The 55,291-nt window shown below is 61.3% G+C and carries 56 protein-coding genes (1 of these 56 cut by a window edge); 29 read left to right on the top strand and 27 right to left on the bottom strand.

Annotated elements, in window-relative coordinates:
• Both BFP95_RS00375 and BFP95_RS00380 read right to left on the bottom strand, forming a co-directional pair.
• Positions 1-182, bottom strand: a 182-nt coding sequence (locus BFP95_RS00375) for a FecR/PupR family sigma factor regulator (protein ID WP_139115284.1), incomplete at its 3' end; no start/stop codon positions are given.
• Positions 183-245: 63 nt separating this feature from the next.
• Complete coding sequence (locus BFP95_RS00380) at positions 246-767, bottom strand: RNA polymerase sigma factor (protein ID WP_049711425.1); 522 nt, start codon at positions 765-767, stop codon at positions 246-248.
• Between the two features lie 206 nt (positions 768-973).
• Between BFP95_RS00380 and aroQ the strand changes: the two genes are divergently transcribed.
• Entirely contained in the window at positions 974-1,423 is a 450-nt protein-coding gene (aroQ, locus tag BFP95_RS00385; RefSeq protein WP_065873640.1) for a type II 3-dehydroquinate dehydratase, read from the top strand.
• Positions 1,420-2,274, top strand: a complete 855-nt coding sequence (locus BFP95_RS00390; RefSeq protein ID WP_065873641.1) for a shikimate dehydrogenase — start codon at positions 1,420-1,422, stop codon at positions 2,272-2,274. Before aroQ ends, BFP95_RS00390 begins: the two co-directional genes overlap by 4 nt.
• Before the next feature lie 138 nt (positions 2,275-2,412).
• On the opposite strand, the gene BFP95_RS00395 is transcribed toward BFP95_RS00390, so the two are convergent.
• Together BFP95_RS00395 and quiC are read right to left on the bottom strand one after the other, a co-directional pair.
• A complete protein-coding gene (locus BFP95_RS00395; RefSeq protein ID WP_049711422.1) occupies positions 2,413-3,054 on the bottom strand; it encodes a TetR/AcrR family transcriptional regulator in 642 nt (213 codons plus the stop codon).
• A gap of 77 nt (positions 3,055-3,131) precedes the next feature.
• Entirely contained in the window at positions 3,132-5,033 is a 1,902-nt protein-coding gene (gene quiC / locus BFP95_RS00400) for a 3-dehydroshikimate dehydratase QuiC (RefSeq protein ID WP_065873642.1), read from the bottom strand.
• Positions 5,034-5,243: 210 nt separating this feature from the next.
• On the opposite strand from quiC, the gene BFP95_RS00405 reads away from it, so the two are divergent.
• A complete protein-coding gene (locus tag BFP95_RS00405) occupies positions 5,244-6,578 on the top strand; it encodes an MFS transporter (protein ID WP_065873643.1) in 1,335 nt (444 codons plus the stop codon).
• Position 6,579: 1 nt separating this feature from the next.
• Here the strand turns inward: BFP95_RS00405 and BFP95_RS00410 are convergent, their stop codons facing one another.
• Positions 6,580-7,458 (bottom strand): DMT family transporter, encoded by an 879-nt coding sequence (locus tag BFP95_RS00410; RefSeq protein ID WP_065880391.1) that lies wholly within the window; start codon positions 7,456-7,458, stop codon positions 6,580-6,582.
• A 199-nt stretch (positions 7,459-7,657) separates the two neighbouring features.
• On the opposite strand from BFP95_RS00410, the gene BFP95_RS00415 reads away from it, so the two are divergent.
• The 3 genes from BFP95_RS00415 to BFP95_RS00425 are packed head-to-tail and all read left to right on the top strand — an operon-like array spanning position 7,658 to position 9,979.
• Positions 7,658-8,071, top strand: coding sequence for a membrane lipoprotein lipid attachment site-containing protein (locus BFP95_RS00415; RefSeq protein WP_049711418.1), 414 nt, complete (start codon positions 7,658-7,660; stop codon positions 8,069-8,071).
• 45 nt (positions 8,072-8,116) lie between these two features.
• Complete coding sequence (locus tag BFP95_RS00420) at positions 8,117-9,004, top strand: KPN_02809 family neutral zinc metallopeptidase (protein WP_065873645.1); 888 nt, start codon at positions 8,117-8,119, stop codon at positions 9,002-9,004.
• Positions 9,005-9,979 (top strand): hypothetical protein, encoded by a 975-nt coding sequence (locus tag BFP95_RS00425; RefSeq protein ID WP_065873646.1) that lies wholly within the window; start codon positions 9,005-9,007, stop codon positions 9,977-9,979.
• A 29-nt stretch (positions 9,980-10,008) separates the two neighbouring features.
• Here BFP95_RS00425 and BFP95_RS00430 read toward each other — a convergent pair whose 3' ends face one another.
• From BFP95_RS00430 to BFP95_RS00440, 3 genes are read right to left on the bottom strand one after another with little or no spacing between them, the layout of a single operon-like run.
• Positions 10,009-10,608 (bottom strand): HAD family hydrolase, encoded by a 600-nt coding sequence (locus BFP95_RS00430; protein ID WP_065908914.1) that lies wholly within the window; start codon positions 10,606-10,608, stop codon positions 10,009-10,011.
• A complete protein-coding gene (tesB, locus tag BFP95_RS00435; protein ID WP_049711414.1) occupies positions 10,605-11,474 on the bottom strand; it encodes an acyl-CoA thioesterase II in 870 nt (289 codons plus the stop codon). Before tesB ends, BFP95_RS00430 begins: the two co-directional genes overlap by 4 nt.
• Positions 11,475-11,515: 41 nt before the next feature.
• Entirely contained in the window at positions 11,516-12,085 is a 570-nt protein-coding gene (locus BFP95_RS00440) for a GNAT family N-acetyltransferase (protein WP_065908917.1), read from the bottom strand.
• A gap of 75 nt (positions 12,086-12,160) precedes the next feature.
• On the opposite strand from BFP95_RS00440, the gene BFP95_RS00445 reads away from it, so the two are divergent.
• Both BFP95_RS00445 and BFP95_RS00450 read left to right on the top strand, forming a co-directional pair.
• A complete protein-coding gene (locus tag BFP95_RS00445) occupies positions 12,161-13,081 on the top strand; it encodes a histone deacetylase family protein (RefSeq protein WP_065908919.1) in 921 nt (306 codons plus the stop codon).
• Between the two features lie 170 nt (positions 13,082-13,251).
• A complete protein-coding gene (locus tag BFP95_RS00450) occupies positions 13,252-14,478 on the top strand; it encodes a TIGR03862 family flavoprotein (RefSeq protein ID WP_065873650.1) in 1,227 nt (408 codons plus the stop codon).
• 121 nt (positions 14,479-14,599) lie between these two features.
• Here the strand turns inward: BFP95_RS00450 and BFP95_RS00455 are convergent, their stop codons facing one another.
• On the bottom strand, positions 14,600-15,934 hold the full coding sequence (locus BFP95_RS00455; RefSeq protein ID WP_065873651.1) for a DEAD/DEAH box helicase: 1,335 nt from the start codon (positions 15,932-15,934) through the stop codon (positions 14,600-14,602).
• 48 nt (positions 15,935-15,982) lie between these two features.
• Positions 15,983-16,879, bottom strand: a complete 897-nt coding sequence (gene yedA, locus BFP95_RS00460; protein ID WP_065873652.1) for a drug/metabolite exporter YedA — start codon at positions 16,877-16,879, stop codon at positions 15,983-15,985.
• Positions 16,880-17,039: 160 nt separating this feature from the next.
• Here yedA and BFP95_RS00465 point away from each other — a divergent pair, with 160 nt between their 5' ends.
• Positions 17,040-17,501: an Lrp/AsnC family transcriptional regulator gene (locus BFP95_RS00465; protein WP_065873653.1), complete on the top strand. Its 462-nt coding sequence runs from the start codon at positions 17,040-17,042 to the stop codon at positions 17,499-17,501.
• A gap of 221 nt (positions 17,502-17,722) precedes the next feature.
• Here the strand turns inward: BFP95_RS00465 and BFP95_RS00470 are convergent, their stop codons facing one another.
• The 3 genes from BFP95_RS00470 to BFP95_RS00480 all read right to left on the bottom strand — a co-directional run bounded on the left by BFP95_RS00470 (position 17,723) and on the right by BFP95_RS00480 (position 19,737).
• Positions 17,723-18,334: a 3'-5' exonuclease gene (locus BFP95_RS00470; protein WP_065873654.1), complete on the bottom strand. Its 612-nt coding sequence runs from the start codon at positions 18,332-18,334 to the stop codon at positions 17,723-17,725.
• Positions 18,335-18,375: 41 nt separating this feature from the next.
• Entirely contained in the window at positions 18,376-18,852 is a 477-nt protein-coding gene (locus BFP95_RS00475) for a LabA-like NYN domain-containing protein (RefSeq protein WP_065873655.1), read from the bottom strand.
• A 117-nt stretch (positions 18,853-18,969) separates the two neighbouring features.
• Positions 18,970-19,737 (bottom strand): DUF2076 domain-containing protein, encoded by a 768-nt coding sequence (locus BFP95_RS00480; RefSeq protein ID WP_065908921.1) that lies wholly within the window; start codon positions 19,735-19,737, stop codon positions 18,970-18,972.
• A 178-nt stretch (positions 19,738-19,915) separates the two neighbouring features.
• On the opposite strand from BFP95_RS00480, the gene BFP95_RS00485 reads away from it, so the two are divergent.
• Entirely contained in the window at positions 19,916-20,575 is a 660-nt protein-coding gene (locus BFP95_RS00485) for a YciC family protein (protein ID WP_065891202.1), read from the top strand.
• 40 nt (positions 20,576-20,615) lie between these two features.
• Positions 20,616-21,704: an endonuclease/exonuclease/phosphatase family protein gene (locus BFP95_RS00490; protein WP_065908923.1), complete on the top strand. Its 1,089-nt coding sequence runs from the start codon at positions 20,616-20,618 to the stop codon at positions 21,702-21,704.
• Between the two features lie 27 nt (positions 21,705-21,731).
• Here BFP95_RS00490 and hrpB read toward each other — a convergent pair whose 3' ends face one another.
• The gene (hrpB, locus tag BFP95_RS00495; RefSeq protein WP_065880400.1) at positions 21,732-24,239 is read right to left on the bottom strand and encodes an ATP-dependent helicase HrpB; all 2,508 of its coding nucleotides are present in this window, start codon (positions 24,237-24,239) and stop codon (positions 21,732-21,734) included.
• Between the two features lie 254 nt (positions 24,240-24,493).
• Here hrpB and BFP95_RS00500 point away from each other — a divergent pair, with 254 nt between their 5' ends.
• Both BFP95_RS00500 and BFP95_RS00505 read left to right on the top strand, forming a co-directional pair.
• Positions 24,494-24,913 (top strand): polyribonucleotide nucleotidyltransferase, encoded by a 420-nt coding sequence (locus BFP95_RS00500; RefSeq protein WP_065908926.1) that lies wholly within the window; start codon positions 24,494-24,496, stop codon positions 24,911-24,913.
• Positions 24,914-24,928: 15 nt separating this feature from the next.
• Positions 24,929-25,822, top strand: a complete 894-nt coding sequence (locus BFP95_RS00505; RefSeq protein ID WP_065873660.1) for a cation diffusion facilitator family transporter — start codon at positions 24,929-24,931, stop codon at positions 25,820-25,822.
• On the opposite strand, the gene BFP95_RS00510 is transcribed toward BFP95_RS00505, so the two are convergent.
• Complete coding sequence (locus tag BFP95_RS00510; RefSeq protein WP_065873661.1) at positions 25,819-26,859, bottom strand: DUF6515 family protein; 1,041 nt, start codon at positions 26,857-26,859, stop codon at positions 25,819-25,821. The genes BFP95_RS00505 and BFP95_RS00510 overlap by 4 nt on opposite strands.
• 397 nt (positions 26,860-27,256) lie before the next feature.
• On the opposite strand from BFP95_RS00510, the gene BFP95_RS00515 reads away from it, so the two are divergent.
• On the top strand, positions 27,257-27,736 hold the full coding sequence (locus BFP95_RS00515) for an Lrp/AsnC family transcriptional regulator (RefSeq protein WP_017735654.1): 480 nt from the start codon (positions 27,257-27,259) through the stop codon (positions 27,734-27,736).
• Positions 27,737-27,844: 108 nt separating this feature from the next.
• On the top strand, positions 27,845-28,054 hold the full coding sequence (locus BFP95_RS00520) for a DUF2788 domain-containing protein (protein ID WP_065891203.1): 210 nt from the start codon (positions 27,845-27,847) through the stop codon (positions 28,052-28,054).
• On the opposite strand, the gene BFP95_RS00525 is transcribed toward BFP95_RS00520, so the two are convergent.
• From BFP95_RS00525 to BFP95_RS00540, 4 genes are all read right to left on the bottom strand, one after another.
• The gene (locus BFP95_RS00525) at positions 28,049-28,684 is read right to left on the bottom strand and encodes a pseudouridine synthase (protein WP_065891163.1); all 636 of its coding nucleotides are present in this window, start codon (positions 28,682-28,684) and stop codon (positions 28,049-28,051) included. The genes BFP95_RS00520 and BFP95_RS00525 overlap by 6 nt on opposite strands.
• Before the next feature lie 71 nt (positions 28,685-28,755).
• A complete protein-coding gene (amn, locus tag BFP95_RS00530; RefSeq protein WP_175403026.1) occupies positions 28,756-30,228 on the bottom strand; it encodes an AMP nucleosidase in 1,473 nt (490 codons plus the stop codon).
• A gap of 181 nt (positions 30,229-30,409) precedes the next feature.
• Complete coding sequence (locus tag BFP95_RS00535; protein ID WP_065891165.1) at positions 30,410-32,065, bottom strand: acyl-CoA dehydrogenase family protein; 1,656 nt, start codon at positions 32,063-32,065, stop codon at positions 30,410-30,412.
• A gap of 67 nt (positions 32,066-32,132) precedes the next feature.
• Positions 32,133-34,523, bottom strand: coding sequence for a hybrid sensor histidine kinase/response regulator (locus BFP95_RS00540; RefSeq protein ID WP_065908935.1), 2,391 nt, complete (start codon positions 34,521-34,523; stop codon positions 32,133-32,135).
• 287 nt (positions 34,524-34,810) lie between these two features.
• Here BFP95_RS00540 and BFP95_RS00545 point away from each other — a divergent pair, with 287 nt between their 5' ends.
• The 4 genes from BFP95_RS00545 (at position 34,811) to BFP95_RS00560 (ending at position 38,331) form a co-directional block, all read left to right on the top strand.
• Positions 34,811-35,608, top strand: coding sequence for a hydroxymethylpyrimidine/phosphomethylpyrimidine kinase (locus tag BFP95_RS00545; RefSeq protein ID WP_049711392.1), 798 nt, complete (start codon positions 34,811-34,813; stop codon positions 35,606-35,608).
• Between the two features lie 18 nt (positions 35,609-35,626).
• Positions 35,627-36,250: a thiamine phosphate synthase gene (gene thiE, locus BFP95_RS00550; protein ID WP_065873666.1), complete on the top strand. Its 624-nt coding sequence runs from the start codon at positions 35,627-35,629 to the stop codon at positions 36,248-36,250.
• Positions 36,251-36,267: 17 nt separating this feature from the next.
• Positions 36,268-37,551 (top strand): glutamate-1-semialdehyde 2,1-aminomutase, encoded by a 1,284-nt coding sequence (hemL, locus tag BFP95_RS00555; RefSeq protein WP_065908938.1) that lies wholly within the window; start codon positions 36,268-36,270, stop codon positions 37,549-37,551.
• 225 nt (positions 37,552-37,776) lie between these two features.
• Positions 37,777-38,331, top strand: a complete 555-nt coding sequence (locus tag BFP95_RS00560) for a tetratricopeptide repeat protein (RefSeq protein WP_049711389.1) — start codon at positions 37,777-37,779, stop codon at positions 38,329-38,331.
• Between the two features lie 66 nt (positions 38,332-38,397).
• On the opposite strand, the gene BFP95_RS00565 is transcribed toward BFP95_RS00560, so the two are convergent.
• Complete coding sequence (locus BFP95_RS00565; protein ID WP_003236992.1) at positions 38,398-38,724, bottom strand: DUF1820 family protein; 327 nt, start codon at positions 38,722-38,724, stop codon at positions 38,398-38,400.
• A 131-nt stretch (positions 38,725-38,855) separates the two neighbouring features.
• On the opposite strand from BFP95_RS00565, the gene miaB reads away from it, so the two are divergent.
• The 5 genes from miaB (at position 38,856) to lnt (ending at position 44,284) form a co-directional block, all read left to right on the top strand.
• Complete coding sequence (gene miaB / locus BFP95_RS00570) at positions 38,856-40,184, top strand: tRNA (N6-isopentenyl adenosine(37)-C2)-methylthiotransferase MiaB (protein WP_065908942.1); 1,329 nt, start codon at positions 38,856-38,858, stop codon at positions 40,182-40,184.
• 231 nt (positions 40,185-40,415) lie between these two features.
• A complete protein-coding gene (locus BFP95_RS00575; RefSeq protein ID WP_065873668.1) occupies positions 40,416-41,420 on the top strand; it encodes a PhoH family protein in 1,005 nt (334 codons plus the stop codon).
• Positions 41,413-41,871 carry an rRNA maturation RNase YbeY gene (gene ybeY, locus BFP95_RS00580; RefSeq protein ID WP_065873669.1) on the top strand — a complete coding sequence of 153 codons (459 nt, stop codon included), beginning with the start codon at positions 41,413-41,415 and terminating at the stop codon, positions 41,869-41,871. The genes BFP95_RS00575 and ybeY overlap by 8 nt, the downstream gene beginning before the upstream one ends.
• Positions 41,872-41,912: 41 nt before the next feature.
• On the top strand, positions 41,913-42,752 hold the full coding sequence (locus BFP95_RS00585) for an HlyC/CorC family transporter (protein WP_065873670.1): 840 nt from the start codon (positions 41,913-41,915) through the stop codon (positions 42,750-42,752).
• An 8-nt stretch (positions 42,753-42,760) separates the two neighbouring features.
• Positions 42,761-44,284: an apolipoprotein N-acyltransferase gene (gene lnt, locus BFP95_RS00590; RefSeq protein WP_065908945.1), complete on the top strand. Its 1,524-nt coding sequence runs from the start codon at positions 42,761-42,763 to the stop codon at positions 44,282-44,284.
• A 67-nt stretch (positions 44,285-44,351) separates the two neighbouring features.
• On the opposite strand, the gene BFP95_RS00595 is transcribed toward lnt, so the two are convergent.
• Positions 44,352-45,113, bottom strand: coding sequence for a YdcF family protein (locus tag BFP95_RS00595; RefSeq protein ID WP_065880409.1), 762 nt, complete (start codon positions 45,111-45,113; stop codon positions 44,352-44,354).
• A 95-nt stretch (positions 45,114-45,208) separates the two neighbouring features.
• The gene (locus tag BFP95_RS00600) at positions 45,209-45,526 is read right to left on the bottom strand and encodes a hypothetical protein (RefSeq protein WP_065873673.1); all 318 of its coding nucleotides are present in this window, start codon (positions 45,524-45,526) and stop codon (positions 45,209-45,211) included.
• A 262-nt stretch (positions 45,527-45,788) separates the two neighbouring features.
• Between BFP95_RS00600 and leuS the strand changes: the two genes are divergently transcribed.
• The 5 genes from leuS to BFP95_RS00625 all read left to right on the top strand — a co-directional run bounded on the left by leuS (position 45,789) and on the right by BFP95_RS00625 (position 51,967).
• Positions 45,789-48,395: a leucine--tRNA ligase gene (gene leuS, locus BFP95_RS00605; RefSeq protein WP_065873674.1), complete on the top strand. Its 2,607-nt coding sequence runs from the start codon at positions 45,789-45,791 to the stop codon at positions 48,393-48,395.
• Positions 48,396-48,483: 88 nt separating this feature from the next.
• Entirely contained in the window at positions 48,484-49,089 is a 606-nt protein-coding gene (gene lptE / locus BFP95_RS00610; protein ID WP_065908948.1) for an LPS-assembly lipoprotein LptE, read from the top strand.
• A 39-nt stretch (positions 49,090-49,128) separates the two neighbouring features.
• Positions 49,129-50,166, top strand: coding sequence for a DNA polymerase III subunit delta (gene holA / locus BFP95_RS00615; RefSeq protein WP_049711379.1), 1,038 nt, complete (start codon positions 49,129-49,131; stop codon positions 50,164-50,166).
• Between the two features lie 249 nt (positions 50,167-50,415).
• Positions 50,416-50,580, top strand: a complete 165-nt coding sequence (gene arfA / locus BFP95_RS00620) for an alternative ribosome rescue factor ArfA (protein ID WP_065908951.1) — start codon at positions 50,416-50,418, stop codon at positions 50,578-50,580.
• Positions 50,581-50,641: 61 nt separating this feature from the next.
• Positions 50,642-51,967 carry a lytic murein transglycosylase gene (locus BFP95_RS00625; RefSeq protein WP_065873676.1) on the top strand — a complete coding sequence of 442 codons (1,326 nt, stop codon included), beginning with the start codon at positions 50,642-50,644 and terminating at the stop codon, positions 51,965-51,967.
• A 125-nt stretch (positions 51,968-52,092) separates the two neighbouring features.
• Here BFP95_RS00625 and BFP95_RS00630 read toward each other — a convergent pair whose 3' ends face one another.
• From BFP95_RS00630 to BFP95_RS00650, 5 genes are all read right to left on the bottom strand, one after another.
• The gene (locus BFP95_RS00630; RefSeq protein WP_065873677.1) at positions 52,093-53,010 is read right to left on the bottom strand and encodes a S66 peptidase family protein; all 918 of its coding nucleotides are present in this window, start codon (positions 53,008-53,010) and stop codon (positions 52,093-52,095) included.
• Positions 53,011-53,161: 151 nt separating this feature from the next.
• The gene (gene lipA, locus BFP95_RS00635) at positions 53,162-54,163 is read right to left on the bottom strand and encodes a lipoyl synthase (RefSeq protein ID WP_162490596.1); all 1,002 of its coding nucleotides are present in this window, start codon (positions 54,161-54,163) and stop codon (positions 53,162-53,164) included.
• A gap of 26 nt (positions 54,164-54,189) precedes the next feature.
• The gene (gene lipB, locus BFP95_RS00640; RefSeq protein WP_065891171.1) at positions 54,190-54,837 is read right to left on the bottom strand and encodes a lipoyl(octanoyl) transferase LipB; all 648 of its coding nucleotides are present in this window, start codon (positions 54,835-54,837) and stop codon (positions 54,190-54,192) included.
• Entirely contained in the window at positions 54,837-55,112 is a 276-nt protein-coding gene (locus BFP95_RS00645; protein ID WP_065880412.1) for a DUF493 domain-containing protein, read from the bottom strand. The genes lipB and BFP95_RS00645 overlap by 1 nt, the downstream gene beginning before the upstream one ends.
• Before the next feature lie 83 nt (positions 55,113-55,195).
• Positions 55,196-55,291: the end of a D-alanyl-D-alanine carboxypeptidase family protein gene (locus tag BFP95_RS00650; RefSeq protein WP_065873680.1), read on the bottom strand. Its footprint extends 1,062 nt past the window's final position; the window shows 96 of its 1,158 coding nt (coding positions 1,063-1,158); its start codon lies off the right edge, out of view; its stop codon occupies positions 55,196-55,198.

Consider the following 55,291-nt stretch of genomic DNA (forward strand, 5'->3'; position numbering starts at 1 on the left):
TCGCCCAATGCCGCCCACGTCTGTTCGGCAAAACGCAGTGCCGCTTCGTGGCGACTGTCGCAGGCGATCCAATGCCGCAGCTCGGCTTGCTCCTGGTCGGTCAGGGCACCGGCGTGCAAGCGCACCGCCCACTCGGCGGCCGCCTCGGTAATGCTGTGCTGTTGCGGACCCTGGCTATTCACGTGTGAATCTCGAATTTTTCGTTATATAACGCTGTGACGTCTGACCTGGCGTATTTCGGTAACTCATTCGTCGGATGGCACCCCCTCGCCGTCCTGCAAGCGCTGCATCACGTAGGCCAAGGCCTTGGCCAGGTGCTTTTGCACGGAGCTGTCGGAGATGTCCAGGTGCCGGGCGACCTGGGCGTGGGTCATGCCTTCGATGCGGTTTAGACGGAAAATCTGCTGGGTGCGCTCCGGCAACTCCGCCAGTGCCTGCTTCAATGCCTGTCGCTGTTGCTGCGCCATTGCCTGAGCCTCCAACCCGGCCACTTCATCTTCAATCTCGGCCAGCGCCTCATGGGGCACGGAGTCTGTCTTGCGCCGCGCTTCCTGGCGAATATGGTCGATCAGCAGATTGCTCGCCGTCCGATAGAGATAGCCCTGGGAATTGTCGATGCGCTCGCCGGCCGGTTTTTCCGCCAGGCGCAGGAAGCTCTCCTGCACCAGGTCTGCGGCCAACTGCGGGTCCCGTACCTTGCGCGCCAGATACCCGCGCAGGGTATCGGCGTGCTTGAGAAACAGGCCTTTGAGATCCACGTCCGACAAACCGACTCCCTGGAATGTTAAGGAAACAGGCGGCATCTTAAGCGTTGTCGAGAATGATTTTCAATTGATATCTAATCTGATTCAACTGTACGAACGGTCTGATTAACGGTTCGATTATCGAACACATCCGCCGCCATCAATTGACCAAATTAACTAACCAGTACATTTTATCCACACAACTAACAAGAACTGTGGAGAAACCCTCAATGCCGCCCATCGTGCTGGTGCTCAACGGCCCCAACCTCAACTTGCTCGGCACCCGCGAGCCCGCCACTTACGGCCATGAAACCCTCGCCGACGTCGCCGCGCTGTGTGGCCGCAGCGCCGAACAGCTCGGGCTGAAAATCGAATTTCGCCAGACCAACCACGAAGGCGAACTGCTTGAGTGGATCCACGGCGCCCGCGCCCGTTGCGCCGGTATCGTGATCAACCCGGCGGCCTGGACCCACACCTCCGTAGCCATTCGCGACGCGCTGGTAGCCAGTGAAGTGCCGGTGATCGAGGTGCACTTGTCCAACGTGCATGCCCGTGAAGCGTTCCGCCATCACTCCTTTGTGTCGCCCATCGCCAAGGCGGTGCTGGCGGGGTTCGGCAGCCATGGCTACCACCTGGCCCTGGAACATTTCAGCCATCTGCTCAAAGGGTCGGCCCGATGAAACCGCGCATCCTCGCTGGCCTGATCGGCGCCGGCATCCAGGCTTCCCGCACACCGGCCCTGCACGAACAGGAAGGTGATGCCCAAGGCCTGCGCTACCTGTATCGCTTGATCGACCTTGAGCCCTTGCACTTGGACATCAACGCCCTGCCCGACCTGCTGCACGCCGCCGAGCTGATGCACTTCACCGGGCTGAACATTACCTACCCCTGCAAGCAGGCGATCCTGCCGCTGCTCGATGAACTGTCCGACGAGGCCCGTGGCATCGGTGCGGTCAATACAGTGGTGTTCAAGGACGGCAAACGCATCGGCCACAACACCGATTGCCTGGGGTTCGCCGAAGGATTTCGACGCAACTTGAATGACGTGGCGCGCCAACGTGTGGTGCAGATGGGCGCTGGCGGTGCGGGCGCAGCGGTGGCCCACGCGCTGTTGGCGGAAGGTGTGGAGCAGTTGAGCATTTTCGACGTGGACGCCAATCGCGCCCGCGACCTTGTGGATAACCTCACGCAACGTTTCGGTGCTGGCCGGGCCCAGGTCGGCAACCACTTGGAGAACGCGATGGCCGAGGCCGACGGCGTGGTCAATACCACGCCGATGGGCATGGCCAAGCTGCCCGGCACACCGGTGCCGGCCGCTCTGTTGCGCACTGAGTTATGGGTCGCGGAAATCGTGTATTTCCCACTCGAGACCGAGCTGCTGCGCGACGCCCGCGCCTTGGGCTGCCGCACGCTGGATGGCGGCAACATGGCGGTGTTTCAGGCGGTGAAGGCGTTTGAGTTGTTCAGTGGGGAGGTGCCGGATGCAGACCGGATGTTGGCGCACTTCCAGAGCATGAACATTTCACTGTAGTAACCGAATCCAAATGTGGGAGCGGGCTTGCTCGCGAAGGCGGTGTGTCAGTCACTCAATGTGTTAACTGATCCACCGCATTCGCGAGCAAGCCCGCTCCCACAGGGATTGCATTTCAGCCTTGAGAGTCGCGCGCACTCAAGCCTGCAAATAGCGCATCACCGAGTCACAAATCATGTCCCGATGCCGCTGTTTAATCGCTTCATCCGACAACTCAATCTGAAAGATCTCGCTGAACGTATGGCGGTTGGACACACGGTAAAAGCTGAACGAGTTGATCAGCAAATGCACATCCAGCGGCTCCAGCCCCTCGCGAAACACCCCCATCTCGGCCCCGCGACGCAACGTCGCGCCCAGCGCTTCGAGAATGTTGCTGTTCATCGCCTTGATCGCATCCGAGCGCTTCACGTACTCGGCATTGTGGATATTTTCGATGCTGACAATGCGCACGAAATCCACGTTCTGGTCGTGGTGATCAAAGGTGAATTCCACCAGCCGACGGATCGCCTCGCGCGGTTCCAGCGCGGTGAGGTTCATCTGGGTTTCGGTGGTGCGAATGTCGCCGTAGAGCTTTTCCAGCACCTCGACGTACAACTGCTCCTTGCTGCCGAAGTAGTAATAGATCATGCGCTTGGAGGTGTGGATGCGCTCGGCGATTGCATCCACGCGAGCGCCGGAAAGGCCCTGCTGGACAAACTCCACAATGGCTTCCTGGAGTATGTTCTCGCGGGTCTTTTCCGGGTTGTTCTTACGACTCTTGCGGGGTGCCTCGGAGGTCATGGTGCGCTCACGGCCAGTGTTGTGCAGGCCGTGATTATGGGCCGCGATGCTGCCTGAAAGAAAGCGCCGGCCTGCCGTTATAAACGCGCCTGGCGAACCGCACCGCTGCGCGATTTGGCCATTGCCGCCAAGCGCACCGCCACATTGGCCGCACCGTAGCCGGCATAGCCGTTCTTGCGTTGGATGATCTCGAAGAAAAACCGCCCTTCAAAGGGTTCGGTGTACACGTGAAACAACTCACCGCCCTGAGCGTCGCGGTCGTACAGCACGTTGTAATACGCCAGCTCGCTGAGGAACTCCTCGTCAAAGTCGAAACGTGCCGCCAGGTCATCGTAATAGTTGAGCGGGATATCCAGCAGCGGCACCCCCGCCTCCTTGGCGCGGCTCACTTCGGCGAAAATATCTGCGCAATCGAAGGCAATGTGGTGCACTCCCGAGCCGCGATAGCTCGACAGGGCATGGGAAATGGCGGTATTGCGGTTCTCGGAGATGTTCAGCGGCAGGCGAATCGAGCTGCACCGGCTGCGCAATGCGCGGCTTTTCACCAGGCCGTAAGGATCGGGCAGCACCACTTCATCATCGGCCTCGAAATCCAGCAGGCTCTTGTAGAACAGCACCCAACTGTCGAGGCTGTCGGCCGGCAGGGCCATCGCCATATGGTCAATGCGCAACAGGCCGCCGCTGGTGGTCGAAGCGGTTTGCAGGTTGAAGTCGGTGTCGTACAGCGTGCCTTCACTTGGGTCCACCAGGTAAATCAGGCTGCCATCCGGTGCGCGCACCGCGGCCAATTCCAACTCGTTAGGCCCGACCAGGCCGCGATACGGCTGGCCCTTGTAGGCCACCGCGCGCTCCAGCGCCTTGGCGCTGTCCTTGACCCGGATCGCGGTGGCACACAACGACGGCCCGTGGGCCTCGAAAAAGTTGTGGGCAAAAGAATAGGGTTCGCAGTTGAGGATCAGGTTGATATCACCCTGGCGCAGCAGGCTCACGCTCTTGGAGCGATGCTGCCCGGCCTTGACGAAGCCCAGGCGTTCCAGCCAGTGCGTCAGCTTGGCGCCGAGGCTTTCATCGACAGCGAATTCGAGGAATTCGATACCGTCGTATTCGCTGGCGGCCGGGGTATCAAACAAAATCTCGACCGGTTGCGCCGGTGCTTCCTGCTTCAGGCGTTCGCGGGTTTTCTCCTCCAGGTACAGCAAGGAGCGCAGGCCATCCGCCGCATTAGCACGGGTGGGCGCGGCGCGGAAGCCGTCGTTGAAGATTTCCAGGGACAGGGGCCCGGTGTAGCCACTCTTGATGATCGGCGCGAGGAACCCCGCTAGGTCGAATTCGCCCTGGCCGGGGAAGCAGCGGAAATGTCGGCTCCATTCCAGGACGTCCATGGCCAGGATTGGCGCGTCGGCCATTTGTACAAAAAAGATCTTGTCGCCGGGGATCTCGGCAATGGCACTCGGGTCGCCGTTCAGGGACAGGGTGTGGAAGCTGTCGAGCAGTACGCCCAAGTTTGGGTGATTAACCTGACGCACCAGGTTCCACACCTGTTGCCACGTGTTCACATGCTTGCCCCAGGCCAGGGCTTCATAGCCGATGCGCAGGCCTCGGCGGCCGGCGTGTTCGGCCAACAGGCTCAGGTCATCGAGTAAAATGCGCTCGTCACCTACACAGTCGGCCGACGCATTGCTGCACACTAGCACCAGGTCGGTGCCCAGCTCTTGCATCAAGTCGAACTTACGCTCGGCGCGTTCCAGGTTGCGCGCCAGCCTGTCACGGCGGCAACCTTCAAAGTCGCGAAACGGCTGGAACAAGGTGATGGCAATGCCGAGGTCGGCGCACATCTGCCTGACTTCACGGGGGCTGCCGTCGTAGTACAACAAGTCGTTCTCGAAGATTTCGACCCCATCAAACCCGGCGGCGGCAATGGCTTCGAGCTTTTCCGGCAGGGTGCCGCTCAAGGAAACAGTGGCGATGGAACGTTGCATGGGCGACTCCCGGCAATTGTTGTTTGCAGCAAATTATTCGCCCCCAGCCTACACGCAGCAATTAAAATGTACGAACCGGTTAGTTTTTGGTGCGATTATCGAACACTATGCCGGTTTGGCGAATTGACGATTTTTTAGCCACTGCGCACCATCGATGACGCAACAGACCCAGAACACACCATAAAAATTTCAAAAAACGGGTACGACCTCATGCCTCTGCAAAATTCCGCCCTGGCCGCGCGCCCAGGCACCCCGCACGCCGGCATCGGCGACAAGATCCGCGGCGCCCTGGCCGTGGGCAAAACGCGCTGGGGCATGCTGGCCCTGGTGTTTTTCGCCACCACCCTGAACTACATCGACCGCGCCGCGCTGGGCGTCATGCAGCCGATCCTCGCCAAAGAGATGAGTTGGACGGCGATGGACTACGCCAACATCAACTTCTGGTTCCAGGTCGGCTACGCCATCGGCTTTGTGCTGCAGGGCCGACTGATCGACCGCGTGGGCGTGAAACGCGTGTTCTTCTGCGCGGTATTGCTGTGGAGCCTGGCGACGGGCGCCCACGGCCTGGCCACTTCGGCGGTCGGCTTTATGGTGTGCCGCTTCATCCTCGGGCTGACCGAAGCCGCCAACTACCCGGCGTGCGTCAAAACCACGCGCCTGTGGTTCCCGGCCGGTGAGCGTGCGGTGGCGACCGGTATCTTCAATGCCGGCACCAACGTGGGCGCGATGATGACACCGATGCTGTTGCCGTTGATCCTGCACGTGTGGGGCTGGCAGGCAGCGTTCCTGTGCATGGCGTCACTGGGCGCGATCTGGCTAGTGTTCTGGGGTTTGAAGTACTACAACCCGGAAGACCATCCGACGGTTAAACAATCCGAATTGGACTACGTGCAACGGGAAGTCGAACCGGAACAACCCGGCGTACCCTTCAGCCGCATCCTGCGCATGCGCGGCACCTGGGCCTTCGCCATCGCCTATGCGCTGACCGCGCCAGTGTTCTGGTTCTACCTGTACTGGCTGCCGCCGTTCCTGAACCAGCAATACAACCTGGGCATCAACGTCACCCAGATGGGCATCCCGCTGATCATCATTTACCTGACCGCCGACTTCGGCAGCGTGGGAGGCGGGATTCTGTCGTCGTTCCTGATCGGCCGTGGCATGAACTCGATCAAGGCGCGGCTGCTGTCGATGCTGCTGTTTGCCTGCTGCATCGTCGGCGTGATCATGGCGGCCGGCTCCAGCCAGCTGTGGGTCGCCGTGTTTGCCATCTCCCTGGCGATTGGCGCGCATCAGGCCTGGACTGCCAACATCTGGAGCCTGGTGATGGACTACACGCCCAAGCACATGATGAGCACGGTGTTTGGTTTCGGCGGCATGTGCGCGGCCATCGGCGGCATGTTCATGACTCAGATCGTCGGCCACATCCTTACCGTGACCAACAATAACTACACCGTGTTGTTCACGCTGATCCCGGCGATGTACTTCATTGCGCTGACCTGGATGTACTTCATGGCGCCGCGCAAGATTCCTACCGTAGACGTCTGATCTACCTGCGCCGCTGCTGCCAGGCAGCGGCCAGCCCGCTCATGCAGATCACCCCGATGCCGACCACCGTGGTCAAGTCGGGGGTATGGTTGAACACCAGCCAGCCCAACAACCCCGCGAATACGATCTGGCAATAGCCGAACGGCGCCAACAAGGCCGGCGCCGCGAAGCGGAACGCCTGGGTCAGCATCAAGTGCGCAGTCATCCCGCAGGTACCCAGGGCCAGCATCAACACGCCATGCCACAGCGTCGGGACCTGCCAGAAGAACGGCACCATCGCACTCATCACCAAGGTATTGCACAGGCCGGCGAAAAAGTTGCTGGTGGTGGGGGTGTCGAATTTACTCAGGATGCGCGTGAGCAGTTGGTAGAAGCAGAAGAACAGCGCCGAACACAGCGGCAGCAATACGGCCGGGGTAAACAGCTCGCCGCCGGGGTGGATAATGATCAGCACGCCGACAAACCCGCAGATGACCGCCAGCCACTGGCCGCGCGTCACGTGCTCGCCGAGCAGAGGCACCGAGAGCGCCGTCACCAGGATCGGCGCGAGGAAGTTCACCGCCGTGGCTTCCGCCAGCGGGATGTAATGCAGCGCCGCAGTGAAAAACAGGCTGGTGCCCAGCAGGCACAGCGCCCGCACCACCTGCATCCCCGGTCGTTTACTGCGCAATACACGCAGGCCTGATTGCGGCAGGAAGATGCCGGCCATCAACAAGGTATGCACCAGGTAACGCGCCCACACCACCATCACGACGGGGTAGAACCCCGCCAGGTATTTGGACAAGGCGTCGTGGCTGGAGAACAGGAACGTCGCCAGCACAATCAGCAGGATGCCCTTGAAAGGATGGTTGACGCCGGATAGAGGAGTACTGACGGTCATTGAATTCTCTTGCGTGACGGGCTGAACACGGAGCACTGAATGAAATAGCGCTCAACCCGGTAATCTAGCAGCTGGGCCGGAGTCTGCCCCAAGAGCATAACCAAACACCGTGCGAACAGCGCACTAAATCACGGGATTCGAGTCCAACGCTGCACGTTGATTGCCGTATTGCACACTTTTTAACCAAGGCCCTGCCGCTATGAAAAAAACCCTCTTTGTTCTGTCTGCCCTTGCCCTGCTCACCGCTTGCAATCAGGAAGCGAAGGAAGCACCCAAACCTGCCCCGGCTTCGGTGCAGGCCACCCTGGTGCCAGAGACCCCGCCCACCGACAAATGGGTCGGCAAGTGGATCGGCGTCGAAGGCCTCAACCTGACCATCGCCAAGGACGACAGCATTGGCCGTGGTCATTACATCCTCACCATGCAATACGGCCTGGACGCCGATGACTCGGGCACCTTCAAGGGTGAAGCCGCCGAAGACGGCATCGCCTTCACCCGCCCCGACGGTCCACAGCTATTGCGGGCTGGCGACGGTGCCGCCACCGGGCTGAAATGGCTCGCGGATAAAAAGGACTGCCTGATTGTCGATACCGGCGAAGGCTATTGCCGCTAATAACGACCATAATCAAACACTGTCATCACCCAGAGGATTGCCCACATGCTATGGAAAAAAGGCCGACGCAGCGACAACGTGGTGGATGCCCGCAGTGACGGCGGCGGCGGTGGGGGCGGCATGCGCTTTGGTGGCGGCAAAGGCCTGAGCCTGACGGCGATTGTGCTGATCGTCGGCATCGGCTGGCTGACCGGCCAGGACCCGATGCAGATCCTCGGTCAGTTGACCGGCCAGATGGAACAGGCACCGTCAGTGAGCACCCAATCGCGCCAGGCGCCGCCGGCCAACGATGAGCAAGCCGATTTTGTGCGGGCCGTCCTGGGCGATACCGAAGACACCTGGGGCCAGGTGTTCCAGGAAAACGGGTTGGCCTACAAGAATCCGAAACTGATCCTGTTCCGTGGCCGGGTGAATTCGGCCTGCGGTGGCGCCACCTCGGCCAGCGGTCCGTTTTATTGCCCGGCTGACCAGCAGGTGTACCTGGACCTGGAGTTTTTCCGGGAAATGTCGCAACGTTTCCAGGCCGCCGGCGACTTTGCCCAGGCGTATGTGATCGCCCACGAAGTCGGGCACCACGTGCAGACGTTGCTCGGCATCTCGTCGAAAATCCAGGCCGCGCGCCAACAGGGCCGGCAAATGGAAGGCGACGGAGGCCTGCTGGTCCGTCAGGAACTGCAAGCCGACTGCTTCGCCGGGGTGTGGGCCAACCGTGCGCAAAAGCGCTTGAACTGGCTGGAGCCCGGCGACATTGAAGAAGCGCTGAATGCGGCCAACGCGATTGGCGACGACCGCTTGCAGCAACAGGGTCAGGGCCGTGTAGTACCGGACTCGTTTACCCACGGCACCTCGGCACAGCGGGTACGCTGGTTCAAGACTGGCTTCGCCCAGGGCCAGATCAATCAATGCGATACGTTTACGGCCAAGAGTCTCTAGATGACTAAACGATTGGGATTGCTGTTGGGTTTGATGCTGGCCTGCTCTACCACCTTGGCCGCGGAACATGGCGTCAACGTCGTGAGTCCCGATCGTTTTCACCTGGATGCCGGTGACCTCAGCGTCGGCGTGAGCCAGGACTGGCGCCAGCCGCTGCCCCAGGTCACCCGTGCGTTGATCATCGTGCATGGTCGCCTGCGTAACGCGCAGACTTACCTGCAAAGCGGTGAAGACGCCGCCGAACACGCAGGCCAAGCTGCCCATACGCTGGTGATAGCGCCGCAGTTTCTGAATGAGTTCGACGTGAAGCGCAACCACTTGGACAACCAGGTACTGCGCTGGAAGGGCAATGATTGGATGGCCGGCGAGTCCTCGACCGGCCCTGGCCAGGTCAGCTCGTACGGCGCCCTCGACCAGATCATCAAGCACCTGGGCAATCGCACGCTGTTCCCGGCGCTGAAAGAAATTGTGGTGGCTGGCCACTCCGGCGGCGGCCAAGTGGTGCAGCGTTTCGCCCTCACCGGGCACGAACACCCTACCCTCCTGACCGAAGGCATCCGCTTGCGCTATGTGGTGGCCAATCCGTCTTCCTACGCCTACTTCAGCCCACAGCGCCCGCTGAAGTTCGACGCGGCCAACTGCCCAGGCTTCGACGACTGGAAATATGGCATGCAACACTTGCCGGCCTACGCCAAGGGCCAGAGTGCCGAACAGCTTGAGCGGGTTTATGTGTCACGCAACGTTACCTATCTACTGGGCCAGCAGGACACCGACCCAAACCACCCGGCACTGGATAAAAGCTGTGAAGCCGAGACCCAAGGCGCGTATCGCCTGATTCGCGGGCACAACTATTTTGACTACCTCCAGCAGCGGCATCCGCAGTTGGGCCACAGGTTGGTGGAAGTGCCTGGAGTGGGGCATAACGGGGATGGGATGTTTACGTCGCCGGAGGGCCAGAAGGTACTGTTCCAATAACCCCCCCTGAAGAAGCCCACATTTGATCTCTATTGTCTGGGCTGGATCATCCGGCGCAGCGCCGCGCAATCCTCGGCATGCCAATCCGCCAACTCCGGCCACGGGTTTTCCGGCACGTTAACCAACACCGTCCGCGCACCTGCCGCTCGGCCGCAATCCAGGTCGAAGCGGTAATCGCCGACCATCACCATCTCGCTCGGCGCGACATCCCAGGCTACCGCCAGTTTCAGCAAACCACCCGGGTCCGGCTTCGGCGGCGCATCATCACGCCCCAGCACATCCTCGATGGCAAAACAGTCCGCCAGGCCGATCGCCTCCAACGTAACGTGGGCCAACTCCTGCGCATTGCGGGTCAGGATGCCCAGCCGATAGCCCCGCCCGGCCAGTTCGCGCACCAACTCAACCGCGCCATCTGCGGCGACCGAACCCAGCGCCAACTCGCGCTCATGCTCCAGCAGCCAGGCATGCTTGGCCGCCGCCTCATCCGCGGGCAACGCCGCCAGATGCGTGAGAATATCGTCCTCGGGCGGGATCTCCAGGGCCACGCGAATGGCCGCAAAATCATGCACGGCCACCGTCAGCGTGCCATCCATGTCGAACACCCAGTGCGTAACGTCCGCCAGGCTCATGCCCAGTCCTTGCGATGGCGAATCAAGCCTTCCTGGGTCACCGAGGCCACCAGTTGCCCGGCGCGGTTGTACACGCTGCCCCGGGAGAACCCACGGGAATTGCCGGCCCACGGGCTGTCCATGGCGTACAGCAACCAGTCATCGGCGCGCAGGTCAGCGTGAAACCACAGCGCATGGTCGAGGCTGGCGACCTGCATGTCTTTCTGCCACACGGTCTTGCCATGGGGCAGCAACGAGGTGGTCAACAGGCCGAAGTCAGAGGCGTAGGCCAGCAGGTACTTATGCAGCGCCGGCGCGTCGGCCAACGCGCCGTCGGCACGAAACCACACGTACTTGACCGGGTCGGATGGCTGCGGGTTGAACGGGTCTTTTTCGGTGACCGGGCGCACTTCGATCGGCTTGGGGCACAGCAACTTGTCGCGCATATGCTCGGGGATCAAGTGCGCACGCTGTTTGGTCAGCTCAAGCTCGGACGGCAAGTTTTCCGGGCCGACCACTACGGGCATGGTGGTCTGATGGTCGAAGCCTTGTTCGTCGTACTGGAACGAGGCACTGCAGGTAAAGATCGGGTGGCCCTTCTGGATCGCCGTCACACGACGTGTGCTGAAACTGCCGCCGTCGCGTACGCGGTCCACTGAATACACCACCGGCAACGCCGCATCACCAGGACGCAGGAAGTAACCATGCAGGGAATGCACGTGCCGCGCTTCTTCTACGGTCTGGCTGGCGGCCGACAGGGATTGGCCGAGCACCTGGCCGCCGAACAGTTGGCGAAAACCCAGGTCCTGGCTGCGGCCGCGAAAGAGGTTTTCCTCGATCGGCTCCAGGGTCAGCAAGTCCACCAGATCTTCCAATACTTGGCTCATAGAGCAACTCCTACAACAATCGATAGGGCATTCCGGGCTGCTTATCCGTGCAGCGTGTCCAACCATTGGGCGCGGGTGATGCGATACAAAACATGATGGCGCAGCGGGTCATCGGCTGCGACCTTGGGGTGTTCAAAATCTGCCTGGGGATCGTAATGCATACCGATGGCCTGCATGACTTTTTGTGATGGCAGATTGGATTGCGTGGTGAAGGCGATGATTTCGTCCAGTTGCAAGCGGTCGAAACCGCAGCGCAGCGCGGTCCACGCCGCCTCGCTGGCGTAACCCAGGCCCCAGTGTTCGCGAGCCAGGCGCCAACCGATTTCCACCGCCGGGGTAAAATCCGCTTCGAAGCTGACATTCAGCAACCCGGTAAGGCCAATGAAGTCACCGGTGTCCTTGCGCTGCAATGCCCACAGGCCAAAGCCGTATTCGGCGAAATGACCACGAATCCGGCCGATCAACGCAGCGCTTTCCAGATGGCTCAGCTTGGCCGGGAAATAGCGCATCACCTGCGGGTCGGCGCACATGCGCGCAAACTCCAGCAGGTCGCTGTCGCGCCATTGGCGCAGCACCAGCCGTGCGCTTTCCAATTCGAGTATCGGCTCCATGGGTCCCCTCCCTTGCCATGTGCGTGAGTGTACAGCGCTGGTAAGATCCGTCGCAGGTTCCCGTCAGAAAATCCCATGCCATTGCCATTGATCTACCACGATGACTACAGCCCCGAGTTCCCGGCGGACCATCGCTTCCCCATGGACAAATTCCGCCTGTTGCGCGACCACCTGGTGTCCACGGGACTGACCGACGACAGCCAACTGCTGCGCCCACAACTGTGCCCACCGCAAATTCTGGCCCTGGCCCATGACGCTGGGTATATCGAGCGCTATATGAGCGGCGAGTTGTCCCGCGAAGACCAACGGCGCCTCGGCCTGCCTTGGAGCGAAGCCTTGGCCCGGCGCACCGTGCGTGCAGTCGGCGGCTCTATCCTGGCGGCGGAACAGGCGTTGGAACACGGCCTGGCCTGCCACCTGGCCGGTGGCACCCATCACGCGCATTACGATTACCCGGCCGGTTTTTGCATCTTCAATGACCTGGCCGTGATCAGCCATTACCTGCTGGCCAGCGGCCGGGTCAACCGCGTGCTGATCTTCGACTGCGACGTGCACCAGGGTGACGGCACCGCGCGCATCCTCCACGACACGCCGGACGCCATCACCGTGTCGCTGCACTGTGAAAAGAACTTCCCGGCGCGCAAAGCCCAGAGCGACTGGGACATTCCGCTGCCGATGGGCATGGGCGATGCCGATTACCTCAAGGTGGTGGACGACGCCCTTAACTACCTGTTGCCGCTCTATCAACCGGACTTGGTGTTGTACGACGCGGGCGTCGATGTACATAAAGACGACGCCCTCGGTTACCTCAAGCTGACAGACCAAGGCGTCGCCGCCCGCGACGAAAGCGTCATGCGCCACTGCCTGGGCCGCGACATCCCGGTGATGGGCGTGATCGGCGGCGGCTACAGCAAGGACCGCCCGGCCCTCGCCCGCCGCCACGGCATCCTCCACCACAGTGCGCAACGGGTGTGGACGTCATCAGGTTGTCATTGAACCGTGGGCGTTACCCACAATGCCTGTGGAACCACCTGTGGATAAGTTGAGCGTAAGCGCCTGAAAGCCAGAAGCAGTATGGCCTGTAGGAAGTTGTACATTTTTTGATCAGGCAGTTGTGCCGTCCTCGGGTAGAATGCTCGGCCTATTCAGCGACCGTAGCCCAGCCCATGCCTCAGACCCCTGCTCTTCACGTTGCCATTATCGGCGGCGGCCCTACCGGGCTGATGGCTGCTGAAGTCTTGAGCCAGGCAGGCGTGCGCGTGGACCTGTACGACGGCATGCCCTCGGTGGGGCGCAAGTTCCTGCTGGCCGGCGTGGGCGGCATGAACATCACCCATTCCGAGGCGTACCCGGCGTTCCTGTCACGTTACGCCGAGCGCGCGCCGCATATGGCGCCCTTGTTGCGTGGGTTTGGTGCCGAAGCGTTGTGCGAATGGATTCATGGCTTGGGCATCGAAACCTTTGTCGGCACCTCCGGCCGCGTATTTCCTACGGACATGAAAGCCGCTCCCCTACTGCGTGCGTGGCTCAAGCGCCTGCGCGATCAAGGCGTGGTTATCCACACTCGCCATCGCTGGGTGGGCTGGAATACCGAGGGCGACTTACTTATCCACAGCCCGGATGGCGAGAAAACTGTCCACAGCGATGCAGCGTTGCTGGCCCTTGGCGGCGGCAGTTGGTCGCGGCTGGGGTCTGACGGTGCCTGGCTCAAGTTGCTGGAAGACAAAGGCGTGCCTTACATCCCATTGCAACCCAGTAATTGTGGCTTCGAGGTGTCGGCCTGGAGCGAATTGATGGTCAGTAAATTCGCCGGTGCGCCGTTGAAAAACGTCGCCATCGGCTTGGGGGATGACAAGCCTCGGTTAGGGGAATGTGTGGTCACTGCCACCGGCATTGAGGGCAGTTTGATCTACGCACTGTCGGCGCCGATTCGCGAAGCGATCAACCGCGACGGTTCGGCCACGGTGCACATCGACCTGTTGCCGAGCAAACCGCTGGATAAGGTCCAGGCTGCCTTGGCCAAGCCACGTGGCTCGCGCTCGATGAGCAAGCATTTGCACAGTCAGTTGGGGTTGGATGGGGTGAAAGCGGCGCTGTTGCGTGAGTTGGCACCGGCAGAGCACTTCAACGATCCGGCGCAACTGGCGGTGGCTATCAAGGCGCTGCCGTTGACGCTGGTGAAGACGCGACCGATGGATGAGGCGATCAGCACGGCAGGCGGCGTGCCGTTTGAGGCGTTGGATGAGCGCTTGATGCTCAAGCAATTGCCGGGGGTGTTTTGTGCGGGGGAGATGCTGGATTGGGAAGCGCCGACGGGGGGCTACCTACTGACGGGATGCTTTGCCAGCGGACGGGCGGCTGGGCGTGGCATGCTGGAATGGCTTAACCGCTGAGATGTGTGGTGAATCTAGAGCCGCCATCGCAGGCAAGCCAGCGCCCACATTTTGATGTGTGAACACCGTCAAATGTGGGAGCTGGCTTGCCTGCGATGAGGCCATCAGCAACGCCGCACAATCACTTCTTCTTACGCGGCCCAGTATTAAACACAGGCACCTTGCGCACCGGTTTGATCGAAGGCTCCACCGGTGCCGCATCCCCACTGTCCACCCACTTACCCAGGTTGCGCTTACCGCCACCACCCGACGTTTTAGGCTTCTTCGGTTTTTTCGGCTTCTTCACCACTTGCCCGCTGGCATCGGTGTCCGGCACGCGATGCTCCGGTTCGAAATCCTGCTCCATATGCCGGCTCAGCGTCTGACGCGTCAGCATCTCAATGGCCGATAGCATGTTCACCTCATCGGCGCACACCAGGGAAATCGCTTCACCGGTATTGCCCGCACGCCCGGTGCGGCCGATGCGGTGGATGTAATCCTCGGCCACAATCGGCAGGTCAAAGTTGACCACCAGCGGCAGGTCTTCGATGTCCAGGCCACGGGCCGCCACATCGGTAGCCACCAGGATCTGCACATCACTCGATTTAAAACGGTCCAGCGCACGTTGACGGGTGGCTTGCGGCTTGTCGCCATGGATGCCGTCGGCATTGATGCCCAGGCCTTGCAACTTATCCACCAGCGCATCCACGCCGTTACGGGTCTTGGCGAACACCAGCACCTGCTTCCAACGGCCTTTGCGCATCAGGTGCACAAACAGCTCAGCCTTACGCTTCTTGTCCACCGGCACCACCCATTGCTTCACGGTGTTGGCGGCGACGTTGCGCGGGCTGACTTCGATGGTCAGCGGGTCGTTGAGCATCTGACCGGCCAGCGTGCGGATCTCGTCGGAAAAGGTGGCGGAGAACAGCAGGGTCTGGCGCTTTTTCGGCAGCATGCGATAAATGTTGGCAAGCTCTTCGGAGAAGCCCAGGTCGAGCATGCGGTCGGCTTCATCCAGCACCAGGGTTTGCAACTGGTTGAGTTTCAGCGCGTTCTGGCGGAACAGGTCAATCAGGCGGCCAGGCGTAGCGACCAGGATGTCGACGCCTTTGCGCAGCTTCATCATCTGCGGGTTGATGCTCACGCCGCCGTACACGGCGTAAGTGGTCAGCGGCAGGTTTTGCGCGTACTCGGCAACGCTGGCGTGAACCTGTTCGGCGAGCTCGCGGGTTGGGCACAGGATCAGCGCACGCGCCGAGTTGGCAGCGACTTTCGGCCCTTCCATCGTCAACAGTTGCAGCAGCGGCACGGCGAAACCGGCGGTCTTGCCGGTGCCGGTCTGGGCCGCGGCCATCAGGTCGCGACCGGCCAGCACCGCCGGAATGGCTTGCGCCTGCACCGGCGTCGGGGTCTGGTAGCCAAGCGTCTCAAGGGCGCGCAGCAAGGGTTCGATCAGGCCAAGGGTGGCGAAAGTCATGTATTTACCGTAGGAAAAATTCAGCGCAAGGGCGTAATGCGCCGCAGTTTACCTTATTTCCGGCCTCGGCTTGCGCCACTGGGGCAGGCTGATCAATAGCACCGCGCTGATAATCACCAACATGGCCAGGGCTTCTTCCATGCCGATGGTCTCGCCCACGAATACGATCCCCAACAACACCGCCACCGCCGGGTTGACGTAGGCATAGCTGGTAGCCGCCGCCGGGCGTACATGCTTGAGCAGGTACATATAAGCGTTAAAGGCGATGATCGAACCGAATACAGCCAGATAAGCCAGGGCCAGCCAACCTTCCAGCGGTGGCATAGCCTGCAGGCGTTCACCGGTCAACGCGCTGCCGATCAACAACGTGACGCCGGCCACCAACATTTCTGCGGCACTGGCCATGGCCCCTTGAGGCAGCGGCAAGCGCCGGCTCCACACCGAACCAAATGCCCACGAAGCGGCAGCAAATAACAGCAAGGCAGCGCCCGTGGGGCTCGATTGCAACGTGCTGCCCATGTTGAGCATGGCGATGCCGATAATCCCCAGGACCACCCCGGCCCATTCCAGACGGGTATTACGCGCGCCCCAGAAATAGCCACAGAGCAAGGTGAACAACGGCACGGTGGCCACGGCCAGTGCGGCAACGCCGGACGACACACCCGAGTGTTCGGCCAACGTCACCGCGCCGTTGCCGAAAGTCAGCAGCAAAATGCCGATTTTGGCGGCGGCCTTCCACTGCTCCCACGTCGGCGCCGGCGCCCCGCGCCAGCGTAAATAGCCGTACATCGCCGCGCCCGCCAGCAAAAAGCGAATCCCACCCAACATCAACGGCGGCCAGTACTCCACACCAATCCGGATCACCAGGTAGGTAGACCCCCAGATCACATACAACGCAAAAAAGGCGGCGATCAACGGTAAGGGAAAGCGACGTGGGCCAGGCATTGAGCAGCTCTATGGCAGATGTAGGGAGGCTTATTCTAAAAAAGCAGGTCGATAAACATAAGTTACAAAACCTGTTTAAACCGCCCATACACTTTTCAAAGCATGGTAATCAGCGCTATAAGCCATGCTTTCGAAAGCCACGCGTTACCGGAGCCTTATCATGGACAAATACGACCGCCTGCTCCTCAGCGCCCTGCTCGAAGACGGCCGCGCCTCCTACGCGCAACTCGCCCGCAAGGTAAACCTCTCCGCCCCCGCCGTCGCTGAGCGAGTGGCGAAGCTTGAGGCCAGTGGCGTGATCACCGGTTATCAGGCCAAGGTGGACCTGTCCAAAGTCGGCTTGCCGATTCAATGCGTGATGGAGTTGCGGCTGACTAACCATGGCAGCCAAAAAACCTACGACGCCTTGGCGCAGATCCCTGAGCTGACCGAGTGCCATCGGGTAACGGGTGATCCGTGCGTGATCATGCAAGCGGCAGTGGGCACCATGCCGGAGCTGGAAAACCTGATTAATCGGGTGGCGAAGTTCGGGTTCAGCAAGACCTCGATCATTTTGTCGAGCGCGATAGAGCGGCGGGTGCCGTTGGGGCAGTTGGAGGGGATCGGGAAGAGTGGCGGCTGACCCACCGCCATCGCGGGCAAGCCCGGCTCCCACAATGAACCGAGTTACCTGGACTGCACGCGGTCAACCACGGGGTGGTGGATCGGGCGCTGTAGTGAGCGGGCTTGCCCCGCGCTGGGCTGCGAAGCAGCCCCAATAAGGCCGCCGCGATTTTTCAGTTAGCACTCGGTGCCAGGTTTTGGGGCCCAGCGCGGGGCAAGCCCGCTCACTACAAAGGCGGATCAGAACCCGCGATGTTTCTTCAGGTGCTCATTGATCTTCGCCGCCGGCACTTTTTGCAAGGTGCACAGCAACTCATGGGACAGTTCGCGCAGGCCGTGGGTGCCGCGCAGTTGCTGGGCCAGGTGCGCGGTCAGGTTGGCGGCCATCTCCGCATCCGCCATCGCCCGGTGAGCCTTGCCGGTGTGGGGCAGTTGGGCGAAGGCGTTGAGCGTGCCGAGTTTGTGGTTGGGCGCGGTGGGCATCAACCGGCGAGCCAGCAGTAGCGAACAAGCAAATTTCTGCAGGCGGGTGCGGCGGATCAAGCCCAGTTCGTAGTCCCAGAACTTCTGGTCGAACGCGGCATTGTGCGCCATCAAGGGCGTGGTGCCGACGAATTCATTGACTTCATTCATAACCCGCTCAGCCGGCGGTGCGCTGCGCAGCATGGCGTTGCTGATGCCGGTGAGTTGTTCGATAAAACCGGGGACGCGTACCCCGGCGTTCATCAGGCTCTGGTAGCGGTCCACGATCTGGCCGCGTTCCAGGATAACCACGGCGATTTCCGTAGCGCGGCAGTGGCTGCTCGGGGTGATGCCGGTGGTTTCAAAGTCGATGACCGCTATACGTTCCAACCTGTTCCAACTCCGTCTAACAATGTATTAAGCCGCAGCGCTTATTTGAGCAGCAACGCGCCTTCGATGGGTACGTAGCGACTGGCAGCGCGGATCAGTGAGTTGGCCGTCAGCCCCGGCACGCCGTAAGCCACGGCTTCAACGCCGTGCTTGTGGATGATGCGGTCGAGCAGCATGTCGAAATCACCGTCGCCGGAGGCCAGCACGATTTCGTCGACGTGGTCGGCGGCGTCCATGATGTCGAGGGTGATGCCCACGTCCCAGTCGCCCTTGGCCGAGCCGTCGCTGCGCTGGATGTAGGGTTTGAGTTTTACCGTAAAGCCCAGGTTGCGCAGGATCTGCTGGAATTGCTGCTGCTTGCTGTCGCCGCGGTCGATGGCGTACGCATAGGCCTCGACAATCTGCCCCCGCGAGCTGATGTCAGCCCACAGGGCGGCGTAGTTGAAGTGGCAACCATAGGCCTGGCGGACGGTGTAGTAGAGGTTTTGCACATCGGCGAACACTGCAATTTTCTTCACCGCACTTCCTCATGACAGCCAGGCGCCAGCGCCCGGAAAGGCTGCCAGTATGCCAGCCGCGAGAACGTTTCCGGGAAAAATCAGACCGGGGCGACGAAGCACCCCGGTCAAGGTGCGTCAGACGAAGGAATCGTCGTCGCCGAAGGAAGAAGAATCGTCGGAGTAATCGCTGTCGGCAAAGCTGTCCGAGGCGTTGTCGTTGCCCCAGTTGTCATTGCCGGCAAACTTCTGGTCATCGTTGCCCCAGTTGCCGCTGTCACTGGCAGGCGCGGGCTCTTCGCGGATGATTTCCTCGACGACTTGCGGCTGTTGCGAGTTGTGGTTGAACAGGCTGCTGATGCCCTCTGCCAACATCACACCACCGGCCACACCGGCAGCAGTTTTCAACGCGCCACCGAGGAAACCACTGCCCATTGGAGCGGCTGGCGCTTGCTGTGGCTGTTGATAACTCTGCTGCGGGGCGCCGTAGTTTTGCTGCGGCGCAGGCTGGCCAAAGGAAGGCCGCGCCGGTTCACGCCAGCCGCCGCCGGAAGAGGCCGGCGCGCTCTGTGCCGGTTGCGAATCACGTGAACCGCCTCCGCCAAAGATGCTCGACAAGAAACCACCGCCACCCGAAGCGGTGGGTTGCGCGGATTTGGCCCGTTGCAACTCCTCCTGCAATTGCTGGATTTGCTGCGCCTGTTGTTTGTTCTGCGCGTCGAGTGTCTTGAGCGCGTGTTCCTGCACCAGGATCGACTGGGTCATGTAATACCCGGCCGCCGGTTGGCGAGTCATGTGCTCCTTGATCCGCGCTTCGGCCTGGGCGTCGCGGGGGGCTGAGTCCGTTTCGGCTTGCTGCAACCGTGAAAACAGTCCATCGATCAGGGTTTGCTCTTCGCTGTTCATGGCGACCTCGTTAGATTGCCGGTAGAAAAATCGTGGTCTCGCCTTTAATCAGGCGCTGTCTCAGTTATGGGGGTGTTACGAGTTGTTTCAATGGTCTTTACTCAAGGTTTACGTTTGCGTACCGCCAGCCTTGATCGGTTAAAGTGTTGCCCTTGCTTTCAGGCCTGCGATGAACTTGATGAATCCGTTAGACGTATTGCGCGACTCCTTGCGTTTCACCCGACACAACCTGGGCGCCATCGTCCAGCTATGTTTGCCGCTGGTGATTCTCGAAGCCCTGCTGCAACAGGTGCTCAACCACATGGTCGGCCCGGACGCGTTCCCCGGTTACAGCGTGGTGGTGGGGTTGCTGGTCTACCCGCTGTACACCGGCGCGTTGATTCTGTTCCTGGATGCCCGCACCCGTGGCGAGTCGCCGCGCAACCAGGACGTATGGGCCATGGCCCTGACCCTGTGGCCGCGCTTCGCCCTGCTGACGGCCATGAGCACGCTGCTGATTCTGCTGGGGCTGTCGCTGTACTTCCTGCCGGGCCTGTGGCTGATGGTGGTGCTGGCGTTCGCCGAATACTTGCTGGTGCTGCGCGGCATGCCGGCGCTGGAGGCCATGAAGGAAAGCTTCCGCCTGACCCGTGGGCATTTCTGGCGAATCCTGGTGTGCCTGCTGTGCGTGATGACGCCGTTGTGGCTGCTCAAAGGCGCCAGCGTGGCAGCCTATCCAGAACCGGCGCCGCTGCTGGGCCTATTGATGGACAGCGCCCACAGCTTCCTTCAACTGTTTACCAGCGTGGTGCTGTTCCGTTTATTCATGTTGATCGGTGGCGATGCCGACGCGCGGTGATATGCTCCGCACCACTCTTGAAACGCTATAAGCCGAGCCGATGACCCGTTTATTGCGCATCACCCTGCTGGGCCTGCTGATCGTCGCGGGCCTGCTGACGGCCTTGATCTACAGCTTGACCTGGCGCCCCGAGGCCAAGGAAACCCTGCCGGTGAGCTGCGTCGCCCCGCGTGCGCCGACCTTGCTGCCGGGGCAGGCGCTCAAGGTCATGACCTGGAACGTGCAATACCTGGCCGGCAAGAACTACGTGTTCTGGTACGACACCGCCGACGGCAGCGGCCCCGATGATCGCCCCACGGTTGAAGACATGGCCGCCAGCCTCGACGAAGTGGCGCGGGTGATTCGCGACGAACAACCCGACATCCTGCTGCTGCAGGAACTCGACGAAAACGCCAAGCCTTCCCACTACCAAGACCAGCTCGCCCTTTTGCAGGAACGCCTGGTCGACCTCTACCCGTGCAGTGCCCAGACGTTCGACTGGAAAGCCGACTTTGTGCCAAACCTGCATATCTTCGGCAGTGTCGGCCGCAAATTGGCGACCCTCAGCCGCTACCAGATCGAACACGCCGAACGCCTGCAATTGCCGGCATCCGAGGCCAATATCCTCAGCCGCCAGTTCCAACCCAAGCCGGCCTTGCTGCTGACCTACCTGCCGCTCAGCGACGGCGGCCAACTGGCAGTGATCAACACGCGCCTGGACGGCGATGCCCCCGGACGCAGCGCGGTGCAGGAGCAAGTAAAAACCACGGTCAAACTGCTGGACAGACTCGAAGGCCGTGGCACACCCTGGCTGATCGGCGGGGATTTCAACCTGCTGCCCCTGGGTCAATTCCTGCGTTTGGACGCCGGTAAGCGCGGGCAATATTCGCCGGACAGCGAGCTGCATATGCTGTGGGACAAATACCCGATGATCCCCAGCAACAGCCAATCCAGCGGCATCGACCGTGAGAAATGGCTGACGCACTTCCCGAATGACCCGAGCGTGGACGGCCCAGATCGCACGTTGGATTACCTGTTCTACAGCCCACGGATCAAGCGGGTGGAAGCCAAGGTGCGCCAGGAAGACACGCTGCGCATCTCCAATCATTTGCCGGTGATCGCACGCTTCCTGCTGCCCGCCGCGCAATAACCCACACCACATAGATAGCTGTTGCGCCTACTTTCGCGGTTTGATCCGTGCCGTCGCCTCGGCCACCAACGGATCATCCGGCCAGTAATGTTTCGGATACCGCCCCTTCAAATCCTTCTTCACGTCGGCGTAGGTACTGCGCCAGAAGTTCGCCAGGTCCTGGGTCACCTGTACCGGCCGCCGCGCCGGGGACAGCAGGTGCAACTTCACCACCTGACGCCCGCCGGCAATGCGCGGGGTGTCCGCCAGCCCGAACAATTCCTGCAAACGCACTGCCAGAATCGGCGGGTGTTCGCTGTAGTCCAAGCGCACTGACGAACCCGACGGCACTTTCACATGCTGCGGAGCCAGTTCATCGAGGCGCTGTGGCAGCGGCCACGGCAGCAGGTTGTGCAGGTAGCTGGCGATATCCAGGTTGGCGAAATGACTCAGGCGCGAGACTTTGCCCAAGTACGGCATCAGCCAGTGTTCAAGGCTGGCGAGCAAGGCGCTGTCACTGATGTCGGGCCATTCGCTGGTTTTGCCGGCGTCGAGTTGGCGCAGCAGCATGACGCGAGCCTGCCATTGCCGTAGCTCAGGCGTCCACGGCAGCAGTTCAAGGCCTTTGCGGCGCACCAGGTTGACCAGCGCCTGGCTGCGCGCGGATTCGTCGAGGCCGGTCAGTGGTTCGCGGCTGAGCACCAGTTCGCCGACTTTGCGTTGGCGTTCGGCGCGCAGGACGCCTTCGCGCTCGTCCCAATCCAATTGGTCGACATTGCGCACTTGCTCGGCCAGCACCGTGTCGAACAGCGCCGGATCAAAATCCGCTGCCAGGTAGATGCGTTCTTCACGCTGGCCCTGGCGGCTGCCCAGGTCGGCGATCACCAGCCAGGGTTGCTTCATCAGGCTGTCGGCCTCGGCGAACAACGCGGCACGGCCATTGGCCAGACGGTATTCGGCGCCACCGGGACGGCGTTGCTGGGCGACGCGGTCCGGGTAGGCCAGGGCGAGCAAGGCGCCGAGCCAGCGCGGGTGATCGGGATCGACCACCGGTTGCGTGGCCTTGCCTCTCAGGTAGCCGCGATATTGCCGGGCCAGTTGCTTGGCGCGCTGTACGCCGCCTTGCGTGCCACGCGCACGTTCTTCGCCGGACAACAGCGCCAGGCGGCTGTGCAAATCCGCGCCGCCACCGCGCAAGATGTCGCGCTCACCCAGCAGGGCGGCAACATCACACGCCGTCGCCGCGAGCCCCAAGTCCTGCCCGCGCAAGAGTAAATGGGCAATACGTGGATGAGCAGGCAACTCGGCCATCTTCTGGCCGTGCGCGGTGAGTGTGCCTTCATTCATGGCGCCGAGGCGCATCAGCAAGTCCTGCGCCTGGGCATACGCAGCGGTCGGCGGTACATCCAGCCACACCAGTTGTGTAGGCGTCACACCCCAACGCGCCAACTGCAAGGCCAAACCCGCCAGGTCGGCGGCGAGGATCTCCGCGCTGCCGTAAGCAGCCAGGCCTTCATGCTGGTCCTCGGACCACAAGCGATAACACACACCAGGTTCCAGGCGCCCTGCCCGGCCAGCCCGTTGCGTGGCGCTGGCGCGGGAGATGCGCTGGGTGTCGAGGCGGGTCATGCCGCTGCCCGGGTCGAAGCGCGGCACGCGGGCCAAGCCGGCGTCGATCACCACGCGCACGCCATTGATGGTCAGGCTGGTCTCGGCGATGTTGGTCGCCAGCACGACCTTGCGTTTGCCAGCGGGCGCGGGATCGATAGCAGCGCGCTGGGCGTTCAAATCCAGTTCGCCATGCAGTGGGCACAGCAGCACATCGGTACGATCACCCAGGGCGTCGGCCAGTTGTTGATTGACCCGCCGAATCTCCGCCTGCCCCGGCAAGAACACCAGCACGCTGCCGGTTTCGTCATGCAGGGCTTCAAGGATGGTCTGCACCAGGCGCGGCTCGATAAATTCACCCGCCTGATACGGCCGCCCCCAACGCATCTGCACCGGGAACATGCGCCCTTCACTGCGCAGGATCGGCGCGTTGTCCAGTAGGCTGGCGAGGCGTTCGCCTTCGAGGGTGGCGGACATCAGCAGGATTTTCAGCGGCTGCTCATCGCGAAACAGGTCGCGGCCGTTCAGGCTCAGGGCCAACGCCAGGTCGGCGTCGAGACTGCGCTCGTGGAACTCGTCGAAAATCAGCAGGCCCACGCCGTCCAACGCCGGGTCGTCCTGCAGGCGGCGAGTGAGAATGCCTTCGGTGACCACTTCGATGCGCGTGTTGGGGCCGACTTTGCTGTCCAGCCGAATGCGATAACCGACGGTTTCACCGACTTTTTCACCCAGCTCGCTGGCCAAGCGCTCGGCAGCGGCGCGGGCGGCCAGGCGACGCGGTTCGAGCATCAGGATGGTTTGCCCGGCCAGCCATGGCTCATTCAACAAGGCCAAGGGCACGCGGGTGGTTTTACCGGCGCCGGGCGGCGCTTCCAGCACGGCTTCATGGCGATTCGCCAAGGCGTCACGCAGGGCGGGTAAAACATCATCAATCGGCAACGAATTCATACTGGCTCCAAAGCAGAGCGGCGAGTATAACGGCGAACTGCCGGATGCCGACGCTGGTCTCAAAGACACAACCCGATCCTAATGGGAACACGGTTGAATGTGGGAGCGGGCTTGCTCGCGAATGCGGTGGATCAGTCAGCAGATGTATTAACTGAAAGACCGCATTCGCGAGCAAGCCCGCTCCCACATTTGAACATCGTCGCCTGGTAGATCTGGCTTATAGTCACCTTTCAATCGTGTTCAGGAGATTTTTTATGCGTATCGCTTCCCGTGTCATTGGCGGTGTCCTCGCCGTCACCCTGCTGAGCCAACTGACGGCTTGCGGATCGATCTTCTACCCGGACCGCCGCGGCCAGATCGACGGCAAGATCGACCCGACGATTGCCGTGCTCGATGCCGTGGGCCTGCTGTTCTACGTAATCCCAGGCCTGATCGCCTTTGGTGTGGACTTCGCCACCGGCGCCATCTACTTCGAACCGGGCAAGACCGCCCAAGTCGCCCCGGAAAAACTCCACGAAGCCATCGGCGCCGACGGCAAGGTCGACAATGCCAAGCTGCAAAGCATCATTCAGAAAGAAACCGGCCGCACCCTGCCGCTGGACGACCCGCGCATGATCCAGTTCAAAGGCAGCGTGCAACAGCTCGCCAGCCTGGGCCTGCAATCCGCTGCGTAAGGAGTCGAGCCGTCTATGACCAGCAGTCCCGAACACGCCAGGCTCTTGCGCCTGGCCACCCGCGCTTCGGTGGGTGTGGCCTGTGCGTTGATTATCACCAAGGCCATAGCCTGGTGGTTCAGCGGCTCGGTGAGCATGCTCGCCGGGTTGACCGACTCGCTGCTGGACGGCGTGACCTCGCTGTTGAATTTGCTCGCGGTGCATTACGCGCTGCGCCCGGCCGATGACGATCACCGTTATGGGCATGGCAAGGCAGAATCGCTGGCGGGCATGGCGCAAGCGCTGTTTATCGGCGGCAGTGCGGTGCTGATCGCGTTCCAGGCCTACGAGCGGCTGCAGCACCCGGAACCGGTGGGCGCGCCATGGTTGAGCATTGGTGTGATCGTGTTTTCCCTGGCGTTGACCGTCGCCTTATTAATGCTGCAACACCGGGTGATCCGCGAAACCGGCTCCAACGCCGTGCGCGCGGATTCGCTGCACTACCGCTCAGACCTGATGCTCAATGGGAGCATCCTGGTGGCGCTGGTGCTGGCGGGTTTTGGCTACCATCAAGTGGACGCCTGGTTCGGCCTGGGCATCGCTGCCTACATCTTGTGGAGCGCAATCCAGATCGCTCGGGAAAGTTTTGCGGTGTTGATGGATGAAGAGCTGCCGCCGGACGTCAGCCAGCACATGTTGGAACTGGCCCGTGGCGTACCGGGGGTGTTGGGTGCACATGATCTGCGCACGCGGATTTCCGGCAGCCACTGGTTTGTGCAGTTGCACCTGGAGCTGCCGGGGGAGTTGACGCTGTCAGTCGCCCACGGGATCAGCGATCAGGCCGCCGATGCCATTCACAAGGCTTACCCGCGCGCCGAAGTGCTGGTGCACGCCGACCCGCGGGAAGTAGTCACGGGCAATAAAACCTAGTACTGCACCTGATAGCCGCGACTGCTCAGGCAGTTGCCCTGGGCCTGGCGGTAGGTTTGCACCACCGCCGGGTCGGGGGCGTAGGTCACTTGCTGCGGATCGAAACCGCTTTGCTGCACGGCCCAGCGATAACAGTCATAACCGTCCTGCTGCACCTGGGCCGGTGACTGGCCGTTGGTGGGATACGCCACCACGTCATAGCCATTGCCTTGCGGCGTGGGCTGCGGCGCCGGCACGGCAGTCGGCGGTTGCACCACCACATACTGCTGGGAGCTGCTTTCGTAGGTGTAATAAGAGCCCGCCGCAAGAAAGAACAGCGCACTGCCTATCCACACTTCACGTGCATAGTCGGGCAGGTAATGCACCCGGATACCGTACGGCGGCGTCACCACCACATAGCGCGGGCCTTGCGGGCGGTACCAGTAGCCACCGGAATAGAAGTAATCCTGACCACGGTAAGGCACGCGGTAGTTGCGGTCGGGGAAGCGGTCGATCACGTAGCCAGGGCGATGCTGCGGCCCTGGGCCCCAGCCGTTGCCATGGCCGTCGGGGCGACCGGGCCAGCGGTTATCGCCCGGACGTGAGCCTGGGCCGCCGGCCTCCCAGTGCTGGTTACCGTCATTGCGTCGAGGGATGTCGCGGTAGTAGCCCTGGCGCGGCTCCTGGGTCTGGCGCACGGTGTCCGGGCGACTCTGGATCGGCAGGTTATTCGAGGGCTGCGGCACCGGCCGCCCCTGCTCGTTACCCTGGGGACGCCCCTGCCATTGGCCGCTACCGTTCTGACCACCGCGATCAAAATGCTGATTCTGCGGGCGTGGCTGATTGTTTTCCGGCCGAGGCTGATTGTTCTGCGGACGCGGTGGGTTATTCTGCGGCCGCGGCTGTTCATTACCCCCAGGCCGTCCGCCCTCCGGCCCTCTTTCATGCTGACCACCGCCTTCACCGCGCGGCGCGTTATCACGCTCGTCGGCCACTGCCTGGGCGCCAACGGTGACCATCAGCAAACCAACACCTGCCAAACGCCAGATGCGCTTCATGCTATTCCTCACTGCGGATTAGGGCCTGTCCATGAGACTGGAAAAGCGAGGCCCGGTTCTTGGACAGGTTATCAGCAGGCAAAAGAAAAGGGGTGACCCGTCGGCCACCCCTTGAGAACTTCGTCCTGGCTCAACGCTTTTGGCGTTGGCTCACCTCACGCCGTCTTGTGGACAGTGTGCAGCCTGGAGGCCGGCTCAACCCTGCTGGGGTGGCGGCCGCAACGGGCCTGATTGGGCGCGCTGCTGTGGACTGTTGTCCAGGCGGTGATTCTGTTGATAAAGATACAGGCGAGCGCCCGACAGATGATTGCGAAGATTGCGTCAATAAACAGTGCTTGCGCAATTTTTAACCCTTCATAGATAATTCACCGCAATAGTTACGACAAAGGCCAACCCAATGAGCAAGCTTGACCGATACGACCTGAGTATTTTGGCGGAATTGCAGCGCGATGCGAGGATCTCCAACCAGGAGTTGGCCGAACGTATCGGCTTGTCGCCTTCGCCGTGCTCGCGCCGGGTCAAGCAGTTGGAAGACGACGGCTACATCGCCCGCCAGGTCGCTTTGCTCGACCGCAAGATGCTCGGCCTGAGCCTGACGGCCTATGTGCTGATCGGCATGGACCGCCACACCCCCGAGCGTTTCGAGAATTTCGAAGCGGCCATTCGCACATTGCCCCAAGTATTGGAATGCAGTTTGGTGACGGGGATGGATGCTGACTATCAGTTGAAGGTGGTGGTACCGGATATGGATCACTACCAGAAGTTGCTGCTGGGGCATCTGACGCGCATTGATGGGGTGACCAGCGTGCGGTCGAGCTTTGTGCTGAACCAGGTGCTCAACAGCACCGAACTGCCGCTGACCCACCTGCGTACCTGAGACCAATGAAGCTCCCACATTGACCGCGACCGACTCAGGTCAATGTTGCGTCTGTAACGCTGCCGTATACTTCCCGCCTGCCCTGCTGGAAAAGCCCTAATGAACAACATCGACCCCGTCCTGTTTGAAGAATGGATGATGACCGGCCTGGTCACCCTCCTGATCATTTTCATGGGCTTTATCGTCTGGGACCTGGCGAAGAAATCCAAGGCCGGGCGCTTTGGCTCGTTCATCCTGTTCTTCGTACTGGGCCTGGGCGTGGCCGCGTTCATCATCAAGAGCGTGGTCATCGGCCTGATCGAGTCCGGCGCCTTATAAGCGCGCCGGCACTTCCTTCCACTGGCCTTGATCCAGGCCTTCAATTGTCCAATCGCCAATTCGCACACGTACCAGCCGCAAGGTGGGCAACCCCACGGCGGCGGTCATGCGCCGCACCTGACGGTTGCGCCCTTCTCGAATCACCAACTCCAACCAATGGGTCGGCACGCTTTTACGAAAGCGCACCGGCGGGTTGCGCGGCCATAACTCGGGCTCGTCCAACTGCCGTGCTTCGGCGGGCAAGGTCTTGCCGTCGTTCAGCTCGACGCCGTCACGCAGCCGTTGCAGTTGTTCTTCGGTTGGCTCGCCTTCCACTTGTACCCAGTAGGTTTTCGCCAGTTTGTGCTTGGGGTCGGCAATCCGCGCCTGGAGTTGGCCATCGTTGGTCAGCAGCAACAGGCCTTCACTGTCACGGTCCAGGCGACCGGCCGGGTAGATGCCGGGAATGTCGATAAAGTCCTTGAGGGTCGCGCGCCCGCCTTCGTCGCTGAACTGGGTCAGCACGTCGAACGGTTTATTGAACAGGATCAACTTCGGCTCGGCCGGCGGTGCCTTGGCGACACGACGGGCTGCGGAATGCGGAGGCTTCACGCCGGAGCGGCGCGAATCGGGACGGGTGGGACGGGACATGGCAAAGGAACATCTAACGGTCAGGACCGACAATGCTAGTGGCCTGACCGTTAAATGACCATCCCAACCGCTTAGCGAAACGGCGGTTCGTCGAAGCTGCGCAGTTTGCGCGAGTGCAGCGAGTTGAGCTCGGTGCGCAGCAGGTCCACGGCTTCGATGCCGATCTTCAAGTGCTGGCTGACCGCGCGCTCATAGAACGCGTTGGCCGAACCCGGCAGTTTGATCTCGCTGTGCAGCGGCTTATCGGACACGCACAGCAAGGTGCCGTAAGGCACACGCAAGCGGTAGCCTTGCGCCGCGATGGTACCGCTTTCCATGTCCACGGCCACCGCGCGAGACAGGTTGATCAATGGGCGTTCCTGGGCCCAGCGCAGCTCCCAGTTACGGTCGTCATAGGTCAACACGGTGCCGGTGCGCAGGCGTTTTTTCAGCTCTTCGCCTTTTTCGCCGGTGACGTTGGCCGCCGCTTGCTGCAAGGCCATCTGCACTTCGGCCAGGGCCGGGATCGGAATATTCGGCGGCACTACGCGGTCGAGAATCCCGTCGCGGCGCATATAGGCGTGGGCCAGTACGTAATCGCCGATGGTCTGGGATTGGCGCAGGCCGCCGCAGTGGCCGATCATCAGCCAGCAATGCGGGCGCAGCACGGCCAAATGGTCGGTGATGTTCTTGGCGTTGGACGGGCCGACGCCGATGTTCACCAAGGTCACGCCGTGGCCGTCGCTGGCCTGCAAGTGATAGGCCGGCATTTGATAACGATGCCACACAACGCCTGCGGCAATCGCCGACGCTTCACCGTGGTCCATGCTCTTGTCGATAACCACGTTGCCCGGCAGCACCATCCGGATAAACCGTGGGTCGCTGCGCAGTTGCTCCAGGCCATGCACGATGAACTGGTCGACATAACGGTGGTAGTTGGTCAGCAGGATCCACGGTTGCACATGGCGCCAGTCGCTGCCGGTGTAATGCACCAGGCGGCGCAGGGAAAAGTCAACGCGGGCCGCATCGAACAGCGCCAGCGGCAGCGGGTCGGTATTTTCCCAGTCGTACAGGCCATCGGCGATGCCATCGGTGGCAGCCGACAGGTCAGTGCTGGGGAACACGCGGGCCAGGGTCGCGGCGGTCACGCCGGAGCCGGCCAGTTCGTCGCCCTGCTCCACCACGTACGGGTACGGGATGTTCTGCTGGCTGACGCCCACTTCCACCGTCACGGTGAAGTCGTGCATCAGCGGCACCAGTTGCTCCAGGAGGTACTTACGGAAGGCCGCAGGATGGGTGACGGTAACACTGTAGGTCCCCGGCAACTGGACCTTGGCGTACGCCCGAGTGGTCTGTGGGACTTCGCCGTGGCAGTGGTAGGTCAGGCGCAGTTCCGGGTAACGAAACAGCGCACGTTGTTCGGCATCGGGTTCGACGCGGTCTTTGAGGTACTGCTTGAGGGCTTGATTGAGCGCGCCGGTAGCGCGCTCATGCAGGGCCGCCAGACGATCCACGGCTTCTTCAGCGGTTTGAACGACAACAAAAGCTTCGGTCACGGTAAGCATCCTGTGTTCTGACTTGCAGGCCTTTATCTTGCCTGTATCCCAGGCTCACTGAAACACCGGAATTGGAATGGGATCAATAATGTGGGAGCGGGCTTGCTCGCGAATGCGGCGGGTCAGCTACTGAATAGGTGACTGATACACCGCATTCGCGAGCAAGCCCGCTCCCACATTTTGACCGTGTCTAGTCAGAGGGGTTAGGTGTTGAGCGGGCAACAATCGCTTCCACGTCCACACCACGCGGCAAAGTCCCGTAGACCCGACCGGACGACGCACCCAACCGGCTGGCAATAAACCCATCACTCACCGCCGCATTCCCCGCCTCCAGCAACAATTTGGCCTGCAACGCCACGGCGATATCCTCGGTCAACTGCCGCGCACGGTACTGGATATCCTGAGTGTCCATAAACGCTGACTTCAGCTGTTCAATATGTCGCGCCAATGGCTTATCCCCGTGCCCGTCCCCGAGTTCGACAAACAACGCCTCCAGCACACCCGGTTCTTTTGACAACGCGCGCAGCACGTCCAGGCACTGCACATTGCCGGAACCTTCCCACGTCGAATTCACCGGGGCCTCACGGTACAGGCGCGGCAGGATGCTGTCCTCCACATACCCGGCGCCGCCCATGCACTCGGCGGCTTCGTTGATCATGGCCGGGGCGCGCTTGCAGATCCAATACTTGCCCACCGCCGTCACCAGCCGGGCGAACTTGGCTTCCTGCTCATCACCCAGGTTATCCAGGGCCTTGCCCATGCGCATGCTCAGGGCCAACGCGGATTCACTTTCCAGTGCCAGGTCAGCCAGCACGTTTTGCATCAGCGGTTGCTCGCTGAGTACACGGCCGCCCACCGAGCGATTGGCACAATGATGGCTGGCCTGGGTCAGCGCCTGGCGCATCAGGGCGCTGGAGCCGACCATGCAATCGAAGCGGGTCATGGCGACCATCTCGATGATGGTCGGCACGCCGCGTCCCTCCTCGCCGATCATCCAGGCCAGGGCGCCACGGAACTCCACTTCGCTGGAGGCGTTGGAGCAGTTGCCGAGTTTGTTTTTCAGGCGCTGGATGTAGAACTCGTTGCGCGTGCCATCCGGGCGATGTCGAGGCAGTAGGAAGCAGGACAGGCCCTTGTCGGTTTGCGCCAGCGTAAGGAAGGCATCACACATCGGCGCCGAACAGAACCATTTGTGGCCCACCAGTTCATAGGCTTGCCCCGGGCCGCCCGCGCCGACCGGGTAAGCGCGGGTGGTATTGGCGCGCACGTCGGTGCCGCCCTGTTTCTCGGTCATGGCCATGCCAATGGTGGCCCCGGCCTTGTGGGCGATGCCGACATTGCGTGGGTCGTATTGAGTGCTGAGAATTTTCGGCAGCCAAAGGTCAGCCAATTCTGGCTGCATACGCAGCGCCGGCACACAGGCGAAGGTCATGGTCAGCGGGCAGCCGGTACCGGCTTCGGCCTGGCTGTGCAGGTAGGTCATGGCAGCGCGGGCCACATGGGCACCGGACTGCGGGTGCGCCCAAGGCAGCGACGGCAGGCCGTGCTCGACGGCGGTGCGCATCAGTTCGTGATAAGCCGGGTGAAATTCCACCAGGTCGATGCGATGACCATAGCGGTCATGGCTGTTGAATACCGGTTTGTTCTGATTGGCCAGGAACCCGGCTTCCATCAGCGGCCCACCGGCTAGCGCGCCGTAGGCATCGATGCGCGCCTGCGCCCAGCCAGCGCCACAGCGGCGTGACCATTCTTGCAGTGGCAAGTCGATGCGATACAGGTTAGTGCCGTCCAGGGACGGCGGTTGGTTGGTGACGTCGTGGGTCTCGGCAAACTGATGCAGGTTCATGACGGGCCTCCTGGAAAAGGCCACGTTCAGTTGGGGCCTGAATTTCAGTTAAGCACCGTCATCCGCCTTAAAAAAGGGGCATACCCGTCGAAAGCCCGGCGCTTTCGCCCTCGACCGGACACAACAACCGACGCTCCAGCACCGCTTGCAATGCCTCGAAACGCACCGGCTTGACCAGCCGATCGGAGATACCGATGCCATGGCAATGCTCGCGCTCAGACACATTCAGCGACGCACTCAAGGCGATCACCGGCAATTCACCGCAGCCAGGCAGTGCACGAATCTGACAGCACAAAGAGAAACCACCTTCGGGAAGGTCCAACAGTACCGCGTCGAAATCCCCGGCCTGCAAAGCCGCCAACGCGTTCGGGCCGCTGTCCACGCTTTTCACCCGGTAGCCCAGCTTAAGCAGCATGCCGCGCACCACTAATTGGCCGACGCTGTTGTCATCCACCAGCAGCACCGCGCACTCCTGAGGCGCGCGTTGCCGGCCTGGCATTGGTTTGAACTCAGGCGGCACTGGGCTGACCTCCACCTCCAGCTGGAAGCGGCTGCCTTTGCTCGGTTCGGAATGATGAGTGAGGCGCCCGCCCAGCAGCTCGATCAGTTGCCGACAGATCGCCAAGCCGATACCCATGCCGCCATATTCACGGGTGGTGGAGCCATCGAGCTGGAAGAACCGCTGGTACAGCGTGGCCTCATCTAGGAAGGCAAAGCCGATGCCGGTGTCGGTGACGATAAAGCTCAGGCGCAAAGCGCCCTCACTGTGCGGCACGCCGACCACACGCAGGCGGACCGAGCCTTCGTGGGTGAATTTGAAGGCGTTGTCCAGCAGGCAATCCAGGCACTGCAGCAGTTTGTCGGCGTCGCCCACCACGCGGTCCGGCAGCTCATCCGCCACGTCGATGGAAAACGCCAGGCCTTTGCTCTGGGCGCTGGCGTTGAACTGCTGGCGCAAGGTCTCGAGCGTCCCGCGCAGGCTGAACACCTGCGGCTGGGCACTCAGGCGCCCGGCCTGCAATTCAGTCAGGGTGAGGATGCCGTTGACCATGCGCATCATGTCCCGCGCCGAACCGGCGGCCGTTTGCTGGTACTGCGCCAGGTCAGCGTCCAACGGCACGGTTTGCATCAGTTCAAGGGAGCCGATCACGCCGTTCATGGGCGTGCGCAGTTCGTGAGTGAGGGTAGCGAGGAACTCATCCTTGAGTCGGTTACTGCGGGCCAATTGCTGGTTGAGCACTTCGAGCTTCTGGCTGGCATCGAACAGGATCTGCGCCTGTTGCTCACGCATGGAGTTGATACGGTCGGCCAGGGCCAGGGACAACAACGCCACTTCAATCGCCGAGCCGATCTGGCTGGCGTACATGGTCAGGAACACATTGGGCAGGTAGCCCAGCACCATCAGCGTATTCACCACCCCGCCCAGCAGGAACGCCGACCAGGCGATGATGAAATAGCGCGCCACTCGCTGGCCGCAATACCAGGCCTTGATGGCGGCAACAAAGATGGTCACGGTAAATACCAGCGCCAGACCAGTGGCCAGGCGCAGCGCCAGGGCGTAGCTGGTCATCAACGACAGCAGCATCACCACTGCGCCGCAGGCCACCAGCGCCAGCAGCAGGCGGTTGATCCAGCGACTGTGCTGGGCGGTGTGCAAGAAGCTGCGCGCAAACAGGCTGCCGAAGAGCGCCGCCGAGCCAATCAGGAACGGCGTCGCCGCATTCGCCCACCAAGGGTTGTTTGGCCAGAAATACTCCACCGCCGCGCCGTTGACCGACAGTTGGTACATGCCGAACGAAGCAATATAGAAGATGTAATAGAGGTAGCTGGTGTCGCGCACGCTGAGGTAGATGAACAGGTTGTAGACCAGCATCCCCAACAACACGCCATAGATCAGGCCTAACACATACAAGCGCAGCGGCTGTTGTTCCAGGTAGGCGGTGCTGGACCAGAGCGTCAATGGCGCCTGGATCGAGCCCTCGCTTTGCAGGCGCAGGTAGACAGTTTTCGCCTGCCCAGGGGTGAAGTCGACGTTGAACAGGTAATTGTTCTGGCGAATTTCACGGGAAGAATAGGGCAGCGCGTCCCCCGTGCGCCCGGCCAGGCGATAGGTGCCGGTGCTGTCGGGCAAATACAGCTCAAGATGGTCGAGCGGCGGGTACGCCAGCTCCAGCAACCAGGTGCGTTGCGCTTCGGGATGGGTGGGCAGGTAATGCAGATTGACCTTGAGCCAGAATACCGAGCGTGAGTAGCCGGCGTTGAGTGTGTCTTTATCGTGGGGCTTGAATAGCGTGGCGGCGGAAGGCGCGCTCACATCAGCAATGGTCAGGGCATCGGTCGGGTCTTCGAGCACTTGCATGGCCCGGCCCAGCGGCAGGCTTCGCGTGTCTTGGTTGAACTCGACGGCGTTGGCGAGCAGCGGCAGCCCGCACAACAGTAAAATCAGCAAATAGCGCATAGTGCCCCAGCGTGGCCTGTCCGGTTATGTCAAAAAGCCCCCCATCCTTTTGAGAAGACGTACACCGGCAATACAGTTAGTCGTTTGGATCCACTCTAGCATAGCCGCTAAAGGCCATTGGACACCATTGAAATAAAATTTTGAAAGGCTCTAGAACAAGGCTTTTAGCGCGTTTCACCGCAAGTAGCGGATACTAGCAAACAGCCATAACCGCTGATGATTGCGTACAAAATTCAGCCATCGCCAGACGGCCCCGGCAAAAGCGTTTGGTGGTAAGCTCGCGCACCATGAATATCTACAGCTCTCGCCCCGTTGTCCTCTGTCTCTCCGGCCATGATCCCAGTGGTGGCGCCGGCTTGCAGGCAGATATCGAAGCCCTGCTCGCCCAGGGCTGCCATGCGGCCCCGGCCGTCACCGCCCTGACCGTGCAAAACACCGTCAATGTCAGCGATTTCCGCGTGCTCGACCGCGAGTGGGTGCTGGCCCAGGCCAATGCCGTGCTCGGCGATTCCGAGGTGGCAGCGGTCAAGCTGGGCATGCTTGGTTCCACTGCGATGGTCGACACCGTGGTCGAACTGCTGCAGGCGCACCCGCACCTGCCGGTAGTGTGCGACCCGGTGCTGCGCGCCGGTGGCGGTGGCAGCCTGGGCAAGGACGAGGTCGGTTACGCGATGCGCGAGCGGCTGCTGCCGTTGTCGCTGATCGCCACGCCAAACTTGCCCGAAGCGCGCATCCTTGCAGAATTGCCTGAAGGCACGGCGGACGAATGCGCCGAGAAGCTGCTGCCGTACATCAAGCACCTGCTGATCACTGGCGGCCATGGCGATGAGCACGAAGTGCACAACCGTCTCTATAGCCGTGACGGCACGCGCCAGACCTTTACCTGCCAGCGCCTGCCCGGCAGTTACCATGGTTCGGGCTGCACGCTGGCCAGTGCATTGGCCGGCCGGATCGCCCAGGGCGAAGGCTTGGTCAGCGCCGTGCAATCGGCCCTCAACTACACTTGGCGCACCCTGCGTGACGCCGAACAACTCGGCCAGGGCCAGTTTGTACCGCGCCGGTTGCCGCTGGATTTCTGCTCTTAACACCAAGGGGCATGCCCGATGAAACTACGTGGCCTTTACGCCATTACCGACAGCCAACTGTTGGCCGGCAAATTCCTCGCCTACGTCGAAGCGGCGTTGGACGGTGGCGTGACCCTGCTGCAGTACCGCGACAAAAGCAGCGACGAAGCCCGGCGCCTGCGTGAAGCGGAAAAGCTGCGGGAGCTGTGCTCGCGCTACAAGACCCAACTGATCATCAACGATGACGCTGAATTGGCCGCGCGCCTCGGCGTCGGCGTGCACCTGGGCCAGACCGACGGCCCACTGACCCCGGCCCGTGCGCTGCTCGGCTCCAAGGCCATCATCGGCTCGACCTGTCACAGCCAGATCGAACTGGCCGAGCAGGCCGCCAAGGAAGGCGCCAGCTACGTCGCCTTCGGCCGCTTCTTCAACTCCAACACCAAGCCCGGCGCGCCGGCGGCCACCGTCGAGATGCTGGCCCAGGCGCGCGCACGCTTGCACGTGCCAATCTGCGTGATCGGCGGTATCACCCTGGAGAACGCCGAACCGCTGGTGGCCCACGGGGCCGACCTGCTGGCGGTGGTGCACGGCCTGTTTGGCGCCGACAGCACCCAGGAAGTCACGCGTCGCGCCCGCGCGTTCAACGCCCTTCTTAAGATTTGATTTCAGAGAGCCCAACCATGTCCCGTTCCGAAACGCTGTTTGCCAATGCCCAGAAACATATCCCCGGCGGTGTGAACTCCCCCGTGCGTGCGTTCAAAAGCGTGGGCGGCACGCCGTTGTTCTTCAAGCATGCCGAAGGCGCCTACGTCACCGACGAAGATGACAAGCGCTACGTTGACTACGTCGGCTCCTGGGGCCCGATGATCCTCGGCCACAGCCACCCGGACGTACTGGACGCGGTGCGCAAGCAACTGGAACACGGCCTGTCCTACGGCGCACCGACCGCCATGGAAACCGAGATGGCCGATCTGGTGTGCGCCATCGTGCCGTCGATGGAAATGGTGCGCATGGTCAGCTCCGGCACCGAAGCCACCATGAGCGCGATCCGCCTGGCCCGTGGTTTCACCGGCCGCGACAGCATCATCAAGTTCGAAGGCTGCTACCACGGCCACTCCGACAGCCTGCTGGTGAAAGCCGGTTCCGGCCTCCTGACCCAAGGCGTGCCAAGCTCGGCCGGCGTACCGGCAGCCTTTGCCAAACACACCCTGACCCTGCCGTTCAACGACATCGCCGCCGTCGAGCAGATGCTCAATGAAGTGGGCCAGGACGTGGCCTGCATCATCGTCGAACCGGTGGCCGGCAACATGAACTGCGTACCGCCTGCGCCAGGCTTCCTTGAAGGCCTGCGCGAGCAGTGCGACAAGCACGGCGTGGTGCTGATTTTCGACGAAGTGATGACCGGTTTCCGTGTGGCCCTTGGTGGCGCGCAGGCGCACTACGGCGTAACGCCAGACCTGAGCACCTTCGGCAAGATCATCGGTGGCGGCATGCCAGTAGGCTGCTTTGGCGGCAAGCGCGAAATCATGCAGCACATCGCGCCGCTGGGCCCGGTGTATCAGGCAGGCACCTTGTCAGGTAACCCACTGGCCATGGCCGCCGGCCTGACCACCTTGCGCCTGATCAGCCGCCCGGGTTTCCACGCCGAGCTGACCGACTACACCACCCGCCTGCTCGACGGCCTGCAACAACGCGCCGACGCCGCCGGTGTCCCGTTTGTTACAACGCAAGCGGGCGGCATGTTCGGCCTGTACTTCAGCGGCGCCGACGATATCGTCACGTTTGATGACGTGATGGGCAGCGACGCAGATCTGTTCAAGCGCTTCTTCCACCTGATGCTGGAAGGCGGCGTGTACCTGGCGCCGAGCGCGTTCGAAGCCGGCTTCACCTCGATCGCCCATGGCGAAGCCGAACTGAAGCTGACCCTCGACGCCGCTGAACGCGCCTTCGCCGCACTGAAATAATTGGCCGTAAAAATCAGGCAACGCACAAACGGTGTCTGATTTGCTACTTTGCTTACAGAGATTTCCGAGTTTTTTCGAGAAATCACCTGCAATCCGGCAGATAACTTGCCCAACCAGCAGAAAAACGAGTAAAGACTTTGTAAGCAGAGGCCTGCTTATTTCATAATGCGCGCTTATTGGATCCCCCGAGGGTCCGCGTGCCCCGTCAGAGGTAAGTCGATTCCCATGAAACGCACCGGCCGCACCCTGGTTCTGGGCTGCCTGTTGCTCCTTCAGCCGCTGCTGGCACATGCACAAGCAGGCGGCAACTCGTTGTTAATCCCAGCGATGGGTCGTTGCACCCTCAATACCCAGCCAGACAGCCAGGCCGAAGCGCTGAGCGCGTGCCAGAAACAGGCCGAGGACGGGGATGCACAGGCGCAATACGAGTTGGGTGAGTACTTCCACGACAGCAAAAACCCCGCCCGCGACCTCAACAAGGCCTTGAGCTACTTCGAGAAAGCCTCGTTGCAGGGCCACGCCCAGGCGCAGTTCCAACTGGGCAACATGTTCTTCAAAGGCGAAGGTGTGCCGGCCAATAACGTCCAGGCGTATATCGTGCTGAAAATGGCGGCGGTCAACGGTGCGGAAGATGCGCTGGATACGGCCGACGAAGTCGCCGAGCACATGCAGCGTGATGAATTGGAAGTGGCGACCCAGGTGCTGGGGCAGATTTTCCGCAATTACCTGCAGGAATTGCAGAGCGCGGATGGGCGTTCGCCCTTTTCACCCCTGCCCTGAATTCATCTAAACCCTTCTATCGCTATCGCAGGCAAGCCAGCGATGGGCGCGACGCGGTCTGAAGACTTATTTCTCAGGCATCGGCATCGGAAACGGCATGACATTGCTCACGCCCCGTGCTTCGCTGATTTTCGGCGTGCCCAGGCGCTCGACTTCATCGATGCGCACAATCGAATGCATCGGCACAAAACTGCGCACCACGCCTTCGAACTGAGCCTTGAGCTTTTCTTCGCCCGGGTCGACGACCAACTGGGTGCGCTCGCCAAAGACGAACTCTTCCACCTCCAGGAAACCCCACAGATCGCTCTGATAGATCTGCTTGGCGTACATTTCGAACACCTGGCCCTGGTTGAGGAAAATCACCTTATAGATTGGAGCTTCACGTTTGGTCATGGTGGGCGAACAACACATCGGGGATATAAAAGAGGGCGCGAACTATAGCATGGCACCCGATGCACAACGCTAGGAACCAATGGGCATGCCCCCTATAATGCGCGGTTCTTTACCACCAGTTGACGATTACCATGGCCAAGAAGCTTTATATCGAAACCCACGGTTGCCAGATGAACGAGTACGACAGCTCGCGCATGGTCGACCTGCTGGGCGAACACCAGGCCCTGGAAGTCACCGCCCGCGCCGAAGATGCCGACGTGATCCTGCTTAATACCTGCTCGATCCGCGAACGGGCCCAGGACCGTGTGTACTCACAACTGGGCCGCTGGCGTGAATTGAAACTGGCCAACCCGGACATGGTGATCGCCGTCGGCGGTTGCGTGGCCAGCCAGGAAGGCGCCGCGATCCGCGACCGCGCGCCCTATGTCGACGTGGTCTTCGGCCCACAGACCCTGCACCGCCTGCCGGAAATGATCGACGCGGCGCGCATCACCAAGCTGCCGCAGGTCGACGTATCCTTCCCGGAGATCGAAAAATTCGACCATTTGCCCGAGCCCCGTATCGATGGGCCAAGCGCCTACGTGTCGGTGATGGAAGGCTGCAGCAAGTACTGTACGTTCTGCGTAGTGCCCTACACCCGCGGTGAAGAAGTCAGCCGGCCGTTTGACGATGTCATGTCGGAAATCATCCACCTGGCCGAAAACGGCGTGCGCGAAGTGACGCTGCTGGGCCAGAACGTCAACGGCTATCGCGGCCTGACCCACGACGGCCGCCTGGCCGACCTGGCGGAGTTGATCCGCGTGGTCGCCGCCGTGGACGGTATCGAGCGTATTCGCTACACCACCTCGCACCCGCTGGAGTTTTCCGACAGCCTGATCCAGGCTCACGCCGAGGTGCCGGAGCTGGTCAAACACCTGCACCTGCCGGTGCAATCGGGCTCGGACCGCATCCTGTCGGCGATGAAGCGCAACCATACGGCGCTGGAATACAAATCCAAACTGCGCAAATTGCGCGCGGCGGTGCCGGGTATCTGCATCAGCTCGGACTTTATCGTCGGCTTCCCCGGTGAAACCGAGAAAGACTTCGAGCAGACCATGAAGCTGATCGAGGACGTCGGTTTCGACTTCTCCTACTCGTTCGTCTATAGCCAGCGCCCCGGCACCCCGGCGGCCGACTTGTTGGACGAAACCCCGGAAGCGCTGAAAAAAGAGCGCTTGAACACGCTGCAACACCGCTTGAACCAACAGGGTTTCGAGATCAGCCGACAAATGGTCGGTTCGACCCAGCGGATCCTGGTCACCGACTACTCGAAAAAAGACCCGGGTGAGCTGCAAGGGCGTACTGAGAACAACCGAATCGTAAATTTCCGTTGCGACAATCCGACCTTGATCGGCCAGTTTGCCGAGGTGCACATTGATGCGGCGCAGCCCCATTCGTTGCGTGGTTCTTTGATCAACTGACAATCCCAGGATAAATGAAGATCAAATGTGGGAGCTGGCTTGCCTGCGATAGCGATGTAACAGGCGACATCTCTTTTGAATGTGCAGGCCCCATCGCAGGCAAGCCAGCTCCCACAGTAGTTATTTGTAGTTCTTGAGAGTGAGACCAGTCCATTTAAGTGCTTTCGCACACAGGCGGCTGGCGTTATTCTCTATTTCACCTCAACAGCCAAAGGGCGGCTAAAAGCGACCTTGAACGCACCCATAGCAGAACCCCATCGTTTTCTCCTCGAGCCCTTTGAGGCTCGCCGTTTCGCCAACCTGTGCGGACAGTTCGACGAGCACCTGCGCCTGATCGAACAACGCCTGGGCATCGAGATCCGCAACCGCGGCAATCAGTTCGAGCTCATTGGCGAGGCCCACTACACCAAGTCTGCAGAAAACCTGCTGCGTCGGCTCTACCGCGAAACCAAGGGTAGCGAGCTGTCGCCGGAAACCGTGCACCTGTATTTGCAGGAATCGGCTGTGGAAGATTTGGCCAACAACCCCGTGGCCGAAGCCAGCGTGGCCCTGCGTACCAAAAAAGGCATGATTCGCCCAAAGGGCCTGAATCAGCAGAAGTACGTCAAGGCAATCCTCGGTAACGACATCAACTTCGGCATCGGCCCTGCGGGTACCGGCAAGACCTACCTGGCCGTGGCCTGCGCGGTCGACGCACTGGAGCGCGAGCAAGTGCGCCGCATCCTGCTGGTGCGCCCGGCGGTCGAGGCTGGCGAGAAGCTCGGTTTCCTGCCCGGCGACCTGGCGCAGAAGATCGACCCGTACCTGCGCCCGCTCTACGACGCGCTTTACGAGATGCTCGGCTTTGAATACGTGGCCAAGCTGATCGAACGCCAAGTGATTGAGATCGCCCCGCTGGCCTACATGCGCGGCCGCACCTTGAGCAACAGCTTCATCATCCTCGACGAAAGCCAGAACACCACGGTCGAGCAAATGAAGATGTTCCTGACCCGCATCGGGTTCGGTTCCACGGCCATTATCACCGGCGACATTACCCAGGTTGACCTGCCCAAGGGCACCAAGTCGGGCCTGAGCCATGTGATTGAAGTGCTCAAAGACGTGCCGGGCATCAGTTTCACGCATTTCTCGCCCAAGGACGTAGTGCGCCACCCGCTGGTGCAGCGCATTGTCGAAGCCTACGAGCGCTTCGAACACCGTGACGATGGTTTGTCCAAGGACACTCGCCGCGATGCTTGAGCTAGACCTGCAGCTGGCTACCGAAGCGCCCGCGCCCAGCGAAGAACAGTTCCGCCAATGGTGTGCGCTGGCCCTGCGCCAGCGCACCGCTGATTCGGAACTGACCATTCGCCTGGTCGACGAGCCCGAAGGCCGCGAACTGAACCACACCTGGCGCCAGAAGGATTACGCGACCAACGTACTGTCCTTCCCCGCCGACGTACCTGATGAACTGCTGGATATCCCGTTACTGGGCGACCTGGTCATCTGTGTCGAGGTGGTGGAGCGCGAGGCCAAGGAACAAGGCAAGGAACTTGAAGCCCATTGGGCCCATCTAGTCATCCACGGCTGCTTGCATCTCTTGGGTTACGACCATATAGACGATGACGAAGCCTGCGAGATGGAAACACTGGAACAAACGTTGCTTGCAGAACTGGGTCATCCAGACCCGTATGCAGACGACGAAGTTTAAAAACACTCAATTGTCACACTAAAGGATTCAGAGTAATCGCTATGAGCGAAGACCGATCGAGCAACGGGCAGAAGTCATGGCTGGGTAAAATTACCCAGGCTTTTGCCCACGAGCCGAAAAACCGCCAGGAGCTGCTTGAGCTGCTGCGCGAGGCCCATCAGAACAAGTTGCTGGACAGCGAAGCGCTGGCTATCGTCGAGGGCGCCATTCAGGTGGCTGACCTGCAAGTACGCGACATCATGGTCCCGCGCTCGCAGATGATCAGCATCAAGGCAACCCAGACCCCACGGGAATTCCTCCCGGCCGTGATCGACTCGGCGCACTCGCGCTACCCGGTGATCGGTGAAAGCCATGACGACGTCATGGGTGTCCTGCTGGCCAAGGACCTGCTGCCGTTGATCCTCAAGGAGAACGGTGACAGCTTCAACATCAAGGACCTGCTGCGTCCGGCCACCTTTGTGCCTGAATCCAAGCGCCTGAACGTGCTGCTGCGGGAATTCCGCGCCAACCATAATCACATGGCCATTGTGATCGACGAATACGGCGGCGTCGCTGGCCTGGTCACCATTGAAGACGTGCTGGAACAGATCGTCGGCGACATCGAAGACGAACACGACGTTGAAGAAGACAGCTACATCAAGCCGCTGCCCAGCGGTGATTTCCTGATCAAGGCGCTGACGCCGATCGAGAATTTCAACGAGTTCTTCGACAGCGAATTCTCCGACGATGAGTTCGACACCGTGGGTGGCCTGGTGATGAGTGCGTTCGGGCATCTGCCAAAACGTAACGAAACCACCGAGATCGGCGCTTATCGCTTCCGTATCCTGAATGCGGACAGCCGTCGTATCCACCTGATCCGCCTGACACCTATTGCCCGCTAAGGACTGACATGCGCCGTTTGATCGCACCCGGCTGGCCCGGTAATTTGCTGGCCGTGGTGGCCGGCGCCATCACCACCCTGGCGCTGGCGCCGTTCGATCTGTGGCCATTTGCACTGGTAGCGGTCGGGTTGTTCTATGTAGGGCTGCGGGATCTGAGCCCCCGCCAGGCGCTTGGCCGTGGCTGGTGCTTCGGCTTTGGCCTGTTTGGCGCTGGCACCAGTTGGATTTACTACAGCATCCACCATTTCGGCGGCGCTTCGGTGTTGCTGGCTGGCTTCTTGATGCTGCTGTTTACCGCGGCCATCGCCTGGTTCTTCGCCCTGCCCGCCTGGCTGTGGGCGCGCTGGTTGCGCCGCAATGAAGCGCCGTTGGCGGATGCGCTCACGTTCGCGGCGTTGTGGGTCGGCCAGGAAGCATTTCGCGGCTGGTTCCTCACCGGTTTCCCGTGGTTGTACTCCGGTTACAGCCAACTCGACGGCCCCCTGACTGGCTTGGCACCCGTGGGCGGCATGTGGCTGATTTCCTTTGCCCTGGCACTGACGGCAGCCCTGCTGTGCAACCTGCCGCGCCTGCTGGCCGGCAAGCGCAATGCCTTTATCGACGCTAGCTTGGTGCTGCTGGTAGCGCCGTGGGTGATCGGCCTGGCCCTCAAGCATCACGCCTGGACCAGCCCGTCTGGGGCGCCACTGAGCGTCGCAGCCATTCAGGGCAATGTCGAACAAAGCATGAAGTGGGACCCGGGGCAGCTCAATGCGCAGCTCGCGCTGTACCGCGACATGAGTTTGAGCTCAAAGCGTGTGGACCTGCTGGTATGGCCGGAGACAGCGGTGCCGGTGCTCAAGGAGTCTGTCGAAGGCTACCTGGGCATGATGGGCAAGTTCGCCGCCGACCGGCACACTGCGCTGATTACCGGTGTACCGATCCGCCAGGAAGTGCACCACCAGAAGCGCTACTTCAACGGCATCACCGTGGTGGGCGAAGGTGACGGCACCTACCTCAAGCAGAAGCTCGTGCCGTTTGGCGAATACGTCCCGCTGCAGGACATGCTGCGCGGCCTGATCGCCTTCTTTGACCTGCCGATGTCGGACTTCGCCCGTGGCCCTGCCGATCAGGCGATGCTACAGGCCAAGGGCTATCAGATTGCGCCCTTCATTTGCTACGAAGTGGTGTACCCGGAGTTCGCCGCCGGCCTCTCGGCTCAGAGTGATCTGCTGCTGACCATCAGCAACGACACCTGGTTCGGTCGCTCCATCGGCCCTTTGCAACACCTGCAAATGGCGCAGATGCGTGCGCTTGAAGCCGGCCGCTGGATGATCCGTGCCACCAACAATGGCGTGACCGGCCTGATCAACCCGTATGGGCAGATCACCGTGCAGATCCCGCAATTCGAGCGCGGCATTCTCTACGGTGAAGTAGTGCCGATGCACAACCTCACGCCGTACCTGCAATGGCGCTCGTGGCCGTTGATTATTGTGTGCCTTGGGCTGTTTGGCTGGGCGCTGCTGGCCGGTCGCATGTCCAAAACCGTCTAACAGACAAACGTAAAGCAGTGTGGGAGCTGGCTTGCCAGCTCCCATGATTGACCTGCGGTGTGGCGAGTTACCGATAAAACAACCGGTAACCTACCTGCCCCACCGCTTCATTGATCAACTGCCCGCTCTGCCACACCGACTTGAACTCCGGCATCCAACCACCCAGCGGCCTGGCATTGTCTACGCCCAGGAACCCCACTGGCGCAGGCACTACCGTGAAGCCAGCCTTCTCAAAACTCCACACCGCACGCGGCATGTGCCAGGCCTGAGTTACAACCACTACGCGCTTGACGCCCTCGGGTAGCAGAATCTCAGCACTCATCTGCGCATTTTCCCACGTAGTGCGGCTGTGCTCTTCCTTCCAGCGCACCGTCACACCGAAGTCATCCCTCATCGACACCGACATCAACTCTGCCTCGCTGGGCGGGGTGCCATAATGCAGGCCGCCAGCGGTCAACACCGGCAACCCGGAGGCCTTGGCCAATCGTGCGGCATACCGCTGACGCTCCAGGCCGATACCGGTTGGCTGGTCGGCGCCCCAGGCCGGGTCGCCGCGCTCGCGCCCTGAACCCAACACCACAATAGCGTCGGCGCGCTGAGCCAGTGTCGACCAGTCTTCCCGCGCCAGCGGCGGCTCGGTTTCCAGAGCCCGTGCGCCCCACTCCACCATCACCGGCAGGCTGATCAGCCACATGCCGCCAAAACCCAGGGCAAAGCAGCAACCCGCCAAGCGTGGCCGGCTGCGACGAAACCACCAGGCAAGCGCCAGCAGCAGCAAGAGAATGCCGGGCGGCAGGAGCAATTGTTTAATGAAATAACGAATAGGCATCGGGCATCTCCATAGATGCCCGAAGCCTAAGGTGTAACGGGGTTTAGCGACAATCCTTACAGTGCAGCGCGATGATGCGTTCAGGGGGGAATGAACTACTTGTAGCGGGCGGACCGGAGCTTTTCCGGGCCACGACCGGCCGACAAGTCCTTGAGCCACACCACCTTGGCTGGGTGCGTAGGCTCCCCTGCTGGCGGGTTTGCCACCCAGGGAGGCGCACTGCGCCCATTGCGTTCCAAATAGGCCTCGATCAGTTCCAGCTCTGCGCGGCTCAAACCACGCAGTTCCAACTCAACAGGCCGCTCATCACGCAATCGGCCTGCTGTTCTCGCCGCATCCAATGCACGACCCAATCGGTCGATCAGTCCTTCGTAGATATCCGGTTTCGATACGATTCGCTGCGATTCAACCATCCCCTCACCTCATTGAAGATATGACTCACTCCCCAATAAACAGCGTAGCCCCCATGGCTGCCCCTGCCTGCCGCCGCGACAGACGGCCCTGCGTGCGCAATCAGGGTTTCCCTCGATAGAGTGGGGTCATGTATGCTACGGCGCTTCCTGTAACTCCACTTCCCGCAGGGTTTGGGCACGGACGCGCCGCTTTTTGGTGTCGATCAACCTGAACGTTGCACCGAAGAGGATTAGGCCACCCCTATTCAGTTCAAAAGTAGCCATGCACGAACAATATCAGCCCCGTGAAATAGAAAACGCCGCCCAAACCTTCTGGGACGAGCAAAAGTCCTTTGAAGTCAGTGAACAGCCAGGCAAGGAGACTTTCTATTGCCTATCGATGTTCCCTTACCCCAGCGGCAAGCTACACATGGGGCACGTGCGCAACTACACCATCGGTGACGTGATTTCCCGCTACCAGCGCATGCAAGGCAAGAACGTCCTGCAACCCATGGGTTGGGACGCCTTCGGCATGCCGGCGGAAAACGCCGCGATGAAAAACAACGTGGCCCCTGCCAAGTGGACCTACGAAAACATCGCCTACATGAAGAACCAGCTGCGCAGCCTGGGCTTGGCGGTGGATTGGTCCCGCGAAGTGACCACCTGCAAGCCGGACTACTACCGCTGGGAACAATGGCTGTTCACTCGCCTGTTCGAAAAAGGCGTGATCTACAAAAAGAGCGGCACCGTGAACTGGGACCCGATCGACCAGACCGTGTTGGCCAACGAACAGGTGATCGACGGTCGCGGCTGGCGCTCCGGCGCGCTGATCGAAAAGCGCGAAATCCCGATGTACTACTTCAAGATCACCGCCTACGCGGATGAACTCTTGTCGAGCCTCGACGACCTGCCGGGCTGGCCTGAACAGGTCAAGACCATGCAACGCAACTGGATCGGCAAGTCCAAGGGCATGGAAGTGCAGTTCCCGTACAACGTCGATTCGATCGGCGCAGCGGGCGCGCTCAAAGTGTTTACTACCCGTCCAGATACCCTGATGGGCGCGACTTACGTCGCCGTGGCCGCCGAACACCCGCTGGCCACCCAGGCAGCCCAGAACAACCCTGAGCTGCAGGCGTTCATCGCCGAATGCAAAGGCGGCAGCGTGGCCGAAGCCGACGTCGCCACCCAGGAGAAAAAAGGCCTGCCGACTGGGCTGTTCGTCGAGCACCCACTCACCGGTGAAAAGCTGCCGGTCTGGGTCGCCAACTATGTGCTGATGCACTACGGTGATGGCGCCGTAATGGCTGTGCCGGCCCACGACGAGCGCGATTTCGAATTCGCCACCAAGTACAGCCTGCCGATCAAATCCGTGGTGCGCACCAGCTCGGGCGACACCAACCCGGCCCCGTGGCAAGACGCCTACGGCGAGCACGGTGAACTGATCAACTCCGGCGAATTTGATGGCCTGGACTTCCAGGGCGCGTTCGACGCGATCGAAGTCGCGCTGATCAAGAAGAACCTCGGCGCCTCGCGCACCCAGTTCCGCCTGCGCGACTGGGGCATCAGCCGCCAGCGCTACTGGGGCTGCCCGATCCCGATCATCCACTGCGAAAGCTGCGGCGATGTGCCGGTACCGGAAGACCAACTGCCGGTCGTGTTGCCGGAAGACGTGGTGCCGGATGGCGCCGGCTCGCCATTGGCGCGCATGCCTGAGTTCTACGAATGCAGTTGCCCGAAATGCGGCCAGCCTGCCAAGCGTGAAACCGACACCATGGACACCTTCGTCGAGTCCTCGTGGTACTACGCACGCTACGCCTCGCCGCACTATGAAGGCGGCCTGGTCGAAAAATCCGCGGCCGACCATTGGCTGCCGGTGGACCAGTACATCGGCGGTATCGAACACGCCATCCTTCACCTGCTGTACGCGCGCTTCTTCCACAAGCTGATGCGCGACGAAGGCCTGGTGAGTTCGGATGAGCCGTTCAAGAACCTGCTGACCCAAGGCATGGTGGTCGCCGAGACTTACTACCGCCGTGAAGCCAACGGCGCCTACACCTGGTTCAACCCGGCCGACGTCGAGCTTGAGCGCGACAGCAAAGCCAAGGTCATCAGCGCCAAGCTGATCGCCGACGGCCTGCCGGTGGAAATCGGTGGCACCGAGAAGATGGCCAAGTCGAAAAACAACGGCGTTGACCCACAGTCAATGATCGACCAGTTCGGCGCCGACACCTGCCGCCTGTTCATGATGTTCGCCTCGCCGCCTGACATGAGCGCCGAATGGTCCGACTCTGGCGTCGAAGGCTCGCACCGTTTCCTCAAGCGCGTCTGGCGCCTGGCGCATGCCCACATCAGCCAGGGCTTGCCGGGCAAACTGGACGTAGCGGCGTTGAGCGACGAGCAGAAACTCATTCGCCGCAGCACCCACCTGGCCATCAAGCAAGCCAGCCAGGACGTGGGCCAGCACCACAAATTCAACACCGCCATCGCCCAGGTGATGACGCTGATGAACGTGCTGGAAAAAGCGCCGCAAGCCACTGAACAGGATCGCGCGCTGGTACAGGAAGGCCTGGAAACGGTCACACTGCTGCTGGCCCCGATCACGCCGCACATCAGCCACGACTTGTGGAACCGCCTGGGCCACAACGGTGCCGTCATCGACGCGCGCTGGCCGGTACAGGATGAAAGCGCCCTGGTACAGGACACGCTGCAACTGGTGATCCAGGTCAACGGTAAACTGCGTGGCCAGATCGACATGCCGGCCAGTGCCAGCCGCGAAGACGTCGAAGCGGCTGCCCGCATCAACGAAAACGTGCTGCGTTTTACCGAAGGCCTGACGATCCGCAAAGTGATCGTAGTGCCTGGCAAACTGGTCAATATCGTCGCTAGCTAATCGGATCGGGCGCAGGGCTTGAGCCCTGCGCCGAACAAAGCCTTCAGGGCCTCGATAAGGCCCACATGGTTTCAAGGGGAGCAACAAAATGATCAAACGCAATTTGCTGGTTATGGGCCTTGCCGTGCTGCTGAGCGCTTGCGGCTTCCAGCTGCGCGGTACCGGCACCCACGAAATGGCGATCAAGGAACTGGACGTCAGTGCCCGCGACGCCTACAGCGAAACAGTGACCCAGCTGCGTCAGGTCCTGGAAAACAGTGGCGTTCACGTCTACACCGGCGCGACCTACAAGCTGTTCCTGGCCAATGAAAAACAAACCCAGCGCAACCTCAGCTATGCCAGCGCCGGGCGTGCCTCCGATATCGAACTGAGCACCGTGCTCAGCTTTGAGGTCCAGGGCCGCGACCACCTGCCATTGATGGGTGACGACATCCAGATCCAGAAAATCGTGAGCCACGACGGCAACAACCTGGTGGGTTCGGACTCCGAAATCAACCAGGTGCGCAAGGAGATGCGTCGCGAGTTGGTCCAGCGCATGGTGCTGCGCCTCTCGATGATCACCCCGGAACAACTTGAGACCTTGCAGCAACAAGCTGACAACAAGGCCAAGGCCGAAGCCGACGCGCTGAAAGCCGCCAAAGAGTACGAAGACAACACGCCGAAACAATCGCCTGTTGAAGTACCTGTCGAGTAAGCCAGACGGGGCGCCCCACGCGCCCCGTTTAACCTGCCTATGAAACTCGCCCCCGCTCAACTCGCCAAACACCTGCAAGGTGGCCTTGCGCCTGTCTACATCGTCAGCGGTGATGACCCGCTGCTGTGCCAGGAAGCCGCCGACGCCATCCGCACCGCTGCACGCCAGCAAGGTTTCGATGAACGCCAGGTCTTCAGCGCCGACGCCAGTTTCGACTGGGGCACGTTGCTGCAAGCCGGCGCGAGCATGTCGCTGTTTGCCGAAAAGCGCCTGCTGGAACTGCGCCTGCCTTCGGGCAAGCCAGGGGATAAGGGTGCCGCCGCCTTCATTGAGTACTGTTCACGACCTGCCGAAGACACGGTCTTGTTGATCAGCCTGCCCAAGCTTGACGGCAGCGCGCAGAAAACCAAGTGGGGCAAGGCTCTGGTTGAAGGGGCTCAGACCCAGTTCATCCAGATCTGGCCAGTGGACAGCAACCAGTTGCCGCAATGGATTCGCCAACGCCTGTCCCAATCGGGGCTGTCGGCGACCCAGGATGCGGTGGAGCTGATCGCCGCCCGGGTCGAAGGCAACTTGCTTGCCGCCGCCCAAGAGATCGAAAAGCTCAAGCTGATGGCCGAAGACGGGCAAATCACCGTTGAGACCGTCCAGGGCGCCGTGGCCGACAGTGCACGCTTTGATGTGTTCGGGCTGGTGGATGCCATCCTCAATGGCGAACCCGCCCATGCCCTGCGCATGCTTGAAGGCTTGCGCGGCGAAGGTGTGGAGCCGCCGGTGATTCTCTGGGCCCTGGCCCGGGAACTGCGGGTGCTGGCCAACATCGCCCTGCAATACAGCCAGGGCACGCCGTTGGACAAAGCGTTCAGCCAAGCCCGGCCACCGGTCTGGGACAAGCGCAAACCCTTGATGAGCAAGGCCCTGCAACGACACTCGGCACAACGCTGGGCGCAGCTTTTGCTGGAAGCGCAGCGCATTGATGCGCAGATCAAGGGCCAGGCGGCCGGCTCGCCGTGGATGAGCTTGAGCCGGTTGTCGTTGTTGATGGCCGGCCAGCGCCTGACACTGCCTGCTGAGTAACCATTTTTAAGAACAACGCAAAACCAATGTGGGAGCGGCGGTTCGACGGTTCGACTTGCTCGCGAATGCGGTGTATCAGTCACCTGATTTATTGACTGGTACACCGCATTCGCGAGCAAGCCCGCTCCCACAGTTTGACTGTGCACACCTTCAGATTTCGAGGTTTCCTACACATCGCCGGGCTTTACAGCAGCACAACTTCGGCAGATGATCTGCACCGCTTCATCCCACCTATCAAGAGTACAAACCATGAGCAAAAAGCCATCCAGGCATGGCCCCAACAAGGCCAAATCCATCATCGCCCAGCCACTGTTCCGCAGCCGTCAGGAACGCGCCGGCAAGGGCAAAGGCAGCTACCGCCGCGAAGCCTTCCAGTCTAATAGCTGGGAGGCTTCTTACTTTCTGGCTGCCTGAAGGCAAGCGCCCCTCTGGCATGATAAGGTCTGCACCTGATTTGTAATCTCTGGACCTGTGCATGCCCTCTAGTCTTCCCCGTCGTTGGCACCTTCGCCAACTGATCGCTGCCTCCAGCCTCATTCTGCTAGTCGCCTGCGCGGAGAAACCGACCGCCGCCGACGCTCAACCACTGCCAAAGTTACAGACCGCCCCCGTGGTAGCGCCCGCTGTCGTGGCCCCGCTGGCTGTGGACAATCTTGATATCCAACCGACCCAGACCTTTGCCGAATGGCAGGCTGGCTTTCGCGTGCAAGCCCTGCAGGCCGGCATCACCGAAGCCGTGTTTGACAACGCATTCGCCAACGTCACCCCTGATATGGCGGTAATCCGCGCCGACCGCAGCCAGCCGGAATTTTCCCGCCCCGTGTGGGAATACCTCGACGGCGCCCTCTCGCCTGTACGCGTGCGTAATGGCCAGGCATTGTTGATCAAGTACGCCGATATCCTGCAAAGCATCGAGCAACGTTATGGCGTCGACCGTCAGGCGTTGGTGTCGGTGTGGGGCATGGAAAGCAATTTCGGCCAGTTCCAGGGCAATAACTCGGTGATTCGCTCCCTGGCGACGCTGGCCTATGAAGGCCGTCGCCCAGCATTCGCCCAGGCGCAACTGCTGGCGGCGCTGCAGATCATCCAGCATGGCGACATCCAGGCCGACCAGATGAAAGGCTCCTGGGCCGGCGCCATGGGCCAGACCCAATTTATCCCGACCACCTACAACACCCACGCCGTCGACTTCGATGGCGACGGTCGCCGCGACATCTGGAACAGCCCATCGGACGCCCTCGCCTCCACCGCACACTACCTGCAAAGCTCCGGCTGGCAGAAAGGCCAGCCGTGGGGCTTTGAGGTGAAACAACTGCCGGCGAACTTCGATTACGCCCTGGCCGATGGTGGCATTCGCAAGACGGTCGCCGAATGGCTGAAACTCGGTATCCAACTGCCGCCGGGCGCCAGCATGCCGCCCAACGTCGACCAACTGTCCGCCGCCCTGCTGCTGCCGGCGGGCTACCGTGGCCCGGCGTTCCTGGTGCTGGATAACTTCCGCGCAATCCTCAAGTACAACAACTCGTCGTCCTACGCGCTGGCGGTTGGCCTGTTGTCGGAAAGGTTCGGTGGCGGTGGTGTGATTCGTGGTGACTGGCCGAAGGATGAGCTGCCGTTGAGCCGCTCCCAGCGTATCGATTTGCAGACAGCGCTGAGTGCCAACGGTTATGACGCGGGCAACCCGGACGGGATCATTGGCGCCAATACGCGCAAGGCGATTCGTGCGGCGCAGCAAGCGCTGGGCTGGCCGGCGGATGGGTATCCGACGGTGAAGCTGCTGGAATCGTTGCAGAACCGGTAGATCTGCTTATGGCTACTACCGCTTTCGCGAGCAAGCCCGCTCCCACATTTAACCGCGTACACCCTTTGGAATACGGTCGAATGTGGGAGCTGGCTTGCCTGCGAAGACGGCTTCACAGGCAACAACTATCTAACGACTACATCCTGCTCCAACACCACCCTCTTCTCCCCCGCATCCAGCCTGACCAACGCGCCCATCGGCAACGTCAGGTTCGGATCACAATGCCCACTGCGCCAGCCGGACAATACCGGAATGCACAGCGGTTCAAAGGTCTGCTTGAGCAGCCGCTCCAACGCATCCTTGTCCACACCCGCCACATCCCCCACCAGCACACCCGCAACCTGGGCCAGCTTGCCCGCCAGGCGCAGGTGCGTGAGCAGACGGTCGATGCGGTAGATCGGCTCGTTGACGTCTTCGATAAACAAGATGATGCCCTCGGCATCCATCTCGTAGGGCGTGCCCATGACAGCCGCGATCATCGACAGGTTGCCGCCGAGCAAACGCCCACAGGCGATGCCCGGTTCAATCGTCGTCAGCGGGTAAGCCACCGGGTGCATCAACTCGCTACCAGTACTCAGTTGGCCGCGCAGCAGGCTGAACAGCGAGGATTCGGTGGGCTGTTGCTTATCGCCCAGCAGATCGGCATTGAGCATCGGCCCGTGGAAGGTCACGAAGCCGGCGTAGCGGCTGATCGCCAGGTGTAGAGCGGTGATGTCGCTATAACCTACGAACGGCTTGGGATTGGCGCGTAGCAGGTCGAAATCCAGGCTATCAAGCAGACGCGGCGTGCCGTAGCCGCCGCGCAGGCAGAAGATGGCGTCGATTTCAGGGTCGGCGAAGGCTTTATGGAGATCGTTGAGGCGGACTGTATCGCTGCCGGCCAGGTAGCCGTCGCGCTCATAGACGCCAGGAAGGATTCGCAGGTCGTAGCCGCGGGCGCGCATCCATTGGCCGGCCTTTTCGACGTCCAGCGTGGCGGGGCCGGCGGGGGCGATCAGGGCGATGGTGCCCTCTGGGCGCAAGGCAGGTACGGCAATGCTCATCCACAATTCTCCTTGGCTGACGCGAAACGAAATGTGGGAGCGGGCTTGCTCGCGAAAGCGCAGTGTCAGTCAATAAATCAGGTGACTGAAACACCGCCTTCGCGAGCAAGCCCGCTCCCACATTGGATCAGCGGTGTTGCCCAAATCTGTATTACGAAACCAGGCTAGCCTTGACCAGCTTGGCTTGCTCGTCCGCATGGTACGACGAACGCACCAGCGGCCCCGACGCGACGTTCTTGAAGCCCATCTTGTAACCTTCCTCGGCGAACCAGGCGAAGGTGTCCGGGTGCACGAAACGCTGCACCGGCAAGTGGCTGCGGGACGGTTGCAGGTACTGGCCCAGGGTCAGCATGTCGATGTCGTGTTCGCGCATGCGCTGCATGACTTCGATCACTTCTTCGTCGGTCTCGCCCAGGCCCAGCATCAGGCCGGATTTGGTCGGGATGTGCGGCATCATTTGCTTGAATTTCTGCAGCAGGGTCAGCGACCACTGGTAGTCCGAACCCGGGCGCGCGGCCTTGTACAGGCGCGGCACGGTTTCCAGGTTGTGGTTGAACACATCCGGCGGCTCGGCAGCGGTGATTTCCAGCGCCACGTCCATACGGCCACGGTAGTCCGGCACCAGGGTTTCGAGCATGACGTTTGGCGACAACTTGCGGATTTCGCGGATGCAGTCGGCAAAGTGCTGGGCACCGCCGTCACGCAGGTCGTCGCGGTCAACCGAGGTGATCACCACGTACTTGAGCTTAAGGTCGGCAATGGCAATGGCCAGGCTTTCCGGCTCGTTGACGTCCAGTGGCTTCGGACGGCCGTGGCCCACGTCGCAGAACGGGCAACGACGGGTGCAGATGTCACCCATGATCATGAAGGTGGCGGTGCCGCCAGAGAAGCACTCGCCCAGGTTCGGGCAGGAGGCTTCTTCGCACACGCTGTGCAGCTTGTGTTTGCGCAGCAGGGCCTTGATACGGTCGACTTCCGGCGAAACCGGGATGCGCACGCGGATCCAGTCAGGCTTCTTCGGCAGTTCGGTGGTCGGAATGATCTTCACCGGGATGCGTGCAACCTTCTCGGCGCCGCGCAGCTTGACGCCGGCTTCCACCTTGGCACGCGGGGCCGGGGCCGCACGGTCGGTAACGTCCACCGTCGGGATCATGGTTTGCACTGCATCAGTAGTCATAATCAGTCGATTCCGCCCGTAAGGGTCGTCTGCTCAGCATAGTCGAGGTGTTTGACGAGCTGCTCACGCAGCCGGGCACTTACCTCGGCAAATTTAATCGGTGTGGCGTGGTCGCTCAATTGGGTCATCGCCAGCCCGGCGTAGCCGCACGGGTTGATCCGTCGAAACGGCGCCAGGTCCATGTCCACATTCAGGGCCAGGCCATGAAAGGAGCAACCGTGGCGAATTCGCAAACCGAGGGACGCGATTTTCGCGCCATCCACATACACACCGGGTGCATCGGGCTTGGCCGCAGCGGTCACGCCGTAACTGGCCAACAGCTCGATCAGGCAAGCCTCCATGCGGCTCACCAGGTCGCGTACGCCAAAGCCAAGCTTGCGTACGTCCAGCAGCAGATAAGCCACCAGCTGACCGGGACCATGGTAAGTCACTTGGCCACCTCGGTCGACCTGCACCACCGGAATATCCCCCGGCAGCAGCAAGTGCTCGGCCTTGCCGGCTTGGCCCTGGGTGAACACCGGCGGGTGCTCCACCAGCCAGATTTCATCCGGGGCCGAGCTGCCGCGCTCATTGGTGAAGCGCTGCATGGCGTGCCAGACGGGCTCGTAGTCCATCCGGCCGAGCTCGCGAAAGCCCAGGACCTGTGACATCACAACACCATGTGCACGAAGCCAGTGGCCCGCAGTTCACTGTTGATGTCGTAGAGCTGGTCTTGACCGGTCGCAACGATGTGCAACTGGATCGTGGTGTATTTGCCTGTGGAGCTGGAACGCTCGTCCACACGCTGGTCATTGATCGTCGCGTGCTTGCGCACAATCTCGAGGATCAAGTCTTTGCGGCCTACGCCGGTGTCGCTGATGATCTTGATGGGATAGTCCACCACCGGGAATTCGATCTTTGGCGCCTTTACTTCGGTATCGGTCATGGCGTAACGGCCTCGTAAGCGTAAGCCTTGGCGACAACAAAGCCCCGCGTCGGATCAACGCGGGGCTTTGCAGATGCACACTATCAGTTGAACAAGCCGTAGAAGAATAGACGGATGCTATCCCACACGCGGCGGAAGATACCACCTTCGTCGACGGCGTCCAGGGCGATCAGGTCGGC

This window comes from Pseudomonas sp. 58 R 12, from assembly GCF_900005865.1.
Classification (GTDB): Bacteria; Pseudomonadota; Gammaproteobacteria; order Pseudomonadales; family Pseudomonadaceae; genus Aquipseudomonas; species Aquipseudomonas tritici.

What these genes read in the sequence shown, in the direction of transcription:
- BFP95_RS00515 (WP_017735654.1), top strand. Translation starts at nt 27,257, where the DNA reads ATGAGCAAGCTTGACCGATACGACCTGAGTATTTTGGCGGAATTGCAG.
- thiE (WP_065873666.1), top strand. Translation starts at nt 35,627, where the DNA reads ATGAAACTACGTGGCCTTTACGCCATTACCGACAGCCAACTGTTGGCC.
- lipA (WP_162490596.1), bottom strand. Translation starts at nt 54,163, where the DNA reads ATGATCCCGACGGTGGACGTTACCGACCGTGCGGCCCCGGCCCCGCGT.
- BFP95_RS00410 (WP_065880391.1), bottom strand. Translation starts at nt 7,458, where the DNA reads ATGACCGTCAGTACTCCTCTATCCGGCGTCAACCATCCTTTCAAGGGC.
- BFP95_RS00490 (WP_065908923.1), top strand. Translation starts at nt 20,616, where the DNA reads ATGACCCGTTTATTGCGCATCACCCTGCTGGGCCTGCTGATCGTCGCG.
- BFP95_RS00565 (WP_003236992.1), bottom strand. Translation starts at nt 38,724, where the DNA reads ATGACCAAACGTGAAGCTCCAATCTATAAGGTGATTTTCCTCAACCAG.
- tesB (WP_049711414.1), bottom strand. Translation starts at nt 11,474, where the DNA reads ATGAGCCAAGTATTGGAAGATCTGGTGGACTTGCTGACCCTGGAGCCG.
- BFP95_RS00420 (WP_065873645.1), top strand. Translation starts at nt 8,117, where the DNA reads ATGCTATGGAAAAAAGGCCGACGCAGCGACAACGTGGTGGATGCCCGC.
- BFP95_RS00625 (WP_065873676.1), top strand. Translation starts at nt 50,642, where the DNA reads ATGCCCTCTAGTCTTCCCCGTCGTTGGCACCTTCGCCAACTGATCGCT.
- BFP95_RS00450 (WP_065873650.1), top strand. Translation starts at nt 13,252, where the DNA reads ATGCCTCAGACCCCTGCTCTTCACGTTGCCATTATCGGCGGCGGCCCT.
- quiC (WP_065873642.1), bottom strand. Translation starts at nt 5,033, where the DNA reads ATGCAACGTTCCATCGCCACTGTTTCCTTGAGCGGCACCCTGCCGGAA.
- arfA (WP_065908951.1), top strand. Translation starts at nt 50,416, where the DNA reads ATGAGCAAAAAGCCATCCAGGCATGGCCCCAACAAGGCCAAATCCATC.
- BFP95_RS00445 (WP_065908919.1), top strand. Translation starts at nt 12,161, where the DNA reads ATGCCATTGCCATTGATCTACCACGATGACTACAGCCCCGAGTTCCCG.
- BFP95_RS00480 (WP_065908921.1), bottom strand. Translation starts at nt 19,737, where the DNA reads ATGAACAGCGAAGAGCAAACCCTGATCGATGGACTGTTTTCACGGTTG.
- BFP95_RS00440 (WP_065908917.1), bottom strand. Translation starts at nt 12,085, where the DNA reads ATGGAGCCGATACTCGAATTGGAAAGCGCACGGCTGGTGCTGCGCCAA.
- lipB (WP_065891171.1), bottom strand. Translation starts at nt 54,837, where the DNA reads ATGTCACAGGTCCTGGGCTTTCGCGAGCTCGGCCGGATGGACTACGAG.
- BFP95_RS00595 (WP_065880409.1), bottom strand. Translation starts at nt 45,113, where the DNA reads ATGCCTATTCGTTATTTCATTAAACAATTGCTCCTGCCGCCCGGCATT.
- BFP95_RS00525 (WP_065891163.1), bottom strand. Translation starts at nt 28,684, where the DNA reads ATGTCCCGTCCCACCCGTCCCGATTCGCGCCGCTCCGGCGTGAAGCCT.
- lptE (WP_065908948.1), top strand. Translation starts at nt 48,484, where the DNA reads ATGATCAAACGCAATTTGCTGGTTATGGGCCTTGCCGTGCTGCTGAGC.
- BFP95_RS00455 (WP_065873651.1), bottom strand. Translation starts at nt 15,934, where the DNA reads ATGACTTTCGCCACCCTTGGCCTGATCGAACCCTTGCTGCGCGCCCTT.
- lnt (WP_065908945.1), top strand. Translation starts at nt 42,761, where the DNA reads ATGCGCCGTTTGATCGCACCCGGCTGGCCCGGTAATTTGCTGGCCGTG.
- BFP95_RS00545 (WP_049711392.1), top strand. Translation starts at nt 34,811, where the DNA reads ATGAATATCTACAGCTCTCGCCCCGTTGTCCTCTGTCTCTCCGGCCAT.
- BFP95_RS00430 (WP_065908914.1), bottom strand. Translation starts at nt 10,608, where the DNA reads ATGAGCCTGGCGGACGTTACGCACTGGGTGTTCGACATGGATGGCACG.
- ybeY (WP_065873669.1), top strand. Translation starts at nt 41,413, where the DNA reads ATGCTTGAGCTAGACCTGCAGCTGGCTACCGAAGCGCCCGCGCCCAGC.
- BFP95_RS00390 (WP_065873641.1), top strand. Translation starts at nt 1,420, where the DNA reads ATGAAACCGCGCATCCTCGCTGGCCTGATCGGCGCCGGCATCCAGGCT.
- BFP95_RS00600 (WP_065873673.1), bottom strand. Translation starts at nt 45,526, where the DNA reads ATGGTTGAATCGCAGCGAATCGTATCGAAACCGGATATCTACGAAGGA.
- aroQ (WP_065873640.1), top strand. Translation starts at nt 974, where the DNA reads ATGCCGCCCATCGTGCTGGTGCTCAACGGCCCCAACCTCAACTTGCTC.
- amn (WP_175403026.1), bottom strand. Translation starts at nt 30,228, where the DNA reads ATGCTTACCGTGACCGAAGCTTTTGTTGTCGTTCAAACCGCTGAAGAA.
- leuS (WP_065873674.1), top strand. Translation starts at nt 45,789, where the DNA reads ATGCACGAACAATATCAGCCCCGTGAAATAGAAAACGCCGCCCAAACC.
- BFP95_RS00465 (WP_065873653.1), top strand. Translation starts at nt 17,040, where the DNA reads ATGGACAAATACGACCGCCTGCTCCTCAGCGCCCTGCTCGAAGACGGC.
- yedA (WP_065873652.1), bottom strand. Translation starts at nt 16,879, where the DNA reads ATGCCTGGCCCACGTCGCTTTCCCTTACCGTTGATCGCCGCCTTTTTT.
- BFP95_RS00405 (WP_065873643.1), top strand. Translation starts at nt 5,244, where the DNA reads ATGCCTCTGCAAAATTCCGCCCTGGCCGCGCGCCCAGGCACCCCGCAC.
- BFP95_RS00505 (WP_065873660.1), top strand. Translation starts at nt 24,929, where the DNA reads ATGACCAGCAGTCCCGAACACGCCAGGCTCTTGCGCCTGGCCACCCGC.
- BFP95_RS00540 (WP_065908935.1), bottom strand. Translation starts at nt 34,523, where the DNA reads ATGCGCTATTTGCTGATTTTACTGTTGTGCGGGCTGCCGCTGCTCGCC.
- BFP95_RS00485 (WP_065891202.1), top strand. Translation starts at nt 19,916, where the DNA reads ATGAATCCGTTAGACGTATTGCGCGACTCCTTGCGTTTCACCCGACAC.
- BFP95_RS00560 (WP_049711389.1), top strand. Translation starts at nt 37,777, where the DNA reads ATGAAACGCACCGGCCGCACCCTGGTTCTGGGCTGCCTGTTGCTCCTT.
- holA (WP_049711379.1), top strand. Translation starts at nt 49,129, where the DNA reads ATGAAACTCGCCCCCGCTCAACTCGCCAAACACCTGCAAGGTGGCCTT.
- BFP95_RS00630 (WP_065873677.1), bottom strand. Translation starts at nt 53,010, where the DNA reads ATGAGCATTGCCGTACCTGCCTTGCGCCCAGAGGGCACCATCGCCCTG.
- BFP95_RS00535 (WP_065891165.1), bottom strand. Translation starts at nt 32,065, where the DNA reads ATGAACCTGCATCAGTTTGCCGAGACCCACGACGTCACCAACCAACCG.
- BFP95_RS00510 (WP_065873661.1), bottom strand. Translation starts at nt 26,859, where the DNA reads ATGAAGCGCATCTGGCGTTTGGCAGGTGTTGGTTTGCTGATGGTCACC.
- hrpB (WP_065880400.1), bottom strand. Translation starts at nt 24,239, where the DNA reads ATGAATTCGTTGCCGATTGATGATGTTTTACCCGCCCTGCGTGACGCC.
- hemL (WP_065908938.1), top strand. Translation starts at nt 36,268, where the DNA reads ATGTCCCGTTCCGAAACGCTGTTTGCCAATGCCCAGAAACATATCCCC.
- BFP95_RS00415 (WP_049711418.1), top strand. Translation starts at nt 7,658, where the DNA reads ATGAAAAAAACCCTCTTTGTTCTGTCTGCCCTTGCCCTGCTCACCGCT.
- BFP95_RS00585 (WP_065873670.1), top strand. Translation starts at nt 41,913, where the DNA reads ATGAGCGAAGACCGATCGAGCAACGGGCAGAAGTCATGGCTGGGTAAA.
- BFP95_RS00395 (WP_049711422.1), bottom strand. Translation starts at nt 3,054, where the DNA reads ATGACCTCCGAGGCACCCCGCAAGAGTCGTAAGAACAACCCGGAAAAG.
- BFP95_RS00425 (WP_065873646.1), top strand. Translation starts at nt 9,005, where the DNA reads ATGACTAAACGATTGGGATTGCTGTTGGGTTTGATGCTGGCCTGCTCT.
- miaB (WP_065908942.1), top strand. Translation starts at nt 38,856, where the DNA reads ATGGCCAAGAAGCTTTATATCGAAACCCACGGTTGCCAGATGAACGAG.
- BFP95_RS00645 (WP_065880412.1), bottom strand. Translation starts at nt 55,112, where the DNA reads ATGACCGATACCGAAGTAAAGGCGCCAAAGATCGAATTCCCGGTGGTG.
- BFP95_RS00500 (WP_065908926.1), top strand. Translation starts at nt 24,494, where the DNA reads ATGCGTATCGCTTCCCGTGTCATTGGCGGTGTCCTCGCCGTCACCCTG.